Consider the following 55875-nt stretch of genomic DNA (forward strand, 5'->3'; position numbering starts at 1 on the left):
GCTCTTCAGTACGGTTCGGCGACTGGTTATCGTCTTCATGAAAAAACTCCTGAAAGTGAGAACGTGGCCAGGAGACCCTCGCCACGAAAGCTTGACATAGGTCAAGACTAACCGCAGTCGGCCCTCTGTCGTATCAGTGAAAACACCAAATGCTTATATTCTGTAATTCGAATAGAAACGCGCGATACACATCCGAAAGCAGCAGAAAAATAAGTACTTTTTACATTTCAAAATCATTTGATCCATTTCAGCGCCGCATGGAAAGCGGGGTGCTCACAGTGTTGCAGCCATTCAAATGCCACCATCTCGCTGGTGACCAGTTCGACACCATTGCCAGCAAGCCGATCAAAGGCAGCATCCCGATCGCGCTCGCGGCGTGAGCTACAGGCATCGGTGACGACCCAGACATCGAATTCCTGCTCCAGCAGGCCCAAAGCGGTCTGCAACAGACAGACATGGGCTTCGCATCCCGCCAACACAATGGTGTTGCGCGCAGGCGTCGGGCGATCGTTCTTCTGCAGGTGCTTCGGCAGGCTGCGTGCATTGCCGCCGGGTCGGGTCACGGGGCGAAGCGCCTGAGGCAGTTCCGATTCGCAGGCATTGAAGTGCATTTTCGGAAACGTGGTCTGGCACAAGGCCCGCAATTCCGGCGCATTCGGCCCCAGCTTGGCGGGGTTTTGCTCGGTTCCCCAAACGGGCACTTTCATCAGCCGAGCCAGGCGGGCCAGGAGCAGCGCACGATCGACCACCTCACGGCCCTGCCAGATGGCAGGCATGAGACGGGATTGGTAATCCACCAGCACCAGTTGGCTGTCGTCGGCACCGATCATCATAAAAAATGCTCTCCTCTTGAAAATCAACTCAAAAAAACCACAGCAACCCATTGACTTCAATGGGTTTTCCATTTAACTTGCAGGCCATGGTGAAGCAGCTTCGGTCAGCAACGGCACAGGCTCTGATGTGTGCAGCATGGGGCCTGGGGTTCATTGTGCCCGCAGCGGCCAGCCCAGCCGATCCCCTGGCCGACTTTTTGCAGCGCAATGGCTGGGTGATGTCAGATCCACCGCCCGCCCTGGAAAGCCCAACGGGCAGACCCGCCCATTCACGGTTGGTGGTCCATGCGTTGGGATTCGTGGGGGTGCCCTACCGGTTGGGAGGGGGCAGCTATGGCGAAGGTTTTGATTGCAGCGGCTTCGTGCAGGCCAGCTTTCAGGAGAGCCTGGGCATCCGCCTACCGCGGCGCGTGGTCGAACAAGCCCATGCCACCACGCCGATCGAGGCATCGGAACTGACGCCTGGCGATCTGGTGTTCTTCAACACACTGGGCAGCCGCTACAGCCATGTCGGCATTTACGTGGGCGACGGTCGCTTCATACATTCACCCCGTACCGGTGCCAGCATACGCATGGAAAGCCTGCATTCCTCTTACTGGTCGTCCCGCTTCACAGGAGCTCGTCGGGTCACTTGGGACGAAGACGCCCAGTGGTCACAGGCCGTACCCTGAAGGCGCAGCCCGCAAGTCCAAGGGCAGTCACCCGCCCCGTCATCGATCGCACTTCAAGCCGAGGCCGCTGCGGCTTTTTTGAGAATGGCGTACAGCTCGTCCTTGATCTGCAGCTTTTGCTTTTTCAGCGTTTCGATTTCCTCGTGGGTACCCGGGCTGATGCGGGCTTCCATGTTCTTGATCCGCTGATCAAGGTCGTTGTGCTTGTCGAACAGGCGGGTGAAATGGTGATCGTTGCCTTTGAGCGTGGTGATCAGCTCGCGGTATTCTGGAAACATCTGAACTCCTGCATCTTCGTGACGGGAGGCGCTCGATACCCATCGCACTTCCCTGACGCCAGACTGTAACCCAGCCTGTCCGATTTCCCAAAACGCGAGCGGTCTGTTGGCAGCGGTTGGGATCTCAAGCCAGTTTGACGCAATCGGCGTAATACCGTTTCTGCCCGTCGAGGCCTTCTTCGACCACCAGGCCGTGTATGTCCGTCTCGAAACCGGGGCACTGCTGGTTGAATTCGCGCGAAAACTTCAGATAGTCGACGATCTTTTTGTTGAACACCTCGCCCGGGATCAGCAGCGGAATACCCGGCGGGTAAGGTGTGATCAGCGCCGTGGTGATGCGGCCTTCGAGATCATCCACCGGCACACGTTCGGTGTTGCGGTGCGCGATCTGCGAGAACGCGTCCGTCGGTTTCATGGCTGGGGTCAGGTCGCTCAGGTACATCTCGGTCGTGAGGCGTGCGATGTCGTACTTGGCGTACATCTCGTGCACGAACTGGCACAGGTCGCGCAGACCCATTTTCTCGTAGCGGCGGTGCTTCTGGCAGAACTCCGGCAGGATGCGCCACATCGGCTGGTTGCGGTCGTAGTCGTCCTTGAACTGCTGCAGCGCCGTGAGCAAGGTATTCCAGCGGCCCTTGGTGATGCCAATGGTGAACATGATGAAGAAGCTGTACAGGCCCGTCTTCTCCACCACCACCCCATGCTCGGCCAGGAACTTGGTGACAATGCTGGCCGGGATGCCGCTGGCCGCGAAATCACCCTTCATGTTCAGCCCGGGGGTGACGATGGTGGCCTTGATCGGGTCGAGCAGATTGAAGCCCGGGGCCATGTCACCAAAACCGTGCCACGCTTCCTCGCCGTCGGCGGTCTGCACGCCTTCGCTGTCGGTGCGTTTGAGGACCCAGTCGTTGGCGCGGCCTATGCCTTCTGCCGCCAAATTTTCCGGTCCCCACACCTGGAACCACCAATCGTTCTCGCCAAAATCCGCCTCGACCTTGCGCATGGCACGGCGGAAGTCCAGCGACTCGGCAATGCTTTCTTCCACCAGCGCGGTGCCACCGGGCGGCTCCATCATGGCGGCGGCCACGTCGCAGCTCGCGATGATGCTGTACTGCGGACTGGTGCTGGTGTGCATCAGGTAGGCTTCGTTGAACAGGTGGCGGTCCAGCGCGGTGGTCTGGGAATCCTGTACCAGCACATGGCTGGCCTGGCTGATGCCCGCCAGCAGCTTGTGGATGGACTGCGTGGAATAGACCACCGAATGCTTGGGCCGGCCGCGTTTGCGGCCCATGGCGTGGAAAGTGCCGTAGAACGGGTGGAACGCGGCGTGCGGCAACCAGGCTTCGTCGAAGTGGAGATTGTCCACATAACCGTCGAGCATCTGCTTGATGGTTTCGGTGTTGTAGAGCACACCGTCGTAGGTGGACTGGGTGAGCGTGAGAATGCGCGGCTTCACCGCCTTGGGGTCCACCCCCTTGAGCAGCGGGTTGGCGGCGATCTTGGCCTGAATGGCTTCGGGCGAGAACTCGCTTTGCGGGATGGGTCCGATGATGCCGTAGTGATTGCGCGTGGGCTTCAGGAACACGGGGATGGCCCCGGTCATGATGATGCTGTGCAGGATGGACTTGTGACAGTTGCGGTCCACCACGACCACGTCGCCGGGTGCGACGGTGTGGTGCCACACCATCTTGTTGGACGTGCTGGTGCCGTTGGTGACGAAGAAGCAGTGGTCGGCGTTGAAGATGCGCGCCGCGTTGCGCTCGCTCTCGCCAATGGCGCCGTTGTGGTCCAGCAGCTGGCCCAGCTCCTCCACCGCGTTGCACACGTCGGCGCGCAGCATGTTCTCGCCGAAAAACTGATGGAACATCTGGCCCACGGGGGTTTTGAGGAAGGCGACGCCACCGGAATGCCCGGGGCAGTGCCACGAGTAGGAGCCGTCTTCGGCGTAGTCGAGCAGCGCCTTGAAGAACGGCGGCTGGATGCCCTCCAGGTAGCTCTTGGCCTCCCGGATGATGTGGCGCGCCACGAACTCCGGCGTGTCCTCGAACATGTGGATGAAACCGTGCAGCTCGCGCAGGATATCGTTGGGCAGGTGACGGCTGGTCTTGGTCTCGCCATAGACGTAGATGGGCACCTCGGCGTTCTTGCGCCGCACTTCCTGGATGAACTGGCGCAGGTTCTGCACCGCCGGGTCCTGCTCGGGGTCGCCGGTCACTTCCTCGTCGTCGATCGACAGGATGAAGGCACTGGCGCGGCTCTGTTGCTGCGCGAACTGGCTGAGATCGCCGTAACTGGTGACGCCGACGACTTCGAAGCCCTCGCTCTCGATGGCCTGTGCCAAGGCACGGATGCCCAGACCGGAGGTGTTTTCGGAGCGGAAGTCTTCGTCGATGATGACGATGGGGAAGCGGAATTTCATGGGTGCCAAGTGTACGTAATGAATGTGTCGGGACCGAGAAACACGACCCGTTTTGTCCCACAATGAGGGCAAGTGTTGCGTTGTTCCCTAACTTCCCACTCCCCAAGGAGCCCCATGGCGGAATCGACAGTGTGGTGGTTGCTGGCCGGCGGCGCGGTGGCGCTGGAGCTGCTGACCGGAACCTTTTTCCTTCTCATGCTGGCGGTTGGCCTCGCGGCGGGGGCCATCGCCGCGCACCTGGGCGCGGGACTTGCGGGCCAGTTTTTGGCGGCAGCCCTCGCCGGAGGTGGTGCCATCGTGCTGTGGCAGCGTTGGCGACAGACCCGCATCACCGCCACTTCCTCTCGCGCCAACCGCGATGTGAACCTGGACATAGGCCAGACCGTCCACGTGCCCCAATGGGAACCCGACGGCACGGCGCGTATCCGTTACCGAGGGGCCGACTGGACGGTGCAGTTACAGACTGGTCACCTGCCCCAGTCGCCCGGCCGTTATCAGATCGTGGCCGTGGAAGGCAATCGCCTGCTGGTGCGCCCCAGCGGTCAATGACCCGTTTTCCCTTCTCCCTGAAAGGACGCTCATGGAAGTCGCATTCGCCATTCTCATCATCGCGGGGATCTTCGTCGTCAAGTCGATCAAGGTCGTGCCACAGCAAAACGCCTGGGTCAAGGAAAGACTGGGCAAATACGCCGGCACCTTGACCCCCGGCCTCAACTTTCTGGTGCCCTTCATCGACAAGGTGGCCTACAAGCACAGCCTCAAAGAGATTCCGCTCGACGTGCCCGAGCAAATCTGCATCACCAAGGACAACACCCAGCTCAAGGTGGACGGCATCCTGTACTTTCAGGTCACCGATCCGATGCGCGCCAGCTACGGCTCGTCCAACTACGTACTGGCGATCACGCAATTGGCGCAAACGACTTTGCGCAGCGTGATCGGCCGCCTGGAACTGGACAAGACCTTCGAGGAACGCGACATGATCAACGCTCAGGTGGTCAACGCCATCGACGAGGCGGCATTGAACTGGGGCGTGAAGGTGCTGCGTTATGAAATCAAAGACCTGACTCCGCCCGCCGAGATTCTGCGCGCCATGCAGGCCCAGATCACGGCCGAGCGTGAAAAACGCGCCTTGATTGCGGCGTCCGAAGGCCGCAAGCAGGAGCAAATCAACATCGCCAATGGTGAGCGCGAAGCCGCCATTGCCCGCTCTGAAGGTGACCGGCAGGCCGCCATCAACAAGGCCCAGGGCGAAGCGGCAGCGATTCTGTCGGTGGCCGAAGCGTCGGCCCAGGCCATCGAGCGCATTGCCCAGGCCATTCGCACCGATGGCGGCGAGGCCGCTGTACAGCTCAAGGTGGCCGAGAAGGCCGTGGAAGCCTACGCCAAGGTCGCAGCAGACTCCAACACCACCCTGATCGTCCCAGGCAACATGACCGAGGTCAGCACCCTGATCGGCTCCGCCATGAAAATGATCAAGACGGCGCAAGGCGCCCACTGACCTGTAGCCACGGCACGAAAATGCGGCTTTCCCGTGTACAATGCCAAGTTCCGTCAGGAGAGATGGATGAGTGGTTTAAGTCGCACGCCTGGAAAGCGTGTGTGGGTTAATAGCCCACCGCGGGTTCGAATCCCGCTCTCTCCGCCAAAGACAAAAAACCCTTGTAAGTCAAGCACTTACAGGGGTTTTTGCTTTGGGGGCAGCAAAACCGGTCGCACACCCTGTGTGCGACTCAGTCGGCTAGAACTCGATCACTTTCACGCCCTGTGCCGTCCCGAGCAGGCACACATGCGCCTTCTGATGCGCAAAAACGCCCACCGTCACCACCCCTGGCCAGTCGTTGACGGTGCTCTCGAAAGCCAGCGGATCGCTGATGCGAAGGCCGGTCACGTCCAGGATGTGCTGACCATTGTCGGTGACGAGCGGCACGCCGTCTTTCAAGCGCAGCCTGGCCGCCCCGCCCAGGCCGGCGAAACGACGGATGATTTGTTGCGTCGCCATGGGAATCACCTCTACCGGCAAGGGAAAGCTGCCCAGCACCGACACCCACTTGCTTTCGTCGGCAATGCATACAAAGCGTTCCGACAGCGCGGCCACGATCTTCTCTCGCGTGAGCGCCGCACCACCCCCTTTGATCATGTAGCCCTTGGGGTCGATCTCGTCGGCACCATCCACATATACCGAGAGGCGTTCGACCTCGTTGGCGTCGAACACGGGGATACCCAAGGCGCGCAAGCGCTCGGTGGAAGCCTCCGAACTCGACACGGCGCCACGAATGCGGTCTTTCATGCCGGCCAGGGCGTCGATAAACTTGTTGACGGTCGAACCCGTGCCGACGCCGACGATCTCGCCAGGCACCACATGCGCCAGGGCGGCGCGGCCCACCAGGGTTTTGAGTTCGTCTTGGGTCAGTTGGCTCATGGCGAGAAAATCCACAAAAAATGCAGCGATTTCCTGGACCAATCTGCAACAATCCGTGCCAACCCAGGCATTCCGCTGATGGAATCAGACCGCGATTATCCAATGTCCCTGCTGCCCTACCCGCTTGCCCGCTCCTTTCTGTTCCGCATGGATCCGGAAGAAGCTCACGTATGGACGCTCAACACGCTAGAACGCCTCCAGCACACACCGCTGATGGCGTTGGCGTCGCAGCCGCGCGTGAGCGATCCGGTCACGCTGGCTGGCCTCACGTTCCCCAACCGGGTTGGCCTGGCTGCCGGCCTCGACAAAAACGCCCGCTGCATCGATGCCTGGGACGCATTGGGCTTCGGTTTTGTGGAGGTGGGCACCGTGACGCCGCTCGGCCAGCCAGGCAATCCCAAGCCCCGGATGTTCCGGATTCCGCAACGACAGGCACTCATCAACCGCCTGGGTTTCAACAACGAGGGACTGGAGGCTTTCGTGGCCAACGTGAAGCGCTCCCGTCTGCGCCAGACCCCCCGGGCGGGCGGGATGTTGCTCGGCCTGAACATTGGCAAGAACGCGGCCACCCCCATCGAGCGCGCCACCGACGACTACCTGACCGCGCTGCGGGGCGTCTACCCACATGCCGATTATGTGGCCGTCAACATTTCCAGCCCGAACACGCAGAACCTGCGCAGCCTGCAAGGCGATGAGGCCCTGGACCGGTTGTTGGGGGCTCTGACACAGGAGCGCCAGCAACTCGCCGAGACATGGGGCACCCACAAACCGCTGTTCGTGAAAATCGCCCCGGATCTGGACGAAACCCAGGTGACCGTGATTGCCGAAGCCTTGAAAAAACACGGCATGGATGGCGTGATCGCGACCAACACCACGCTGTCGCGCGAGGCGGTGCAAGGCCTGCCCCATGCGGACGAAGCCGGCGGCTTGTCGGGCGCCCCACTGTTACAGGCCAGCAATGCCATCATCCGACAGTTGCGCGAACGCCTGGGCAAACACTTTCCCATCATCGGTGTGGGCGGCATCCTCAGCGGCGAGGACGCGATCGGCAAGATCCATGCGGGCGCCGATGTGGTGCAAATTTACACCGGCCTGATCTACAAGGGCCCGGCCCTCATCACCGAAGTGGCCCGCGCACTGCTCAAGACCCGCGTCTGACCTGCACAGGCTGCCGGGGGTGGTTCAATCGCGCAGCAGGGTGGTCACGTGTTCGCCAATGGCCAAGGCGCTGGTCAGCCCCGGTGACTCGATGCCGAGCAGATTGACCAGCCCGGGAATACCGTGGGCAGAAGGCCCATCGGCGCGGAAGTCGGGCGCCACTTGGCCAGGGCCATACAGCTTGGGGCGCACCCCACTGTAAGCGGGTTGTAGGGCTCCGTCAGGCAGTTGCGGCCAATAGCGGCGCACCTCGGCATAGAAGCCTTCGGCCCGCCGAGGGTCCACCGCATAATCGATGGCGGCGGGATCGGTCACGTCCAGCCACTCCAAATCAGGGCCGAAACGGGCTTGCCCCCCCAGGTCCAGCGTGAGGTGCACGCCCAGCCACGCATCTTGTGGCGCCGGGTAGATCAAGCGGGAAAAAGGCGCTTTGCCGCTGAGCGTGTAGTAGCTGCCCTTCGCGAAGTAGGGTTGCGGCTGCCAGGCCGCAGCCAGCCCTTCGATCCGGCGTGCCACATGGCAAGCATACAAGCCAGCGGCATTGACCAGCCAGCGGCAACCGAGCATCAGCCACTCATCGCCAGCACGCACCTGCAAGCGAAATCCTTCGGGCACCGGCTCGGCCCGTTCGAACGTGGAAGCCAGGGCCACCATGCCCCCGGCGTTTTCCAGGTCGCCCTGCAGCGCCAGCATCAAGCCATGGCTGTCCACGATGCCCGTGGTGGGTGACCACAAGGCACCCATGCAGCGCAGAGCCGGCTCCATGGCCCGCGCCTGGTCGGCATCGAGCAGGGTCACGGGCACCCCATGACTGTGCGCCTGGCGGGCCAAGGCATCCAGGGCGGGCAGTTGGGCTTCGTCGCAGGCAACCACCAGCTTGCCACAGGCCCGGTGCGCCACGCCATGGGTGGCGCAGTAGTCGTAGAGCAGTTCCTTGCCACGCACGCACCACTGCGCCTTGAGCGAGTCGGGGGGATAGTAAAGCCCAGCGTGGATGACTTCGCTGTTGCGCGCACTCACACCGGTGCCTATTGCGGTTTCTTGCTCCAGCACCACCACATCCAGTCCCGTCTGGGCCAAGGCACGGGCCACGGCCAAGCCGACCACGCCAGCCCCCACCACCACCGCATCGACTCGGTCCATGGCTTTAGCGACGCCGCAAAGCCCAGAACAGCGTTGCCGCGAGCAGCGCCATACCGCTGAAGACCAGGAAGGACCAGTTGGCGATGGTCAGGCCGAGGAAGGTCCAGTCGATCTTGGAACAGTCACCCGTGCCCCGAAACACCATGGGAATCACGCGGCGCAACGGAAAACTCTCGATCATTCCGAACAGGTCGCGGCCACAACTCAGCACTTCGGGCGGGTACCACTGCAACCAGCTCTGCCGTGCGGCCGTGAAGGCGCCGAACACGGCGATGACCAGCACCCCCAAGGCCCCGCCCATGTGCACGGCGCGTTGAGGCAACAGCGCAGCGACCAGGGCGACAAGCCCCACGCCGATCAAGGCATAGCGTTGCACGATGCACATGGGGCATGGGTCCAACCCCACGACCACCTGCAAATACATGCCGAAGGCGAACATACCTGCACACACCACGGCAACCAACGCCAGCCAGCGGCGAGGGTGTGCAACCAACCCATTCAACACCTGGTCCATGAATGCTTTCTGAGCCATCAGCTCTCGGCAAACGCCCGTTCGATCACGAAATCACCCGGGGTAGATGTGTTGCCTTCCACAAAGTGCCGCTCCTCCATCATTTTTTTCAAGTCTCGGAGCATATCGGGGCTGCCGCAAATCATCACCCGATCCTCGGCTGGATTGAGCTTGGGCAACCCCAGGTCGGCCTCCAGTTTGCCGGTCTCGATCAGCGTGGTGATGCGGCCACGGTTTTTGAACGGTTCGCGCGTCACTGTGGGGTAATAGCGCAACTGTCGGGACACCATCTCACCCAGAAATTCGTGCTTGGGCAGATCGACGGTGATGTATTCGTAATACGCCAGCTCGTTGACCTGCCGCACCCCATGCACCAGGATCACCTGCTCGAATTTTTCATAGGTTTGCGGATCGCGGATGATGCTCATCCAGGGGGCCAGGCCGGTCCCGGTGCCCAACAGGTACAAGCGCTTGCCGGGCAGGAGGTAGTCGATGACCAGGGTACCGGTGGGCTTGCGACCGACGATGATCTTGTCGCCCGGCTGAATGTGTTGAAGCTGGCTGGTCAGCGGGCCATCAGGCACCTTGATGCTGAGGAATTCCAGATGCTCCTCGTAATTCGCACTGGCGATACTGTAGGCACGCAACAAGGGTTTGCCATTGGGCTGTTTGAGCCCGATCATGGTGAAGTGTCCGTTGGAGAACCGCAGCGACTGGTCACGGGTGGTCGTGAAGCTGAACAGGCGATCGGTCCAGTGGTGTACGGTGAGTACACGTTCCTCGTTGAATGCGCTCATGTGATGGAAAAGAAAAGCCGCTGCATCGGCCCGAGGCCGACGCGCTGGTTTTGCAGAAAGACAGACTGACCTGACGGCCAGCTCCACAGCCGCAAGTGTAGCCACAGCCTGCCAGGGCCGCCTTGACATCGCGCAACCCCTCACGCATCCAAAGCCTCCAAAGCTTGGTACAGTGACGCTGCGCAAGCGCAGGGGAGCGGTTCCGCGATGGTGGCGCATTCTGCCTTGACGGCAATCGAACCCGAAACAATAAATATTCATTTGGTCATAACCCGAAGTACGGACACAAGGAAGACTCATGGCACGCATGGTTCAATGCATCAAACTCGGCCGGGAAGCCGAGGGGCTCGACTTCCCCCCCTACCCTGGTGAACTGGGCAAGCGCATCTACAACAGCGTGAGCAAGCAGGCCTGGGCCGATTGGCTCAAGCACCAGACCATGCTGGTCAACGAAAACCGGCTGAACCTGGCCGATGCACGCGCCCGCCAGTACCTGGCACGGCAAATGGAAAAACACTTCTTCGGCGAAGGCGCCGACCAGGCTGCCGGCTACGTACCACCGACGCAGGATTGATCCGCGCCATGGCGCATTCCCCCGTGGCGTGGCAGGAAGACGGCACACCCCACAGCCCACGCTTCCATGACATCTACCGCAGCCGGGGTATGGGCGCCACCGGTCCCTGGGACCAAGCTCGCACCGTGTTTCTGGGTGGCTGCCGGCTGCTGCCCGCCAATGATGCGCCTGCCATCTGGTCTGGCCAGCGGCAATGGCATGTCCTGGAAACCGGGTTCGGGCTCGGCCTCAATTTTCTCGCCACCTGGGATGCCTGGCGCCGCGATCACGAACGACCCGGGCAACTGTTTTTCACCTCGGTAGAGGCATGGCCCGTGACCGCGGACGACCTGCTGCGCGGCGTGCAAGCTTACCCAACGTTGCAACCGCTGGCCCAAGCCCTGGCCCAGCAATGGAAGGGCCTGTTGCCCGGCACACACCGGCTGGTCTTTGAAGACGGGCGCGTGCATCTGACACTGCGCATCGGTCATGTGCACGACAGCCTTGCTGCGCTCGACATCCCGGTGGACAGCGTGTTCCTGGACGGTTTTTCGCCCCAAACCAACCCCGACATGTGGGACGAAAAGGTCATCGCGGGAATGGCGCGCCTGTGCCGCCCTGGAACCCGGGTATCGACCTGGACGGTGGCCCGTTCGGTGCGCGACCTCCTGGTGAAGTACGGTTTCGAGGTGACACGCCAACCCGGATGCCCACCGAAGCGAGAACGGCTGGAGGCCAAGTTCGAGCCGCGTTGGCCTGTGAGGCGTTCATGGCGAAGCGCCTGCGCCAGCACCCCATCCCATGCGGTGGTGTTGGGGGCCGGATTGGCGGGGTCGGCCGTGGCCTGGAGCCTGGCCCAGCGAGGGTGGCGGGTGGACGTGCTGGACGCGGCGGACCGCCCCGCTGCCGGCGCCTCGGGGCTGCCGGCTGGCTTGATCGCACCGCACGTCTCCCCAGACGATGCGCCTTTGTCCCGGCTCAGCCGGGCAGGCGTGCGCGCGACGCTGCTCAGGGCTCAAAGTCTGCTCACCGAAGAACGGGACTGGGCGCCCGTCGGGGTGCTGGAACACCGGGTCGAGGGCAAGCGTGCCCTCCCTCCTTCAAATCCCGGAGAACAAGCCGTGGACTGGATGGCGGACTGGTCGGCCGAGGCCACGGCGGACCAGTTGGCCCGTTGCGCCCTGCCGGACGGGGCCAGCGGGCTCTGGCACGGTTGTGGCGCCTGGATGAGGCCCGCCTCATTGGTGCAAGCCCATCTGTCGCATCCGCTCGTGCGTTGGCAAGGGAAGTGCCAGGCGGCCCGCATCTGCCGCGAAGGCGATCTCTGGGCCGTGCGGGATGCCAGCGGGCAATGTCTGGCTCAGGCTGCGCATTTGATTCTGGCTTGCGCCTACGGCACACGCGCACTGCTCGCCGAATGGCTTGACCACAACCACGCCACCCTGCCTCTGAACGCCCTGCGAGGGCAAGTGAGCTGGGGCAACATGGAACAGATACCGCAACCCGCGCGCCAATGGCTGCCGGCATGGCCGGTCAACGGCCACGGCAGCTTCATTCACGGCGTGCCCAGCGCGGACGGAGAGCCCATCTGGATCGTGGGTTCTACCTTCGAACGTGGCCAGACGCAGCCCTGTGTCACCCCTGAAGACCATGCCGCCAACCGGGTTCGCCTGGAACGTCTGCTGCCGTCCCTGGGCCGAGCCATGGGCGAAACAGTACAGTCGGCCCAAGGCTGGGCAGGGGTGCGCTGCACCCTGCCGGATCGCCTGCCAGCGGTCGGCCCCCTCGATGCCGCACGCTGGCCTGGCCTACACGTGTTCACCGGCCTAGGCGCGCGGGGGCTGACCCTGTCGGTGCTCGGCGCGGAAATTTTGGCCGCGCAATGGCACGGTGAGCCTTGGCCAGTGGATGCTCCCTTGGCCAGAGCGATGCTGGCCTCCCGTTTTGCCACGCAGCGCTAGGCCGCTGGCGCTCAGCTCATCCTCGTAGCGAACCGTCAATTGGTGCCTGGGCGCCAATCCGCACTCACATCAAACCCGTCTTCCAGACCCTGTTTCATTATTCAACAAAGAAATATATGAATGATGAAAAAGTAGTTTGGATTTATGAAGGAGCCCCGTACAGTCCGGAGCCATCTCCATTGGGCAGACCAGCCCAGACGACTCCGCCATGTACGCCTACACCGACTTCGACCGCCAATTCGTCCGCCAACGCGCTGCCCAGTTCCGCGATCAGTTGGAGCGCTTCCAGGCCGGCACCCTGGGAGCCGACGAGTTCAAACCGTTGCGACTGCAAAACGGTTGGTACATCCAGCGCCACGCACCCATGCTGCGGGTGGCCGTTCCCTACGGCGAACTCTCCAGCCGACAGGTGCGCGTGCTGGCCCGCATTGCGCGCGAATACGACCAGCCCAGCCACGAGGTGTTCCAGGGCGCCGTAGAGGCGCAGAACAGGCTGGGCAGCATCCAGCTGCGCGACGGCCGAGCCATTGCCAGCCGCCTGCCCACGGGCTATGCCCATTTCACCACGCGCCAGAACGTCCAATTCAACTGGATTCCCCTGCACCTGGCCGCCGATGTGATGGACCTGCTGGCCAGCGTGGACATGCACGGCATCCAGACCAGCGGCAACTGCATCCGCAACATCACCACCGACGAACTGGCTGGCATTGCCGTGGACGAGGTGGCCGACCCGCGCCCCTTCGCCGAGATCATGCGCCAGTGGAGCACGCTGCACCCCGAGTTCGCCTTCCTGCCGCGCAAGTTCAAGATCGCCATCACCGGCGCGCGCGAGGACCGTGCCGCCATCTACTGGCACGACGTGGGCCTGCAGATGGTGCGCAACGAAGTGGGCCAGCTCGGCTTCAAGGTGCTGGTCGGCGGTGGCATGGGCCGCACGCCGACCATCGCCACGGTGATGCGCGAGTTCCTGCCCTGCGACCAGATCCTCAACTACCTGGAAGCCCTGGTGCGCGTCTACAACGCCTGGGGCCGCCGCGACAACATCTACAAGGCACGCATCAAGATCCTGGTGAAAGCCGAAGGCCAGCGCTACATCGACGAAGTCGAGGCCGAGTACCGCCGCATCGTGGAGCAGGACGGCGCGCCGCACACCATCACCGCCGCCGAACTGGAGCGCGTGAGCCGCTATTTCGCACCACCGCCAGCCAGCGCCTCCGCCCACTGCACCGACGAAAAAGTGGCCCGCATCCTGCGCGCCGCCGCCGACGACGACGTGGAGTTCAGCCGCTGGATCCAGCAGAACGTGCAGCCCCACAAGAACCCCGACCTGCGCGCGGTGACGCTCTCGTTCAAGCGCCTGGGCCAAGCCCCGGGCGACGCCACGGCCGACCAACTGGACGCCGTGGCCGAACTGGCCGACCGGTACAGCGCTGGTGAGGTGCGCGTCACGCACGGCCAGAACCTGGTGCTGCCCTGGGTGCGCTGCGACGCCCTGCCCGACCTGTGGCGCGATGCCCGCCGCCTGGGTCTGGCTCGCCCCAACATCCGCCTGCTGACCGACATGATCGCCTGCCCCGGTGGCGACTTCTGCGATCTGGCCAATGCCCGCTCACTCACCGTGGCCGAGGCCATCACCCAACGCTACCAGGACATGGACGAGCTGCACGACCTGGGCGAGATCGACCTGCACATCAGCGGCTGCATCAACAGCTGCGGCCACCACCACAGCGGCCACATCGGCATCCTGGGCGTGGACAAAGACGGCCAGGAGTGGTACCAGCTCACTCTGGGCGGCTCCGACGGTTCCGCCCTGAGCGGTGCCCCCGTGGCGGGCAAGGTGGTCGGCCCAGCCTTCTCGGCCCATGAAATCACCGAAGCGGTGGAAGCCGTGATCGACACCTACCGCACCCAGCGGCTGGATGGCGAGCGCTTCATCGACACGCTCAAGCGCGTGGGCCACGACCCGTTCAAGACCGCCGCCAACGCGGTGCGCGTCACCACGGCCCGCACCGCCCCCCGCGAAGAAGCCGTGAACGCCTGAAGACCCCATAGCCTGAACCGAACATGAAACTGCTGACCCACAGCCAAGCCGCCGCCAGTACCGAAGGCGTGCTGGCCCTGGACAACAGCGCCGACGTGCTGGCCCTGTGCCTGGACGGTGTGCGGCGCATCGACCTGCACTTTCCCAAGTTCACCGATGGCCGTGCCTTCAGCCAGGCCGTGCTGCTGCGCCGCCGCCTGGGTTTCAAGGGCACCCTCCGCGCCACGGGTGACGTGCTGATCGATCAGCTGGTGCAGATGCAGCGCTGCGGCTTCAGCGAAGCCGTGCTGCGCGAAGACCAGGATCCTGTCCGCGCAGAGCAGCTGCTGCGCCATTTCAGTGACTTCTATCAAGGCGACCTGCTGCAACCCCGTCCCAGATTCGCTCGCGCCGCTTGAGACAGAACGAGAAAGCCACCATGAGCGACCACACATCCGGTCTGTCAACCCCTGCAACCGGCACGCCGCAACCGATGAAGAAGGCCACCCAGCTGCACGCCCAGCCGTCAGCCACCTTCGACGCCAAGCTGGCCGAGACCGAAGCCATGTTGCGCCAGGCGGCTGCCCACTTTCAGCCCGTCACCCAGGCCTCCAGCCTGGGCGCGGAAGACGTGGTCATCACCCACCTCATCGACGCGCTGGCGCTGGACATTCCGGTGTTCGTGCTGGACACCGGCGCCCTGCACCCCGAAACGCTGGCCTTGCTGGAGCGCACGGTGCACACGTCCCGCGTGCCCATCCACGTGTACCGACCGGCGAACGAGGCGGTGGTGCAGTTCGTCGAGCGTGAAGGGGCCGACGCCATGTACCGCAGCATCGAATTACGCAAAACCTGCTGCAGCATTCGCAAGTTGGAGCCGCTGGGCCGCGCGCTGCAAGGCAAGAAGGCCTGGATCACCGGCCTGCGCCGCGAGCAGTCCAACGCCCGTGCCGACGTGCCGCTGATCGACACCTCCGAAGCGGCGGCCAAGGACCTGACCAAGTTCAACCCCCTGGCCAACTGGACCTGGGGCGACGTGTGGCACTACATCGCCACGCGCCATGTCGATTACAACCCGCTGCACGACCGGTTCTACCCCAGCATCGGCTGCGCGCCCTGCACCCGCGCCATCAGCCTGGGCGAGGACTTCCGTGCCGGCCGCTGGTGGTGGGAGGACGAAGCCGCCAAGGAGTGCGGCTTGCATGTCAAAAAAACGGAGGCCGCATGAACGCCCGCATCGACCCAGCACTGCTCAACCAAAACCCGCACATGAGCCATCACCTCGCGAATGCACACCTCGACGCCCTGGAGGAAGAAACCATCTTCATCCTGCGCGAGGTGGCCGCCGCCTTCGAACGCCCCGCCCTGTTGTTTTCCGGGGGCAAGGACTCGCTGGTCATGCTCAAATGCGCTGAGAAGGCATTTGGCGTTGGCCGTCTGCCTTTTCCGTTGCTGATGATCGACACCGGCCACAACTTCCCCGAGGTGATCGCATTCCGCGACTTCCGCGCCCAGGAACTGGGCGCGGAACTGATCGTGCGCAGCGTGGAAGACTCCATGGCACGCGGCACCGTGCGCCTGAGCCACCCGGGCGAAAGCCGCAACGCGCACCAGTCCGTCACGCTGCTGGAGGCCATCGAGGAATTCCGCTTCGACGCCCTCATGGGCGGCGCCCGCCGCGACGAGGAAAAGGCCCGCGCCAAGGAGCGCATCTTCTCCCACCGCGACAGCTTCGGCCAGTGGCAGCCCAAGGCCCAGCGCCCTGAGTTGTGGACGCTCTTCAACACCCGCCTGCAGCCCGGCGAGCACTTCCGCGTATTCCCGATCTCCAACTGGACCGAGATCGACGTGTGGCAGTACATCGAGCGCGAACACATCGCCCTGCCCAGCCTGTACTACACCCACAAGCGCGAGGTGGTGGAACGCAAGGGCCTGCTGGTGCCCGTGACACCGCTCACCCCGCCGAAAGACGGCGAACGGGTCGTCGTGCGCGACGTGCGTTTCCGCACCGTGGGCGACATCACCTGCACCTGCCCCGTGCCCAGCACCGCTGCCACCCCGGGGGAAATCGTCATCGAAACCCTGGCCGCCGATTTGAGCGAGCGCGGCGCCACCCGCATGGACGACAAGACCAGCGACGCCTCGATGGAAAAACGCAAGCGCGAAGGATATTTCTGATGGACGCCCTCACATTCATCACCTGCGGCTCGGTCGACGACGGCAAGAGCACGCTGATCGGCCGACTGCTGGTGGACAGCAAGGCCGTGCTGCAAGACCACCTGGCCGGCGTGACGCGCGGCGGCCCGGACGGCCCAACCGTCGATCTGGCCCTGCTGACCGATGGCCTGAGCGCCGAACGCGAGCAAGGCATCACCATCGACGTGGCCTACCGCTACTTCAGCACCGAGAAGCGCAAGTTCATCATCGGTGACGCGCCCGGCCACGAGCAATACACCCGCAACATGGTGACAGCCGCCTCCAGCGCCGACGCCGCCGTGGTGCTGGTGGACGCCACCAAGCTGGACTGGGCCAACCCCGCCCTGCAGTTGCTGCCCCAGACGCGCCGCCACTCCCTGCTGTGCCGCCTGCTGCGCGTGCCCAGCATCGTCTTCGCCGTCAACAAGCTCGACGCGGTGGCGGACGCCGCCGTGGCCTTCAAGCACATCGGCGACGCGCTGCGCACCTACGCCACCGCAGCCGGCATCCCGGTGCAGGCGATCGTGCCCATCTCGGCCCTCAAAGGCTGGAACGTGGTGGACGTTGGCCACGAGAACCCGGACTGGTGCCACTACCAGGGCCCCACGCTGCTGGAAATCCTGGAACAATTGCCCACCACGCCGCAAGACACCACCGCCCCCTTGGCCTTCCCGGTGCAGTGGGTGGAGAAACCAGCCCCCACGCTTACCGCTGGCGCGACGGCGCTGCCCCCCGAGGGGGCTGCTTCACCTTGGGGCGGCCCGGCGGCGAAGACGCACGACTGCCACGTGACCCACCAGGGCCGGCGCATTTTCTGGGGTCGCGTGGCCGCAGGCGCGGTGCAGCCGGGCACCGAGGTACAGGTGTTCCCCAGCGGCCAGAAGGCCGTCGTGGCCCAGGTGCTGGACCACGCCCGCGCCCCCAAAGCCATCGAAGCCGGCCGCAGTGCGGGCATCGTGCTGGACCGCGAGGTGGACGTCTCGCGCGGCGACTGGCTCCTGGCCGCACCGGTGGCCGCCGCATCGAACACCCCTTTGGCCGACAACGACTTCGACACCCCCGCCACCGTCAACCCCTATCCGGGCACCAAGGAACTGTCCACCACCATCGCCTGGATGGACGACGAGCCTCTGCTGGCCGGGCGGGTGTATTGGGTACTGCACGGGCACCGTTGGGTCAAGGCCAAGGTACGACGTGTGGTACACAAACTCGACATCCACACCCTGGCCGAGCAGGAGGCCGACCACCTCGACCCCAACGCCATCGGCCATGTGGAGCTGCTGCTGCAAGAACCCGTACCCGCCGTACCCTTCGGGCGTTCGCGCGCGCTGGGCGCCCTCATTCTGGTCGATACCGCCAGCCACAAGACCTCGGGTGCGGTGCTGGTGAACTGACACGCACCAAGCCCCAACCACGCCTTGGCCATAAAATTGCGCCTTTGAGCCCGACCGGCCGCCCCGCCAAACGCCTCTGGCAGTGCGGCCGGCTTTCTCATCGACAAACCGGCTGCGCCCTGCAGCACCCCACCATGACCCACGTTGTTACCGAAGCCTGTATCGCCTGCAAGTACACCGACTGTGTGGACGTCTGCCCCGTGGACTGCTTCCGAGAAGGCCCCAACTTCCTCGCCATCGACCCCGACGAATGCATCGACTGCGCGGTCTGCATTCCCGAGTGCCCGGTGAGCGCGATCTATGCCGAGGAAGACGTACCCAAAGACCAGCAGCACATGATCCAGCTCAACGCCGAGCTGGCCCGTCTGCCGGGCTGGAAAAGCATCACCAAGCGCAAGGCGCCGCTGCCCGACCACGAACGCTACAAAAACATGACAGGCAAGCTCAGCCTGCTGCAGCGCTGAAAGGTCGAAGGGCTGCTGCGCGCATGATCGACACCGATGCCGTCATCATCGGCGCCGGCCCTGTGGGGCTGTTTCAAGCTTTCCAACTCGGCCTGCAAGAGATTCGGGCGCACCTGATCGATGCCTTGCCCCACCCCGGGGGTCAATGCGCCGAGCTCTACCCCGACAAACCCATCTACGACATTCCCGGCCTCCCCCTGTGCAGCGGCCAGGAGCTGACGGATCGCCTGCTGCAGCAAATCGCCCCCTTCCAGGTGCCCATGCACTTGGGGCAAGCCGTGCAATCCCTGGAATCGCTGCCCGATGGACGTTGGCAGATCGGCACAACCGCAGGCATGGTGTGGCGGGCACCGACGGTATTCATCGCCGCTGGGGTTGGCGCCTTCGTGCCCCGCAAACCACCCTTGGACGGATTGGAGGTTTTCGAGCAGGGCCCGAACGCGCAAGTACGCTACTTTGGCGTGACACCCGCCTCAGTGACCGGGCAGCATGTGGTGGTGATGGGCGGTGAAAACGAAGCGCTCGAAACAGCCTTGCAACTGGCCGAGGCCGGTTCATGCGCCAGCCTCACCCTGCTGCACCGCGTGGACAAATTCCGGGCCGATGCGGCATTGGAGCAGGCCATCCGGTCGGCCATCGACAAAGGGCGTTTGCGCCTGGTGCTGGGGCAGCCTTTGGCGATAGAACAGAGACAAACCACCGAAGGCCGCCGACTGGATGCCTTGCACTTGGCCACACCAGACGGCCCCGAGGGAGCCACCACCCGTCTACCGCTGGATGTGCTGCTGCCCCGCCTGGGCCTGAGCCCCAAGCTCGGTCCGATCACCGACTGGGGACTGGCCATGGAGCGCAAACAACTCGTGGTGGACACCGAACGCTTTGCCACCAGCGCACCGGGCATCTTTGCCGTGGGAGACATCAACACCTACCCCGGCAAACGCAAGCTCATCCTGTGCGGCTTTCACGAGGCCACCCTGGCCGCGTTCGCGGCGGCGGCCATTGTGCACCCTGAACGGCGCGTGCTGCTGCAGTACACCACCACCAGCCCACGCCTGCACGAGCTGCTGGGTGTCAAACCCACACCCGCATAGGGCGCGGCGCGTAGCCGTGGTTGAGCGGGCCATGGCCCTGGCCGGTCACCACGGCGGCGCCAGCCTCGATCGCCCCGCGAACATAGGCATGTGCGGCCTGTACCGCCTCCTCCAGCGTATGCCCCAGCGCCAAATGCGCCGCCACGGCCGACGACAGCGTGCAACCCGTGCCGTGCACATTGCGGCTGGCAATGCGCGCGCCGCTCAGGCGCTGCCAATACGCTGCCGGTTCGTCGGCCAGAGCCAGCACATCGGTCAGCAGCTCGCCCCCCAAATGCCCGCCTTTGAGCAACACGGCCTTGGCCCCCAGAGCCAGCAAGTCGGCACAGGCCCCATCCAGTTCCTGCGCGTCGCGAACCGGCCGCCCCAACAGCAGCGCCGCCTCGTCCAGATTGGGGGTGATCACCGTGACACGCGGAAACAGTTCCTGCACCAGCACGGACACGGTGGCGTTTTCGATCAGCGCGTCACCGCTCGTGGCCACCATGACCGGGTCCAATACGACGCGATCCAGGCGGTAGGTGTCGATGGCCCAGGCCACGGCATGCACGATGTCGGGCGCATGCAGCATCCCGATCTTGACCGCGTCCACCCCAATGTCCTCCACCACGGCGGCAATCTGCTCTTTCAGAAATGCGGCTGGCACACCGTGGATGGCCCGAACCCCCTGCGTGTTCTGGGCCGTCAACGCGGTGATCGCCGTCATGCCATAGCAACCCAACGCAGAAAAGGTCTTGAGGTCGGCCTGAATGCCGGCCCCTCCGCCTGAATCGCTGCCCGCGATCGTGAGGACGCGCGGATAGCGCGCCGACATCTTGTTCTGCACGGATGTGGGTTGGGTAGCGATCATGCGGAAAATTATCCCGCAACATCCACGCCCGCGGTACGGGCGCGGGCGTGTGATGTAATTTCACGTCGACCATGTCTGCCGCTTTCCCCATGCCTTCCTCATCACGCAGTGCCGAACCCGTTCTCGTACTCGGCGCCGGCCTGATCGGCCGCTTGCTGGCGGTGCAGCTCGCTCAAGCCGGGCATGCGGTGCGCATCGTCGATGCAGGTTCGGCCGACGGCCAGGGCTCTGCCGCTCGCGTCGCCGCCGCCATGCTGGCCCCTCTGGCCGAATCCGCCATCACCGAACCCTGTGTCGTGGCCATGGGCCGCTATGCGCTGCAACGCTGGCCCCAACTGCTGAACCGGCTGGTGCAGCCGGTGTACTTTCAACAGAACGGCACGCTCATCGTCTGGCACCGGCAGGACGCCCACGAAGCCCAGCGCTTTGGCGCCCTGCTCGCCGCCACGGGCCAGGTCATGCCCGATCTGCCGGCTCCCGTGCCACTGGACGCCACCGCGCTGAGCGAACTGGAACCCGCCTTGGCTCAGCGCTTCCACCAAGGCCTGTACCTGCCCGACGAGGGCCAGCTCGACAACCGCCAGCTGCTCCAAGCCCTGAATGCCACACTCGCCAGCCTAGGGGTGGCAATCGAATGGAACACCCCCTGGAGCGACGCGCAGGCCCTGGCGTACCAGCGCACTGCCGGCGGCTGGGTGCTCGACTGCCGTGGCCTGGGCGCCCAACCAGACTGGCGCCAACTTCGCGGCGTGCGCGGCGAAGTGGTGCGCCTGCACGCCCCAGACGTGACCCTGCAGCGGCCCACCCGTCTGCTGCACCCCCGATATCCGATCTACATCGCTCCGAAAGAGGATCATGTGTTCGTGATCGGTGCCACCGAAATCGAAACCCACGACCTTTCCCCCGCGAGCGTGCGATCGGTACTGGAACTGTTGAGCGCCGCCTATGCGGTACACTCGGGCTTTGGCGAAGCGCGTATTCTGGAGCTGTGTACCCAGTGCCGCCCCACCTTACCCGACAATCTGCCCGCCGTTCGGGAAATCGCCCCTCGGGTGCTGCAAATCAATGGCCTGTACCGGCACGGCTTCATGATCGCCCCGGCCGTGGCCGACGCCGTTTTGGAACACATGCACCAGGGCCGCACCACATTGGCGCAAAACCTGTCTCTGCACTTCGAAACCTGCGCCGAGTCCGTTTGACCGGCGGCCTGACCGTTGGCGCACTGCCCCGTTTCACAGCCATGCGTGTTCTCATCAATCAACAGCCCCATGACCTACCCGAAGGCGCCACGCTGGCCGACGCCGTGCAGGCGTTCCAGCCCAACGGCCCGTTCGCTGCTGCGGTGAACCTGCGCTTCGTGCCACGCGCCCAGTACGGCCAGACCGCGCTCGCCGAAGGCGACCAGATCGAGATCATCGCGCCCGTCACCGGCGGCTGAGCGTCTGTTCCCACTCCCACCCAGCTTCACATGACCGCCACCACCGCCGCCGCCCACGACGCCCTCGTGCTCTACGGCGAAACCTTTGCCAGCCGTCTGCTGCTCGGTACCGCGCGCTACCCGTCGCCTCGGGTGCTGGAGCGTGCCGTGGCCTTGGCTCAGCCCTGCATGCTCACCGCCTCGCTGCGCCGTCAGGGGGCTGGCGGCCTCGACCCCTCCCAGGGCATCTGGCCCCTGCTCCAGAAAATGGGCGTACCGGTGTTGCCCAATACCGCGGGCTGCCACAGCCTGCAGGAAGCCATCACCACCGCCGAAATGGCCCGCGAGGTATTCGAAACGCCCTGGATCAAGCTGGAACTCATCGGCGACGACTACACCCTGCAGCCCGACACGCTCAACCTGGTCGCCGCCGCCGAACACCTGATCAAGCAAGGCTTTCAGGTGCTTCCCTACACCACCGACGACCTGGTGCTCTGCCAGCGCTTGGTAGACGTGGGCTGTCAAGCGGTCATGCCCTGGGCAGCACCCATTGGCACCGGCAAGGGCCCCATCAACCCTTATGCATTGCGCACCTTGCGGGAGCGGTTGAGCGTGCCGCTGATCGTGGACGCCGGGCTGGGCCTGCCCTCGCACGCCTGCCAGGTCATGGAGTGGGGATTTGATGCGGTCCTGCTCAACACCGCCGTGGCGCTGGCGCAGGACCCGGTCGCCATGGCCGGCGCCTTTGCCGACGCCGTGCGTGCCGGGCGCAACGCCTTCCTGGCTGGCGCCATGACGCCGCAGGACAGCGCCCAACCCAGTACCCCCGTGCTGGGCACCCCGTTCTGGCACCACGCCTGAACCCCCTCATTGCTGCCCATGACCACATCCTTGCAGAGTACCTTGGCCATCGTCGAACGCCATGCCGCACTCGGTCTGCCCAGCCACACCGACCCTGAAGCCACGCCGGCCAACGACAGCCCCCATGCCATCGCCTTCGCGGCTGCCCGACGTCTGGGCTTCATCCCCGCAGACGCCGAGTGCGTAGCCCAAGCCTGGCAACGCCAGACCGAGCGCACCGGCCGCTTCGACATCGAGCACTGGCCATGCGAAGCCGCCGACTTCGGCCTGCACCCCCTTGCCCCCGAGCAGGCCTTTGCGGCCGCCCCCATGGAGCTGGGGGTGTATGCGGTATTGCCCGATGCCGAGTGGGTGGGCCGCATGGCTCGCGCCGGTTTGCCCACATTGCAGCTGCGCTTCAAATCCACCGACACCCAAGCGGTGCGCCGAGAAATCCGGGCCGCGATCGACGCGGTGGCCGGCACCGGAGCCCACCTGTACATCAACGACCACTGGGAAGAAGCCATGACCGCCGGTGCCTATGGCGTGCACCTGGGCCAAGAAGACCTGGACAGCCTGACACCCGAGCAACTGGCTCGCCTGCGTGCCGCCGGCCTGCGCCTGGGCCTGAGCACCCACGGCTATGCCGAAATGCTGCGCGCCGAAGCCGTAGGGCCAAGCTACGTGGCGCTGGGCGCCGTGTTTCCCACCACGCTCAAGGCCATGCCCACCCCGCCACAAGGCCTGGGCCGCTTGGGCGCCTATGCTCGACTGCTGCGCCACCGCCCCTTGGTGGCCATTGGCGGCATTGCCGCCAAACACCTGAGCGACGTGGCCGCCACCGGCGTGGGCTCGTTTGCCGTGGTACGCGCCATCACCGCCGCCGCCGACCCGCAAGCCGCAGCCCATGCGCTACAGGCGCGTTGGGCCGCGTTGCGGGGCGCCTCCAAAAGCTGAACACCTGGAGCTGAACACCAGGAAAAACCGTCACGGCCGCGGCTATAATGCAAGGCTATTCCCCGATAGCTCAGTCGGTAGAGCGCCGGACTGTTAATCCGTAGGTCCCTGGTTCGAGCCCAGGTCGGGGAGCCATCTTCTCAGACGTTGGAGCCTCCTCGATTCCCGGGGCGGTTCAGTCCGTGAAAACGGGATAAGTCCACAGATTGCACCAGCCGCACCACCTCTTACTTGAACTCCAGCGTGTAGCGCGACCTCACCGCCTTCGTCAACCCATCTCTCCTTGCCTATATTGAAACATTCAGCAAGGGGTTCGTTTTCAGGGGCAAGGTCAGCGGCGCCACTTCTCTCACCCTGCCGCCCAATGCGGCAAGGTGGGACAATTTACCGCGCAGAGGTGAACTTCCAGACTTTATTATCTACATCAGCTGACAGGACTCCAGCTGGGATATAGCCGTCACCGGTGTCTCGAATGCTGTACTTGAACGCACCGTTGAAAGCCTTCGCGCTGGTGAAATGGTTCTTGATAGCTTCACGCGCCTTCTTGGGATCGGTGCTACCATCTACGCCAGCTCGGCGCATGGCGTCAGCCAGAAAAAGCACACCATCGTAGCTAACCGGCCAGTTCGCCACGTTAAAGGGAATGCCGATAGAAGAATCCGCCCGCTGCTGCGCCCGCTTGACAAGATTCCCGTAAACAGAGGCATCAAAGTGTCCGGGAGGTCCTGCCTCGTTGGTGGCAAACCCGATCACGTTCCAGTTGCGTCCATTCTCCCCAACGTTGTTGATAAACGGGCCGGTCCAGAGAATGCCGGTGTTGAGGACAGGCACCTTGACGCCTTGTACCGTGAGGTCCTTGGCCAGTAACATCGCTTGGGCTGGGAAAGCGGAGGCGAATATGGCATCGGGGTTACGACTTTTAATCTGGATAGCGATCGCAGACATATCTGTTGCGCGGGAGGAGAACTCTACGGTCTCCAGCACCTCAAGCCCCAGTTGTTTAGCCAGCGAGGCAAACATGTCGGCACTGGCTTTGCTGGAAGCTTCGCGTACATCGGCAGTGATCACAACCTTCTTCACATTGGGGTTCGCCGCAATGAAGGCTTTGACACCTTCGGGCATCATGGTGTCATCAGCCGGCATCAGACGGATCGTCCAGGGTTTGACGGTGATCCCAGGCTTGATTGCGTTGACACTCACTGCGGGCATGTTTAGCTGGTTAGCCAACGGAGTGATGGTTTCCCACTGAGTCCCAGTCATGGGCCCAATAACAGCGAAATAGCCGTCATTGAAGTACTTGCGGAAGAGCAGCACCGCCTGGCCGGGATCGGTCTGGGAGTCACCGATGTCGATCTGTAACGGGCTACCATTGATGCCCCCAGCCGCGTTCACATCCTCCACTGCCAGTTTGACCATCATTTCTTGTGACTTGCCATAGCTGCCTAGTGGGCCTGTCAGGGGCGTGATAAGACCCACCTTGATGGGCGGCTTCTGGGCCTGAGCATGCGTTGGTAGAGCACCCAAGGCCAGCAAACCAGCTGCGCAGGCAAGAACGACACAGCGTCGTACACTGTTGTTGGGGTGTTGTTTCATCATGGTGGCTATCTCCTGGTGGTTTTGAGGTTACAGGGCGGGGAATTAGCGGACTTGCTGAAGGAACGCGTCGGTAAGATCAAAGGCATCCTGGATTCGCTTATGTCTGTTCTCAATAACCGGACGCGCTGAGCTGTCAGTGAAAATGAAGAATTCGTTCGGATCTTCCATGGCGCGCAGGATTCGGCGGGCAACCAGATCAGGCGGGAGTCCGTGTTTCTGAATGGTCTGAGCCAAGAATGCTTGCTCAGGGCGCTGGGTGACACCACCAAACCGCGTTGGCCGGCTGGCGCTGTCACCCAAGTTGGTGGCCACGGCAGATGGACATAACACCAGCACGCGGATTGCGCTGTCCTTGTTCTCTTGAGCCAGACCTTCGCTCATGGCCACCACCGCGTACTTGGTCATGGAGTAAGCGCCAGTAAGCCAGTTCGGATTCACCTGAAGCCCACCGATGGAAGCGGTGTTGATGAAGTAACCCGGCTGCCTGTGGCGAAGCATCCGAGGCAACAGGTGGTGGATGCTGTAGACGATACTCAGAATGTTTACATTGATGACCCATTGCCAGTCCTGGATTGGCAGCAGGTGCATCGGGGTTCCGTGCATGGCCACGCCAGCGTTGTTGAACGCCACATGAATATCGCCGAACCGTTGTTCCGCAAAGTCGGCCATTGCCTTGATGGCGCTTTCCTCAGAAACGTCTGTCGCAAACACATCCACACTCAGGCCTTGAGACTTGAGTTCTTTCGCATATGCATACAGCGGCTCGGGCTTGATATCAGCCAACACCACATTCATGCCTATGCGTGCTAGAGCAAGCGCCGTGGCTGCACCGATGCCAGAGGCTGCGCCTGTCACGATCGCATTTTTGCCCTTGAGTTTTTCAGTCAACACGTTAGATTGCCTTTCGGATTCAGTAGATAGCCGCCATCGACGGGGATGACTGCACCGGTGATGTAGTCGCTGCAGCGTGAGGCCAGAAAGACAGCGAGACCACCCAGATCAGTTGGTTCGCCTAACCGACCCAATGGGATGAGTCGCCTCAGCGAGGCGCTGGTTTGCGGATCGTGCAGACGACCGTCAGCAATGCCGGTACGGATGAAGCCGGGTGCAATTGCGTTGACAGTAATGCCCTGGGATGCGAGTTCGAGAGCGGCCTGCTGGACCAGGCGTACCACAGCTGTCTTGGTCATGGCGTAGGCATACGAAACGAATGGCTCCGCTTGCACACCAGCCACCGATGCCGTGATGACGATGCGTCCGCCACCACCGCGCCTCAGCATGGGTAGAGCGGCCTGAAGAGTATTTGCCGTTCCTATGAGGTTTACGTCCATCACCATGCGCCAGTTATCCATCGACTGGCGTTCTATCGTCCCGCTTTCTCTGCCTGCAGGCGTCCCGAATCCTGGGCCCCCACTGATACCCGCATTAGCAAAGATTGCGTCAAGCGATCCGAACTCGGCCAGAAGCTTTCGCAGTCGATCAGCGTCAGTGATGTCAGCGTGGCCAGCGCGAGTGCGAGCCTGATGAGAGGGCGCGAGATCCTGCATCGCCTTGTCCAGCGAGGCAGTATCGCGATCGACCATCAGCACCTCTGCACCATGAGCGAGCAGGGCGCGGGCCATAGCATTACCGATACCGCTGGCCGCACCGGTGACTGCTGCTCTGTGACCATTCAGGTCGAACATAGGTGTCATGCCCTTAGCTGACATAAACATCGCCCTGGCCCATGTAGCTCGCCATGATACGAGGATCGTTGGCTAGCTCTGCTGCCGATCCCTCCAGGGTAAACTCCCCGTGGGCCAACACCATTGCCCTGTCCGCCAAACCCAGAGCACGGCTTACGTTTTGCTCCACCATGAGAATCGAAACCCCTGCATCGCGTAACTCGCGCAGTGCCCGAAACACCTCTGATGTGAATCGCGGCGACAGACCCATGGACGGTTCATCCAGCAGGAGCAGCTGAGGTCGGTTGATGATGGCTCGCGCGACGGCAAGCATCTGTTGCTCCCCCCCTGAGAGATTGCCTGCCAGTTGAGCCCGCCGCTCCAGCAGGCGAGGAAAGCGTCGGTATACATTACCCACTGCGCGCTCAAAGGGAACATTCGTCGGGCGAATCTCCCAGGCTAACCGCAGGTTCTCCTCCACCAACATCGTCTGGAGAGTCCCGCGCCCCTCGGGCACATGGAGCATGCCCATGCGTGCAAGCTGATGCGGTGCACAGCGTCGGATGTCTTGATCCAGAAAGTGGGCAGAGCCTCCGTTAAGGGGCAGCAATCCTGAAATAGCCCGCATAAGGCTTGTCTTACCAGCTCCGTTGGCGCCGATGATCGACACAGTTTCACCCTCGCGGACCTCGAAGCTCACGCCTCGTAGTGCTCGGATGGGACCGTAGCTGGCGGACAACTGGTCCACGCTCAGCAGAACTCGGCTCATGTGCGGACCTCGTCTTCCTCATCACCGCCCAAATAGGCTCGCAGAACTTCCGGGTGCTCCAAAACCTCTCGAGCGGTACCTTCTGCAATCTTCTTTCCATAGTCCATGGCTACTACTCGATCAGATAGCGCTCGAATCACTCCCATGTCGTGCTCGATCAGCAAAATGGAGGACACGTGCTGCCGAATCTTTCGGATATCTTGGGTCAGTTGCTCTGTCTCGGCGTCGTTCATCCCTGCAGCGGGCTCGTCGAGCAACAGCAGTTGTGGGTTACCGGCTAGAGCCCGAGCAATCTCGAGTCGTCGTGCATCGCCGTATGAAAGAGAACCGGCGAGGTCATTGGCATGGTCAGCGAGTTGCAGTTGTTCAAGCCAGTTCATCGCACTGGTGATGTCTGCCTTGGGCGTGCCATTGCGGAAGAAGGACAAAAACGGCGATTTGCTGAACTGCTTGAAGGCCACCAGGACGTTCTCCAAGACTGTCATGCGTTTGAACAGCCGAATATTCTGAAATGTGCGACCGATACCCAGCCGACCAATCTGGTGCATTGGAAGGTGACTGACTTCCTGACCCTGCAGTTCAACACAACCTGAGGTCGCCCTGTAAAAACCGGTGATGGTATTGATCAATGCGGTTTTGCCAGCGCCATTGGGTCCAATGACGCCAAGCAATTCACCCGGCGCAACGTGCAGATCAATGCCGTCGAGCGCCTTGACGCCACCGAAGTACTTGCAAAGGTCCCGTACAACGAGTACGGGCGGGAGGTGATTGGGAGGCTGGCTCATGATGCGGCGGCCTTGGATGCGCGGCATGTGCGCGTGCGAAAGGACAGCAATCCTTCAGGACGGAACAGTAGCAGGAGGAGAATCGCAAGGCCAAAGACGGTTGGCCGCCAATCAGCCAATACTCGGAAGTACTCGGGTAGTAACGTCATCACGGTGGCTCCCAGTAGCGGCCCCCACAGGTTGTTCACACCACCCAGCACCACATAGAGCACTACGTACACCGACAGCAGGACATCGAAGTTCTCGGGCCGCACGAAGCTCATGTAGTGCCCGTACAGAGAGCCCGCTATGGCCGCGATTGCAGCGCCAGCGGCAAAGCCCATTAGCCGGATCTGAGTGATCTGTATGCCCATGGAGGCAGCCACTCGATCGTCCTCCCGTACAGCGTCAAAGACTCGCTGCAGCGGGCTACGGGAGAGCCAGAACAGCAGTGCTCCGACGAGCAGTACTGCAATGAATACCCCTTGCAAGGATGCTCCAGTCATCCCCCCAAATCCAGCCACTCCGCCCACGTAATCCACGTTCTCCAGAAGGACCCGCACACAGTACGTTATGCCCAGCGTCGCCAGAATTAAATAGATGCCACGCAGTCTCAGGGCCGGATAGCCTAGTACGATGGCTATGGCTGCTGCTCCAACCGCTGCCAACAGCGTGCCTGGCAGCAGGGGGAGTCCAAACTTGACGGTTAGTATGCCCGCGCCATAGCAGCCTAAAGCCATGAACGCTCCCTGCGCAAAAGACAGGCTACCCGTGAGCAAAGCCACATAAACGCTCCAGGCCAGCAGCACGTTGAGTCCGGTGAAGAAAAGGTGGTCGAGGGTCATACACGTTGCTCCTGGTTGTGAGCGTTGCTGCTGAACAGGCCCCCTGGTCGGAACATGAGCACTGCGATCATAGTCACCCAGACCGTCATCTCGACAAGGCGCCCCATACCGAACACAAATATCAAGGCTTCGAGCACGCCGATCAGCAGGCCCCCGATGACGGCACCTCGCAAGTCACCCAGTCCACCGATAGCCATGATTGCTAGGGCCTTTAACCCAAAAGTCAGGCCGATATCCGAACTGGCCGCACCACCCCGAAGAGCCAGCAGTAAACCAGCCACTGCCGCCAGCGCCGAGGAGATGAAAAAGACCGACTGCGTGACGCGCTTGACGTTGATCCCTAGCAGCGACGCGGAGACACTTGATTCGGCAAGTGCGCGAATCTGGCGTCCCATGCGAGTGCGTTGCAGCACCAAATGCAGCAAAGCCATGAGTGAGAACGTCACCACAAGAATCACGAACTGGAGATTGAGGATTGACACCCCCAGAATCTGCTGGCTCTCCTTGAGCCAGCTTGATGGCATAGTCAATGGGACAGGTTCGGTGCCCCATACCTTGTGAACCAGGTCGGCGCCGACCAGTCCGAGCGACATGGAAGCTAAGGCGGCAGTTATCTTGGCATCGGCACTGCTGAAACGTCGGAAGGCAATAAACTCGGTGAGCAGTCCCATGATGCCGCCCACGACGAAAACCAGCAAGAAGGCCAAAGGCAGCGGCATAACCGTGACCGAAACTAAGGCCACAAAGCCACCGAACATGAAGACTTCCGGGTGCGCAAAGTTTAGTTTGTCTAGCACCCCGATAACCAACGAGAAGCCGATAGCTACCAACGCGTACATCGCACCGCTGACGATGCCATTGATGATTTGTCCTGCCAGCATTGGGAGGGGCCCTTTCCAGGTTTGTCAAAGGGAGCGCAGGAAGTCCTGCAGATCTCGGCTGAAGTCGGCACTGCACTCGACCTGGGGTAGGTGGCCGCAATTGGGATAGATCCGAGCACGGGCATGAGGCAGATAGCGCTGAAAGACGGATAGTTGTGTCACTGGCAGTACGCGGTCTTTTTCACCCCAGGCTAGAAACACTGGCATGGTCAGTCGGTACAGCCGCTTGTGCAGCATTGGGTTGTGCAGGCGTGGCTGCCAAGCCAATCGAGTGATCGTGTGGCGGTTCTTCGCCACAGTCTGCTCATCAGGCGGATGCGACAGTGCTGCCGCCACCAACGCTTTATCGTGAAAGGTATTTTCTACCAGTTCGGCAGGTGTCCAGCGAAACATGTTGTGTTCGTTGCCAGCCGGCGGTGGGCTCAAGCCCGCGCTGCCGATCAGGGTCAAAGAACAAAACCGTTGGGGTTGCCGTATTGCCATTTCCATTGCTAGCCAACCGCCTAATGAGCTTCCCACGACATCTACTCGATCCAGCTTTTCCTTCTCCAGCCAGTCCAGATAGAAATAGGCCAGATCGTCCATGCATTCAAGCCAGATCGGGTCGTCTGATTCTCCGAACCCTGGGTGCTCGGGAATTATTACGTCATGGGTTTGGATAAATTCATTGAGAAACTGAGGAGGCTGGGGTACGCCATTTGCACCGTGTAGATACAACAAAGGCGATCCGGATCCAGCGCGTCTCAGTCGTATTCGGCAATCATTTACGATTGACCAGCTGGTTGTGAACATTAAGTATGTCTCCTCGATAGCTGTTCTTGTGTGCGAGAAATCTCAGGGGCTAAAATATGACATGCTACCGTATACTTGGTGACAATTGAACAATCCTGTACTCACACCATGCCCCCTCCTTCGTCGCTCCCAAACAGATTGCAGCAGATGCCCGGCCACATGTTTCGCCGGCTGCACCAGATCGCCGTTGCCAAGTTCAGTCTGGAGGTCGATCCGTTCGGTCTGACGCCGCTGCAGTGGGCAGCACTGGACACCATCTCCCGCAAGCCTGGCATTGATCAGAGCGCGTTGTCGCGAGACATTGCGCTCGATACGTCCACAGTAGCCGGCGTGATTTATCGTCTTGAGACTCGAGGCCTTATTAAGCGAGAAGCATCGGACGCCGACCGACGGCTTCGAGTGCTTTTTCTGACCGATGAGGGTAAGCAGCTGCTCGCTCGTGCGACTCCAGTGGTCATGGAGATGCAGCATTGGCTCCTCGAGCCGTTGACCCCAAAGGAGCGGACCCAATTCATGAGCATGATTGCCCAAATTGTCAATCGGATCGATCATGATTGAGTCTCCTGCTTTCATGCTTCGCACATCGCTGAATTTTTTTCAGGCAAATCGGCTGTTGTTAATTTTTCGTAATCATTTGAGTTGAACCTCGAAGTGATTTCCCAGTAGTCAAGCAATCCGAAAGGCCATGTTTGCGAGGCTCGGCCTTTTGAGTTTTTGTACCAGCTGTTAGTTCGTGCGACACCCCAGGCCTTGGTTAGATTGCCTTTGTCAATGTACTGGTTGTATCTATCGAAAGGCTCCATTCGGCAATCAATTGCAGCAATTTGATTTTCTAGCAAGTATTTGATCGCTTTGAGTGAATACTCTACCTGGCACTCCGAGGAGAAAATTGCGCTGCCGTTGACGACCACTGCAGTGTTGGGGCCACCGGTCATGAAAAGGTTGGGGAAGCCCGGCACCGTGATGCCGAGGTAGGCGCGGCAGTCACCTTGCCACCAGGCATGCAGGTCGCGGCCGTTTCTGCCAACGATGCGGATCGGATGTAGGAAGTCGGACGCTTTGAATCCAGTGGCGCAGATGATCACATCCACCCCATGAAGCTGACCATCCTGTGTCGTAATGCCGTCAGCGGTCAGGTGCGAGATGGGTTCGCTGACCAACTGCACATGGTCTCGCTGGAGCATGGCACCCCACACGCCATTGTCACGCAACATCCGCTTAGCGCCCGGGGGATAGTTCGGCGTCATCTTGGCTAGCAGGTCCGGACGGTGTTGAAACTGCCGCTCTAGCGCCGCCATGCATTCTTGCCTTAGCTGTTCGTTGGCACGACCAACCGATATCGGATGATCCCAATCGGGCTCGACTTCCACCAGCGGCAGGCGGCCCTCCACTGCTATCCAGAACTGCCAGAAGCGGTACCAGCGGCCGTAGTAAGGGATGTGCTTGAGCAGCCACATCATTCCGGGCTTGATGTCGTCATGGTAGTTGGGGGTCGGGAGCATCCAGGGCGGATTGCGCTGGAACACTGTCAGGCTTTTGACCTGGTCAACAATGGCCGGACCAATCTGGAATGCACTGGCACCGGTTCCTATCAACGCGACACGCTGTTCGCGCAGGTCCAGGTCTTTGGGCCAAGCTGCCGAATGAACAATGCGCCCCTTGAATTGGTCCATGCCTTTGAAATCCGGAATACTCGGACGATTCAAGATGCCCACTGCCGTGATCACGGCGTTAAATCGCATCACATCAATGTGTCCGTCGCCGGCGCGCACAGTCAATACCCATTGTGCACTGGGTTCATCAAACACCATCGAGATCACCTCTGCGCCGAAGCGAATGCGGGGCCGCACTCCCCCTTCGGCCGAAACGCGTGAGAGGTACTTTTGAATTTCAGACTGGCAAGAGAACTGCTGTGGCCAGTCCGACTTCTGTGCGAACGACAGGCTGTATGCATAGTTGGGCGTATCCAGGCGGCAGCCTGGGTAGGTGTTTTCCCACCACACGCCACCGACCTCTTTGTTCTTCTCGAAAACAGTGTAGTCCAGTCCCGCCTGCTGCAGTCGATAGGCTGCAGCAATACCAGAGACACCAGCGCCAATCACAGCAACCGTGAAACTGGTCCCTGGTGCAATTTCGTCCTGGCTCCAGTCGGGAGCGCCCACATCGTGGGGAATGTTAAGCTCATGGCGTAGCAGCGGTATGCAGCCAGTCTGCTCTGGTTTGATAATGAATCGCATCACTCGGTCGAGTTCGTCGACTGATGGATTTACCGGCTCGGGGCAGCCAGCGTCGCGATACCGGATGATGGCTCGCACAGCCCTCTCACGAGCCTTGGCTAATACGTCTTCACTCATACCCCCATGCGGTGCGATAGTGGAGATCATCGAGGGGGTTGGTGGCTTGAGCTCCTCTGCGATCAGATCAAAGTCGCGAGTCAGCATAGCCAGTGCTGCTAGGAGTGAAGGCATGTCAGCATCATCGACGGCACGCCGGATCTCCTCATCTGTGGCAACGATCGGACTTACGCGATCGAAGCTCTTAAGACCATCAGCGGGCGCAGACGTCGGCGAGGTGGCGGTAGTGTTCATTGTTTAGACTTTCAACAAGATGTTTGAAGTACCCAGCTTGAGCTCAGGCATATTTTTTGTGTATGCTTAAATTGCGTACACTGAAGACTTTTAAAAGTCTATCTACTTACCATAGCGTTGTAAACATAGGGGAAATACTTATTGCCGCTGGGCCACTTACTCCTCGGGCAAGCGGTAACGCTGTTCGCGGTACAGCCAGGCCGGCAACAGCGCATGCGCCAGGGCGCGCCGGGCCAGTGCTTCGCCGTCGGCGGGTGCTGCTTCGGCGGCACTGAGGCGCTTGGCCTGGTGGTCGTAGTGGGCAAAAGCGGGTTCCTTTTGCGGACGCAAGACAACCACCTGATTGCCTTCCATCCAGCCGTAGTTCTGTTCGTACTGCATCATCGCCCGCCCCGGCAGATCGTCGGCTTCGCGGGTCAGGTCGCGGCCGGGCATCGGATGTCTGGCATCGACGCCCATCAGCGAGAGCAGCGTCGGCGCCAAGTCGATCTGGCTGGCGACGGTCTTGATCCGCTTCGGCTTGATGTCGGCACCGAGGATCAGACCAGGAATGTGGAAACGCTCGACCGGCACCATGCTGTCGCCGTACACGCGGATATCGTGGTCGGCGACGACGAGGAACAGTGTGTCCTGCCAGTAGGGGCTGGCCTTGGCCTTGGCGATGAACTCGCCGAGCGCGTGGTCAGTGTATTTGACGGCGTTGTTGTCGGTTGCTTTCGGCTGCTCGTAGAGCTCGATGCGACCGTCGGGGAATTCGAACGGCGCATGGTTGGTCGAGGTGAACACCAGCGTGAAGCTGAGTTGCCCCTGGCTGTGCTTGGCCTGCAAGCGCTCGTGCGTCTTGTCGAACAGGTCCTCGTCGGAAACGCCCCAGCCGGCGACGAATTTCGGATTCTTGTAGTCCCCCTGTTCGGTGATGTGGGTAAAGCCGTTGCCGGTGAAGAAGCCGCGCATGTTGTCAAAATGCGCTTCGCCGCCGTAGATGAACTCCGACTCGTAGCCGTGCCGGCCAAGGATGGACGCCAACGTCGCAAAATTGCGCTGGGCCAGCGACAGCTTGACCACGGACTGCGCCGGCGTCGGCAGGAAGCCGGTGGTGACCGCCTCGATGCCACGGATCGATCGGGTCCCGGTGGCATAGAGCTGTTCGAACCACCAGCCTTCGTGCTTGAGTTTTTCCAGGTTGGGCGTCACCGGCCGGCCACCCAGCGATTCGACGAAGGTCGCGCCCAGGCTTTCCTCGAGGATGATCACCAGGTTGAGCGGTTTGTCACGGCGCACCGTCGCCTTCTGGTCGACCAGGATCGGGATTTCCGGGTCATTGACCAGCGGGTGCGGATTGCCCAGGCTGGCGCGGGCCTGGCGGAATTCGGCGAGCATGTCGGCGGTTTCCATCTTGCCGTAGATGTCGCTCGAACGGGCCTCGTGCTTCATGCCGTAGACGGCGTGTGCGACCGACCAGGCGGAGTTCAGGATGAGGGTGTTGACCATGGGATCGGCGGTCAGCGCGAAGGTGGCTGGGTTGGCCGGCCGGTGTTGCAGGCTGGAGCGAATGGCCAGCACGCAGATGAGGAGCAGGAGCGGCCAGGTGAGCCAGAGCTTCCAGCCAGACCAAGGCGCCTCGGCCCGCTGCCAGCCGCGCATCAAGTGCCAGGCTCCCCAGCCGCAGAGGCCCGTCAATAGCAGTCCGCCGACCAGATGCAGGCGAAAACCGCTCCACAGCATGGCCATGACTTCGTTCGGGTATTTCAGGTATTCGACGAAAAGCCGGTTCGGCCGGGTGTCGTATTCGTTGATGAAGGCTGGCGAGGCGATTTCGAGCAGTGCCAAGGCGGTGATGGCCAGCGTGATCCAGCCGATGTTCAGGCCGCGCCAAGCCGGCCACAGGCGCTTGCCGGCGAGCAGCGGAGCGAGCAACAGCAGAGGCAGGGCGAGCAAGGAAAGCTGGATCACGTCCACACGCACCCCTTGCACGAGCATCGTCGTCCAGATGCCTGTGGCGGCGACCCGCTCCGACTGCCACAGCATCAGCGCCGCCCGCGACAGCGTCAGCAGCGGCAAGCCGACCAGGAACAGCATGGCGATTCCGGCGTAAGGGCCGAATAGATCGAGGCGTTGCCAAAGGCGAGACAACTTTGAGGCGCCGGTGTGTTTGGAGACGTGTTGCTGCATGAAAATCTCTGTAGGCAAAGCCAGGACCATTGCATTCCCATGTCATTGTCGGCAATGGGTCTTGCGCCACACGAGAAATGATATGCCATTGCCGCTGCGGAACTGATCGGCTACATGGAGACCGTGTAGCCCTGTCAGTTTCCACCCTGTGCGCCGTACAGTCCCTCGCAAAGCGAGGAGGTTCTGAGACATGGAGCGTCTGAGACGGGTTTTCGGGCACCCCCGCCGACTGCGCAGTCTGGAGCTCATAGCAGAAAGCCCCGCGTGATGCGGGGCTTTCTGCTCCTTCTAGGCCCGCTGAGCGGATTGGAAGGGCCTGTATTGGCGGAGCGAGAGGGATTCGAACCCTCGATGCGGCTCTACACCGCATACTCCCTTAGCAGGGGAGCACCTTCGGCCTCTCGGTCATCGCTCCGGAACACGCTATTATGCCGTAAAAACCCGGGTCAGCCTTGCTTGGCACCCAAAGAATCGATCGGCTGATCGAGGTCGAACTCGCGGTGCAGCGCGCGCACCGCCAGCTCCATGTACTTCTCGTCGATCACCACCGAGGTCTTGATCTCGGAGGTGGAGATCATCTGGATGTTGATGCCTTCTTCGCTCAGGCAACGGAACATGCGGCTGGCCACACCGACGTGGCTGCGCATGCCGATGCCCACGATGCTGACCTTGCAGATGCGGGCATCGCCCACCACCTCGGCGGCCCCCAGCTTGGGCGCCACCTGCGTCTTGAGCAGGTCCAGCGTCTTGGCCAGGTCGTTGCGGTGAACGGTGAAGCTGAAGTCGGTCTTGCCGTCCTTGCTGATGTTCTGGATGATCACATCCACTTCCACATTCGCGTCGGCCACGGCGCCGAGGATCTGGTAGGCAATGCCGGGGGTGTCGGGCACGCCCAGCACGGTGATCTTGGCCTCATCGCGGTTGAAGGCAATACCGGAAACGACGGCTTGTTCCATGGATTCGTCATCCTCAAAAGTGATCAGGGTGCCCGAGCGGGCTTCTTCATTCAGGTCGATGTCCCACGAGGTGAAGCTCGACAGCACACGAATGGGCACGCGGTACTTGCCGGCGAACTCCACCGAGCGGATCTGCAGCACCTTGGAGCCCATGCTGGCCATTTCCAGCATCTCTTCGAAGCTGACGCGCTCCAGGCGGCGGGCTTCGGGCACCACGCGCGGGTCGGTGGTGTAGACGCCGTCCACGTCGGTGTAGATGAGGCATTCGGCCGCGCCCATGGCGGCGGCCACGGCCACGGCAGAGGTGTCCGAGCCACCACGGCCCAGCGTGGTCACATTGCCTTCGGCATCGATGCCCTGGAAGCCGGTGATGATGACCACCTTGCCCGCGGCCAGCTCGGCCTTGACGCGGGCGTCATCGATGGATTCGATGCGGGCCTTGGTGTAGGCGTCATTGGTGCGGATGGGCACCTGCCAACCCGAGAAGCTCACCGCTTCCAGGCCTTCGGCCTGCAAGGCAATGGCCAGCAGCGCCGAAGAGGCCTGCTCGCCGGTGGCGGCCAGTTGATCGAGCTCTCGAAAGTAGGCGGTGGTGGGCTTTTCGGGGGCCACCTCTTTGGCCAGGGCCAGCAGGCGGTTGGTTTCGCCGCTCATGGCACTGGGCACGACCACCATCTGGTGACCGGCACGGTGCCACTTGGCGACACGTTTGGCGACGTTGCGGATGCGCTCGGTCGAGCCCATGCTGGTGCCGCCGTATTTGTGAACGATCAGTGCCATTGAATACCAGTTATGCGCCGGATAGGAACACTTTTGCGACACCGGCGACCTGACGCAAAGCTTTTGATTATAAGTTGTCGGGTTTTGGGAGCTGGGCTTCATCAGGCCAGTAGCTCAGCACCTGACCTTGCCGGAGCAAATACCCGCGTCCGACCCGCAGGTGGATACGGTGACCGCGCGTGGTGCAGGCCGCGATCTGCCGCAAGACCTGTTGGAGTTGGGCCTCACTGGCCTGTCGTGCACCCACCTGACGCAGCCAGTGCCGCAACACATTCGCCTGCCGCGCCGCGCTCAGCGCTTGGAGGCGCTGGATCACCGGTGGCGAGCCGACTGCCGCCAGATCCGCCTCGGCCAGCTCTTGCAGCAGCGCCTGTGCCTGCGCGGCGTGGCGGGCACTTCGGGCAAAGGTCTGGGCATAGGCGGGAAAGGCGTCTTCCAGCACTGGCAACAGGCGGTGACGGATGCGGTTGCGGGTGTGGCGTTGGTCGTGGTTGGAGGGATCTTCCACCCAGGCAACGCCTTGCTCCCGGAGCCAGCCACGGAGTTCGGCGCCGGACACATCGAGCCATGGGCGCACGAAGGTGATGCCGTGGCGTTGCTGGCGTGCAGGCATGCCCGCCAAGCCAGGCAACCCCGCTCCCCGGGTCAAGGCGAGCAACAGGGTTTCGGCTTGGTCGTGCAGGTGCTGGGCAAGCCACACCTCGCCTGCCCCGGCCTGCCTGGCCAGCTCGGCGAGCGCCCGATAGCGGGCATTGCGGGCCATTTCTTCCATGCTGTCACCTGGGGTCAGAGGCACTGGAGGATGGGCAACCCACAGCGGAACACCCAAGGAGGCGCACATGGTGCGAACGTGTCGCTCGAAGTCCGCGGCGGCCGCTTGAAGGCCGTGGTTCACATGCAAGGCCGCAACCCGGTCCGGCCACAGATGCCAAGCGGCGAACAAGAGCGCCGTGGAATCGGCTCCACCACTGAAGGCCACCGCCACCGGGGCCTCGGACATCCGGGGTGCCAGGCGCTCAAGGGCCGCCAACCCGGGGTGGTGGCTCCAGTCGATGGACGCGGGGTTGGCGCCCACGAGTTCAACTCTTGCGGCTGTCGGCTTTGGTGTCGTTGAAACGGCCATAGCTGTTGAGCCGCGCGTGGCGGCGCTCCAACAGCTCCTTGGGCTTGAGGTCGGCCACCTGGCGGTAGGCGTCGTTCAGGGCTCGCTTGAGGAAGGAAGCCATCTGCTTGTGGTCGCGGTGCGCACCGCCCACCGGCTCGTTGACGATCTTGTCCACCAGGCCCAGCGCTTTCAGGCGGTGCGCGGTGATGCCCAGCGCCTCGGCGGCTTCGGGCGCCCGCTCGCTGGTCTTCCACAGAATGGAGGCACAGCCTTCCGGACTGATCACCGAATACACGGAATACTGCAGCATCAGCACCTGGTCGGCCACGGCAATGGCCAGGGCCCCGCCCGATCCACCTTCACCGATGATGGTGGAGATGATGGGCACTTGGAGTTGCGCCATCTCGAAGATGTTGCGGCCAATCGCCTCGGACTGGCCGCGCTCTTCGGCGTCGATCCCGGGGTAAGCGCCGGGCGTATCGACGAAGGTGAACACCGGCAGCTTGAATTTCTCGGCCAGCTTCATCAGGCGCAGGGCCTTGCGGTAGCCTTCGGGGCGCGTCATGCCGAAGTTGCGTGCGGTGCGCTCCTTGGTATCGCGGCCTTTCTGGTGACCCAGCACCATGCAGGGTTGGCCGTTGAAACGCGCCAGGCCGCCGACGATGCTCTGGTCGTCGGCGAAATGGCGGTCACCGTGCAGTTCCACGAAGTGGGTGAATATTTCCCGCACGTAGTCCAGCGTGTAGGGCCGGTCACTGTGACGGGCGATCTTGGTCACCTGCCAAGCGGTGAGGTGACTGTAGATTTCTTTGGTGAGCTGCAGGCTTTTCTTGCTGAGCTGTTCGATTTCTTCGGAAATGTCCACCGCCGATTCGGTCTGGACATAGCGCAGCTCTTCGATTTTGGACTCCAGTTCCGCAATGGGCTGTTCGAAATCGAGAAAGGTTCTCTTGGCCAAGGTGTGACTCCTCTGGTCTTGTCTGTATCACGGGTGGGTCAGTAAGCGACCGGCACCGGGTCCAACGAGCGCCAAATATACCAAGTCGCGACGCTGCAATAGGGTGCCCAGGCGGCGGCCACTTCGCGGGCATCGCTGCGGCTGACCGGATCGCCCGAAAAATAACTCTGACTGATGCCTCGGATCAAGCCCACGTCGTCGAGGGGGAGCACGTTGGGGCGCATCAGGTGGAAGATGAGGAACATTTCGGCCGTCCAGCGGCCAATGCCGCGAATGGCGACGAGCTGCTTGATGATGGCCTCGTCGTCCATGGCCTGCCAGGCGTCCGGGCGAAGCGTGCCATTGTCGAAATGCAACGCCAAGTCCACCAGGTATTCCACCTTGCGAGCGCTCAGGCCGGCGGCACGCATGTCGTCTACCTTGAGGCGCAGCAACTGCGCCGGCTCCATGCGCGGCATCAGGGCGGCGAAGCGGTCCCAGACGGCCTGCGCCGCCTTGACGGAAATCTGCTGCCCGATCACGCTGCGCGCCAGCGTGGTGAACGGGTCACCGCGCGACTGCAGGCAGGCGTTGGGAAACTGCGGGATGAGTTTGTTCATCACGCGGTCGCGCTGCATGAGGTGGTTGCAGGCATCGGCCCAATAGGGGGGAGCAAGAGCATTCATGGGTGTTCAAACCCGTTCCCAGGTGGTCCCGCCGGGTCCGTCTTTGAGCGCCACGCCCTGGGCCAACAGGCTCTGACGGATGGCATCTGCCTCGGCCCAGTTTTTGGCGGCCTTGGCGGCAGCGCGGGCATCTATCTGCGCCTGGATGGCGGCTTCGTCCAAGCCCCCGCTGGCGCCACCTTGCAAAAAGTTTTTCGGGTCTTCCTGCAACAGACCCAGGGTCGCCCCCAAAGCCTTGAGCAGCCCAGCCAGTTCGGCCGAGCGCGTGCGGTTGACTTCGCCGGCCAGCTCGAACAGCACGGCCACGGCCTCGGGGGTGCCGAAGTCCTCGTCCATGGCAGCCTTGAAGCGGGCGGCATGTGGCTCGGCCCAGTCGAGGGTCACATGGGCTGGCGGCACGGCATCGAGCGCGGTGTAGAGGCGTTTGAGCGCGGCACGGGCATCATCGAGATGCGCGTCGCTGTAATTGAGCGGGCTGCGGTAGTGCGCGCGCAGAATGAAGAAGCGCACCGTCTCGGCGTCGTACTTCTGCAGCACCTCGCGGATGGTGAAAAAGTTGCCCAGGCTCTTGGACATTTTTTCGTTGTCCACGCGCACAAAACCGTTGTGCATCCAGACCGTAGCCAGGGGTTTGCCGGTGGCACCCTCGCTCTGGGCAATCTCGTTTTCGTGGTGAGGAAACTGCAAGTCGGCACCACCGCCGTGGATGTCGAAACTCTCGCCCAGCATTTCGCAGCTCATGGCCGAGCATTCGATGTGCCAGCCCGGACGGCCCAAGCCATAAGGGCTGTCCCATTTCGCTTCGTCGGGTTCGCTGGGCTTGGCCGCTTTCCAGAGCACGAAGTCGAGCGGGTCGTGCTTGCCGTCATCCACCGCCACGCGCTCACCGGCGCGCAGATCGTCCAGGCTCTTGCCGGAGAGCTTGCCATAGCCTTTGAAATGGCGCACGGCGTAGTTCACGTCCCCGTTGGGGCTGCGGTACGCCAAGCCTTTGCGCTCCAGCACCTCGATCAGGCGCAGCATCTGCGGCACGTAGTCGGTGGCTCGCGGCTCGTGGGTGGGGCGTTCGATCTTGAGCGCATCGGCGTCCTGGTGCAGGGCATCGACCATGCGGTCGGTGAGGCTGCGGATGGTTTCGCCATTCTGCAGGGCGCGGGCAATGATTTTGTCGTCGATGTCGGTGACGTTGCGCACATACGTGACGCGGTAGCCGCTGGCCTTGAGCCAGCGCTGCACCACGTCAAAAGCCACCATGGAACGCGCGTGCCCGAGGTGACACAGGTCGTACACCGTCATGCCGCAAACGTACATGCGCACATGTCCGGGCTCCAGGGGGGCAAAGGTGTCCACGCGGCGCGTGAGGGAGTTGTAAATACGCAGAGTCATTGGTGCGTGCAGGGGGAAAGCACCCCTCAGATACAATCTCGGGATTGTATCGGGGTACTTCGGTATCACGCCCGGCCGGAGTTGACCCACCCAGCCACAGGCATGGAACAAAATGTGGGGTCGCGCATTGTGTCACGTAATGTGCCTGTTTCTCGTTCGCCCATGAGCACTCTGCTGCCGCCTCTCCCACTCACCACACCCAACCGACCCGTGCATACCTGCAAGCGCATCATGCTGTTCGCAGCCCTGAGCCTGTGGCTGCTGGCCGGCGCAGCCTGGGCGCAAGACGCCCCTTACGACCGCGTGCACCGGCTGCTGCAAGCCGGTGAGCTGCCCGCCGCCTGGGCCGAAGCCGAGGCGTGGCTGGCCCGCCAGCCGCGCGACCCGCAAATGCGCTTTTTCAAGGGCGTCATTCAGCAACAGCGGGGCGAAGCCGATGCCGCGCGCCAGACCTTCGTCGAGCTGACACGCGACTACCCCGAACTGCCCGAGCCCTACAACAACCTGGCCGTTCTGCATGCCGCCGCCGGGCAGCTGGGCGAGGCCCGGGAGGCCTTGGAAATGGCGATCCGGCTCAATCCGCAGTACGCCATTGCCCATCGCAATTTGGGCGACGTGTATCTGCTGCTGGCCGCCAACGCCTACCGCACGTCGCTGCAATACGCGCCCGGCGTCCCGGAGACGACCCGTCAGCTCCAGGGCGTCGAACAACTGCTCACCCCATCGATCCGCTGACCATTCCCCGGGATGACCGACATGACCGCCAGACGTCTTTTCCTCCGCCTTGCCGCCACCGCCCTGCTCGCCCCCCTGTTGTGGAGCGGCACCGCGCAGGCTCAGTCTTCCGCCCCGCGCGTGACCCTGGAGACCACGCTCGGCAACATCGTGCTGGAGTTGGACGCACAACGGGCGCCCCGGACCGTGGACAACTTCCTGCAATACGTCCGCGAGGGCCACTACGCCGGCACGATCTTTCATCGAGTGATCGCCGACTTCATGATCCAGGGCGGCGGCTTCACACCCGACATGCAGCAGAAGCCCACACGCACGCCGATTCCCCTGGAGTCCCGCAACGGGCTGAAAAACGTGCGCGGCACGATCGCCATGGCGCGCACCAACGTGCCAGACTCGGCGACGGCGCAATTCTTCATCAACGTCAAAGACAACGATTTCCTCGACCAGGCCAATGCCCGGGACGGCCACGGTTATGCCGTGTTCGGCAAGGTCGTCAGTGGCATGGACGTGGTCGACAAGATCCGCACCGTGCCCACCACCCGGCGCGGCATGCATGCCGACGTGCCGGCCCAGCCCGTCACCATCCTCAAAGCCACACTGGAGAACTGAACCATGGCCAACCCCCAAGTCGAACTGCACATCAGCGGCCACGGCGTGATCACCCTCGAACTCGACGCCGACAAGGCCCCGAAATCCACCGAGAACTTCCTGGCCTATGTGAACAGCGGCCACTACGACAACACCATTTTTCACCGGGTGATCGACGGCTTCATGATTCAGGGCGGTGGTTTCGAGCCCGGGATGAAGCAAAAGCCCACGCGCGAACCCATCGAAAACGAGGCGACCAACGGCCTGAAGAACGATCGCTACACCATCGCCATGGCACGCACCCAGGCGCCCCACTCGGCCACCGCACAGTTCTTCATCAACGTGGCCGACAATGGCTTTCTGAACCACACCGCCCCGTCCCTACAAGGCTGGGGCTATGCCGTGTTCGGCAAAGTGGTGGCCGGCACCGAGATCGTGGATGCCATCCGCGCCGTGAAAACCGGCCGCAGGGGCTTCCACGACGACGTGCCCGTGACCGATGTGGTGATCGAGAAAGCCGTCGCCCTCTGAGCACCTGGACCACCCTCACCGCCCGCCCCGACTGGCGCCGGGTGGACTTGATCTCGGACCTGCATCTGCATGCCAGCGAGCCGGCCACGGCCGCGGCTTGGCGGAACTATCTGGCGCAGGGCGGGTTCGATGCGCTGTTCATCTTGGGCGACCTGTTCGAGGTCTGGGTGGGCGACGACATGCTGGACGCCGGCAACGACACGCCGGAGCATCGTTTTCTGCAGGACTGTGCCGATGCGCTGCTGTCGGTTGCCCGGCAGGCCGCGGTGTTCGTGATGCGCGGCAACCGGGATTTCCTGCTGGGCCCAGGCTTCGCGCAACGCTGCGGCGTCACCCTGCTGGGCGACCCTTGCCTGCTCGAATGGGGCCCCACCCGCTGGCTGCTCACCCATGGCGACGCCTGGTGCCTCGAAGACACCGCCTACCAGGCGTTCCGTGCCACCGTGCGCTCCGATGCCTGGCAAAGCGCTTTCCTTCAGCGCCCGCTGACAGAGCGGGAGGCCGTGGCCCGCCAACTGCGCGCGGCCAGCGAGGCACGCAAATCCATGGCCCGCTCGGGAGGCTTCCCGTTGGCCGACGTGGACACGGCCACCGCTTTGCGCTGGCTCGAACAAACCGGCGCCCACCACCTCATCCACGGTCACACCCACCGGCCCGGCGTACACGCCCTGGACGGCAAGCACCAGCGGATCGTGCTCAGCGACTGGGATGCGAGCGCCGAGCCGCCTCGGCTGGAGCGCCTCAGCCTGGACGCCGCCGGTCACTGGCATCGGCACGCATGGGCACCATGAACCCAGCTCCCCGCTGGTGGCGCATTTGGCGCCACAGCCGGGCCGGACGCACCCTCACCCGCTGGCTGGGCGGCGCACCCGACATCCCAGACGGGCTGTGGCAGCATGTGGTCCGGGCACAGCCGTTTCTGCAGCGTCTCTCCCCCACCGAGCTCGCCTGCCTGCGGGATCTGTGCCAACACTTCCTGGCCGAGAAGGAGTTCACCGGCGCCCAAGGGCTGCAGATCACCGACACCATGGCCTTGACCATCGCCACCCAGGCTTGCCTGCCCTGGGTGCACTGGGGGCGCGGCGGGCTCGACTGGTACCGGGATTTCGTCGGCATCGTGGTCTATCCGGACGAGGTGGTCGCCCAGCGCGAGGTGGTGGACGACGCCGGCGTGGTGCATCGCTACCGTGAAGCGCTGGCCGGAGAGGCCATGCACGGCGGGCCGGTGATGCTGGCGTGGTCCCACGTAGCGGGTGCTCGCGAAGCCGCTGGCGAAGGCCGCAACCTCGTGATCCACGAATTCGCCCACAAGATCGACATGCGGTACAAGTCCCGCCATGAAGCGGCCGACGGTTGCCCCCGGCTGCCACGCGGCTTTATGCAACGGTCAGCGGCCGAGGCAAACCGAATGTGGCGCTCCACCTGGCAACGAACCTACGAGGACTTTCGGCGCCAAGTGGACATGGCCGAGCGCTTCGGGGCGCCCCGGCCGTGGCTGGACGCCTACGGAGCCACCGATCCGGCCGAGTTTTTCGCCGTGGCATGCGAAGCATGGACGGTGAACCGTGAGCGTTTCGCCGTCGAATTCCCCGACCTGTTGCCCCTGCTGGATGCGTTCTTCAAACACCCCGCCCAAGTCAGCGGCGTAGCAGCACCTTGAGCACCGTCTGGAGCCGCTTGGCCGCCTCCGGTTCATGGGGCGAAGCCAGCACAGTGGCGACATCCTGAGCCCAGGTCTCGGCAGGCGATGGATCGTGACGGCGGGTCAGCAGCTTGAGTTGCAGGGCGCGGCGCGCCTCCAGATGAGCCGCAGGCGTGGGGACCTCGGCCGCCATTTCGAGGCGTAACAGGCTTTCTGCGCAACGCGCCTGCGCATCGGCACTCGGGGCTGCGGAAAGCGCCGCCACCCAGCCCGCACGGGCTGCAGCCGCAGACCGTCCGCCCAGCGCCTGCGCGGCGGGGACGGCGTCAGCGGCGCGTTGCTGCCAGGCCGTGAGCAGCTGCGTCAGCGCCTCGCCATGCGCCTGGGCAGCCAGCTTTTTCAAGGTGAGTTCGGCCTGCTCCATGGCCTGACGCTGGGCTCGGAACGCGGCATCGCCAAGACGGGGGCCACGCGGCCCACGATCGGCCCGGGCATCGGGACGATCCCCACGCGAGCGCCCATCGCGACTGCCAACGGGCCCCGAACGAGCGGCGGAACGCGCCGCCGCCGGTGCCTTGCCCACTGCCCCAGGGCGATCGTCTCCCCGCATGGCCACCAACTTGCGCGGCGCTGAAGCGGCAGCCGGCATGGCTTCGCCTTCTGCGGCGGCGGGTTCAGGCGCCGGCTCGGCGACGGCGTGGACATCAGGCCCTTCGCCGCGGATTGCGGCTTGCAGATCGGCCATGGCCGCACGGATTTGCCGGGCATCGCCAGAAGCATTGGCGACCTCCAGGGCTCGCACCGCCTCCAGCACCGCCTTGTCGTGGGCGCTCAGCGCCTCGGTCTGCTTGTCTCGGATGGCCGATTTGCGGGCAAAGGCCTCATCAATGGGCTGCCGGAACGCCTCCCAGAGCTTTTGCTCCTGCCGCCGGTCCAGCGGTACGGCGTGAGCTTCTTGCTGCCAGCGCTGTTGAAGCGCTTTGACCGCATCCACCCGAAGCGCTGGCGCCTCGGCCAATTGACGCGCCTCCTCGATCAGTGCCTGGCGGCGCTGCACACTGTCGGCTTGAGCGGCTTCGAGCCGGGCATGGGCCTGCGCCATGGCCGCTTTCCACAGGGGTTGGACTTCGGCAAACAGCTTCTCGCTCAAATGCCCAGCCTGACGCCAGCGTTCGGAGAATGCATGCAAGTCACGCAACTGCTGTTTCCAGTCGGTGCTCTCGGCGTGGGCCTCGGTCCAGGCTTTGACCTCCTCGATCAGGGCCAAGCGCTGGGCGCGGCTGGCTTCGTTCTGCTGCCGCAGCTGGGTCAGCCATGCCTCGACCACTTTGTGAGCCTCGGTACAGGCCTCGTCGAATTTCTTCCAGAGGGCGTGATTGGGAGCGCCTCCCTGATCCACCACCTTCCACTGCTCACGCAACTGGCGCAGGGTTTCCTGCATTTTGCGACCACCGAGCCGCTGGCCCTCGGGGGCCTGGGTCAGGGCTACCGCTTTGGCAATCAGCTCTTCGCGCAGCTGATCGGCCCGCCAACGCTGCCAGCCCTCCAGTTCCCCACTCTTGACCAGCAGGGCCTGGGCTTCGGCGTCCAAGGCCGGCGGAATGAAGCGGCCATGCTCCTTGAGCGCCTGCCTCAGTTGTGCTGCGGCCTTGGGCGCGGTTTTCGCATGCCCTTCGGCCAGCTCTTTGCCCAACACGTCCATAGCGGCGGTCACAACCCGCACAGCCTGGGCTTGGCGAGCCGCCAGCTCGGCAGGATCGACCGCCGGGATGGGGGCCGATTCGCCCCGGGCGGCACGCAGTTCGTCGGCCCACACCGGCACCTCAGGCAAAGGGGCGCTCGGGTCCTGGGCGGCCGCTACCGCCTGTGCCAGCGCGGCCTGGAAAGCCTCCCACACGATGGTGAGCTGCTGGCGGGAAACCTCCAGCTGATTTGGGTACTTGGGGTCCAGGCTGCTCCAGGCCGCATCCTGTGCCAGTTCGCCGGCCTGGGTCAACCATGCCGCGACGTCTTGTTGCAACGCGTCCAACGCGGCCTGGGCCTCGGTCCAGGACTTGGTTGACAGGACCTCGATGCGCTGCGCCAGCAGCACCGCCGCCTCGCGTTCCACCTGAACCCGGTGCTGAAGGTCTTCGATCGCTTTCATACGCTCGGCCAAGGCCTGTTTCAGTCCGGCCAGAGGTTCACGCGACAGAGGGGCGCCGGCCTTGGCTGCATCGCGCTGCCAAGCCATGGCGTCGGCCAGATTCAGACGCGGCTGACCCAGCAACGCCCGGGCCTTGGCGGCCCACTCGTCGGCCATGGCATCCTGAGCCTTGGCTCGCTTGATCTCATCCAGCCGCTCCTTGAGCACCTTGGCCGCGCCTTTGTCTCGGTGCGACATTTCGCGATACACCTCGGCGATGGCGTCGGCATCGGGCTCGGTGGCCAGCCAGTCGCGCAAGCGCGCCGAACGCTCACCAGAGGTGGGCGCCGAAAACGCCCCCGCCGTCCATGCGTCGAGTTGGGAAAGGTCGGAGGCAGCGAAAGGGGTTTTGTCGGGGAAGTTCACGGCAACGGATCTTGGGCTATGGCTTGCAATGGAGCGCGTCATCTGCGCAAGCGGGGCGGCTCACGGCGGAGCCAAAAGCGTATTGTCGCCGGTTTCCGATCTGCTTCCAGACGCGGCTTCATCCGGCCCACAGATCGAGTGGCGGGTCGTGCACCACGGCCTTGAGGATGTCGCTGCGGGCCACGAAGCCGATCACACGCCCTTCGCCATCGACCACGGGCAGGCCTTGCAAACCCGTATCCAGCAGGGCCTGGGCGAGGCGGCGCAGATCGGTTTCGGGGCTGACGCAGGGCACTGGCGAGACCATCACCTCCGTCACGGGCTGCGCCAGCAGCGCCTGCCAGACGATGGCGTGCCCACCCGGCTGCGGAAGACGGTCCGGGCGCATGAGTTCGGCCCGGGTCAGCATACCCACCACGTAGCCCTCGGCGTTGAGCACCGGCGCCTGCCCCACCCCGTGCTCGTAGAGTGCCCACCAGCCATCGCGCACGGTCACATCCTGTCTCACGGTGATCGGCTGACCGCTCATCACATCGGCCACCACCTGCAACGGTCGCCGCTCCACCGGTGGCCGTTGCACCGCGCCATAGGCCGACAGCGCCTGACTGGCGGTCCGGTGCTCGCCTTCGACCCTGGCTCCTGGCACGGGCTCGGCCGAGGGCCGATCCAGGTCCGGCGTGATCGCGCGTGTGCGGGCAGCACGCAAGGTGGGGGCCACCTTGCGCATCTCCTCCAGCGGACCGCGATACATGAGTCCTGACGTGCCATAGATCGCAAACATCGCTCACCTCTCTGTCGGCCATTATGGCGTCCGCGGGGCGTGCTGTACACCCACGCAACAGGGCGCCCCGTGTCAGGGCAGGAAGAGCGCCTGCAGGTCGCTGAGGAAATCGAATCCGTGCGCCGTGGGCCGGATCCGTTGCAGATCGCGCTCGATCCAGCCCCGCCGTTCGGCTTCCTGCAGCGCCTGCAGAATCGCCGTGACCGGCAAACCGGTGCGATCGCTGAAATCGGTGAGCTCAAACCCTTCGCGCAGGCGCAAGGCGTTGAGCATGAACTCGAACGGCAGCTCGACGGGTGGCACCTCTTCCTCGCTGGCCATGGGCTGCCCAAGCAGGGCCTGCTCCATGTAGCGCCGAGGTTCGCGCCAGCGCACCTGGCGCACGATGCGATGTGGAAAACTCAGCTTGCCATGGGCACCGGCTCCGATGCCCAGGTAGTCGCCGAACTGCCAGTAGTTGGTGTTGTGCCAACACTGGTGGCCTGGCCGCGCATAGGCCGAGACCTCGTACCGCGCCATGCCCGACTCGCCGGTGCGTTGGGTGATGAGGTCCAGCATCTCGTAGGCAGTGTCGTCATCGGGCAACACCGGAGGGTGCTTGGCGAAATAGGTGTTGGGCTCCAGCGTGAGGTGGTACACCGAAAGGTGGGGCGGCGCATAGGCCAGGGCCATGGCCAAGTCGCGCTCCAGATCGGCCAGCGTTTGCCCCGGCAGGGCGTACATCAGGTCCAGGTTGAAGGTGTCGAAGTGGCAGGCCGCCTCCTCCAGCGCGGCGCGGGCCTGCGCGCCGTCGTGCACGCGGCCGAGCGCGCGCAAAAAGCGGTCGTCGAAGGACTGCACCCCCACGCTGAGCCGGTTCACCCCGGCCTGACGGTAGCCGCGAAAGCGGTCTGTCTCGAAGGTGCCCGGATTGGCTTCCAGCGTGATTTCGGCGTCGGCTTCCAGGCGCACCCGCGCGCGAATGTCGGACAGCAGCCGGTCGATGGCCTCAGGGGGGAACAGGCTGGGCGTACCTCCCCCAATGAACACGCTGTGCACGGTGCGCCCCCAGATCAGTGGCAGGCTGGACTCCAGATCGGCGCGCAAAGCGTCCAGGTAGTCGGCCCAGGGCAGATCGCCGCCCTGCCCTGCGGCCCTTCGCCACTCGTGGGAGTTGAAGTCGCAATAGGGGCACTTCTTCAGGCACCACGGCAGGTGCACGTACAGGCTCAGCGGCGGCAGAGCAGGCAAGCGCAGTTGGCCCGGCCGTTGCAGGCGGATTTCCCGCGGCTCACTCATCGGCGTACCAGCGCTCGCGCATCAGCTCCAGCATGGCCCGAGCGGCCCGGCCCCGGTGGCTGTGGGCGTTCTTCACTTCGGTCGGCAGCTGGGCGAAGGTCTGACCGAAGGCGGGAATCCACATCACCGGGTCGAAACCGAAGCCGTTGTCGCCCAGCGGCGCCTCGGTGATGAGACCACTGACCCGCCCCGTGGCCACCAGAGGCTCCGGGTCCTGGGGTGAACGCACCGCCACCAGTGTGCTCACCATGGCGGCGCGGCGATCGGTGATGCCGCGCATCTGCTCCAACAGAGCGCGCACGTTGTTGGCATCCCCCTTCTCGTAACCAAATTGGGTCGCGTAGTAGGCGGTGTCCACCCCGGGCAGCCCGCCGAAGGCCTCCACACACAGGCCTGCATCATCGGCCAAGGCCGGCAGGCCACTGGCGGCACTGGCATGGCGGGCTTTGGCCAAGGCGTTTTCCACGAAAGTGCGGTGCGGCTCGGGAGCCTCGGGAATACCGAGTTCGGCCTGTCGGATCAGGCGCACCCCCAAGGGTGCGAGCATGGCCTGCAGCTCGGCCAGCTTGCCGGCGTTGTTGGAAGCCAGGACCAGGGTGTGTCCCGTCATACCCGGCCCTCAGGCCACCTGGGCGTCGGCCAGGGCCGCACGCTGCAGGGCGATCAGTTCACCAATGCCTTTTTCCGCGAGCAACAGCAACTGGTTCATCTCATCGCGGCTGAACGCAGCCCCCTCGGCCGTGCCCTGCACTTCCACATAGTGACCGGCGCCGGTCATGACCACGTTCATGTCGGTGTCGCAACCCGAATCTTCGATGTAGTCGAGGTCCAGCACCGGCACGCCCTGCACGATGCCGACCGACACGGCCGCCACCGGGTGCAGCACCGGGGAACGCTCCAGCTTGCCTTCGGCGAGCAGGCGGTGCACGGCGTCCTGGGCCGCAACGAAGGCCCCGGTGATGGCCGCCGTGCGTGTGCCGCCATCGGCCTGGAGCACGTCGCAGTCCAAAGTGAGGGTCCGTTCACCCAGTATGGACAGGTCGAACACCGCACGCAGGGATCGCCCAATCAAGCGCTGGATTTCCTGTGTGCGGCCGCTCTGCTTGCCTTTGGCCGCCTCGCGGGCGCTACGGGTGTGGGTGGCGCGCGGCAGCATGCCGTATTCGGCCGTGACCCAGCCTTCACCGGTGCCTTTCTGGTGCGGCGGCACCTTCTCTTCGACCGATGCGGTGCACAACACCCGGGTGTCGCCGAATTCGATCAACACCGAGCCTTCGGCGTGCTTGGTGAAGTGGCGGGTCATGCGCACGGGGCGCAACTGGTTGGGGCGGCGGCCGTCGTGACGCAAGGCATCGGCGTGGTGGGTGGAGAAATCGGTCATGGCATGTGTCAGGTATCGCGCTTGCGCAGCGAGGTTCGGCGTATGGCTTCGTTGATTTCGGCGATCGTGCGCTCGATGGCATCCTCGTCAAATGCATCGGCGGCGGCCAGGGAGGCTTCGTCCAGCGAGCCGAAGGACGAGGCGAACGGACGATCCGCCAGCCCCTCCGAGCGTATCACCACTTGGGTGGGTTCGAAGTCGTCGGCGGTGTCCCATTCCAGGGCCAACAGCGAGACATTGTCACCATGGCGCCCGCCTTTGTGTTCCGCCTCGTTGGCCAGGGTGTTGACGGCATCTTGCAGCGGCACCCCGTGCAGGCCCGAGGCCACGTCGTCATCGGTCATCACGCCCCACAGGCCGTCGGAACACAGCAGCAGCCGGTCGCCTTGTTCCAGGTCCGCAGGTCCCAGCATGTCGTACAGCGGGGGCGTGTCGGAGCCCAGACAGGTGAACAGCACACTGCGGTTGACTCCGGGCGGCAACTGGCGGAACAGCCCGGGCTTGTCATGATAAGAATGATCCCGCGTGCGCTGGACCAGATGACCCTGACGCACCCAGTACAGGCGTGAATCCCCGGAATGCAAGGCGCACAGTGCACCGGCCTGTACCACCGCCGCCACCAACGTGGTGCGGGGGTTGTCCCGCATGGATTGGGAGCGGGCATAGTCCACGATGGCCTGGTTGGCCGCGAGCACGGTCTGCTCCAGAAAGGCACGGGGATCGTCCAGGCGCGGCTTGGCCCTGTCGACGAAGCGTTGGGTGAACACACGCACCGCGATCTCGGCCGCCTTCTCGCCTTCGGGGTGGCCTCCCATGCCATCGGCCAGCACCAGTAGCACGGCCTCACGGGTGTAGGTGTAGCCCACCCGGTCTTCGTTCAGCGCTCGGCCACCCTTGCGGCTGACCTGATAGACGGAAAACCTCATGGCTCTTGAAAGCTGGAGCGTTCGGTCGTCTGGGTGGTGACCGCCTTGGCTCCGAGCAGGCCACCGATGCGCAGGCGCATTTTGTCCAACAGGCCGGGCTGGGTGTAGGAGGGTTCTTCCTCGTGGTTGAGCGCTTTTTGCAGGGCGAACACGGACTGAGGGCGCGACAGCGGGTCGAGCGCCATGCACCACTGCACGACCTCGATGAGGTTGTCGGAATACAGGCCGCGCAGCCGGGTCATGGCCAAGGCGAGGCGGTCCTTCTCCTGGCGTTGCGGAGCGTCGTGGGGCGGATAGCCCTGCATGCACGAATACATGCACGCTCCGACGGCGTAGATGTCGGTCCAGGGACCCAAGCCGGAATGGCGCTTGTACATCTCGGGTGCGGCAAAACCAGGGGTGTACATCGGCCGCACGAAGTTGCCCTCGGTGTTCAGCACCTCGCGTGCGGCGCCGAAGTCGATCAGCACGGCCTTGTTCTCGTCGGTGATGAAGATGTTGGCCGGCTTGATGTCGAGGTGCAGCATCTTGTGCTGATGCACGATGCGCAGCCCGCGCAGGACCTCGTCGAAGAGCGAGCGGATGGTGGCCTCGCGCAGAATCTTCTTGCGCTTGAGCCCGCGGGCGGCGACGATGAAGTCCTGGAGTGACGCACCTTCCAGGTAGTTCATCACCATATAGACGGTGTCGTTCTCGCGGAAGAAATTGAGCACGCTCACCACCGAGGGGTGGGAAATTTGGGCCAGTGCACGCCCCTCTTCGAAAAAACTCTTCAGTCCCAGCCGGTACAAGGAGAGTTTTTCCGGTGGCACCGAAGGCAGCAGCTCTCCTGGCTGACGCACCACCAGCGCCGAAGGCAGGTACTCCTTGAGCGCCACCCGCTGCCCGGTGCTGTCCAGCGCCAGATAGACCACGCCGAACCCCCCTGCCGCCAGCTGGCGCAGGATGCGATAGCCTCCGATGAGGGTGTCTGGAGGCAACGGGGCGGGTTTGGTCTTTGACATAATCGAAGATTCGGCGACCCCCAACAACGTTGCAAACAGACTGCGAGTTTTGAATGCCAGTTTACAGCATGACCGGCTACGCCACTGGTCAAAGCCAGCCCGAGCCGGTGGGCGGATCGGCCGCTGCAGCCGGTGTGCCCCTGGGCCTGGAAATCCGGTCCGTCAACAGCCGCTTCCTGGACTTGAGTTTCCGCCTCTCCGACGAGTTGCGCCCCAGCGAGCCCGCGCTGCGTGAGCTGATCGGCGCCCGCCTGAAGCGGGGCAAGGTGGAAATCCGGGGCTGGCTCGAAGGCCGCTCCGACCAGGCGCTGCGCCCCCCGTCGCACGGCGAACTCCAGAAGCTCGCCGGCCTGCAGGACCACATCCGGGCCTGGCTGCCGCAGGCACGCGAGCTGTCGGTGGCCGAGGTGCTGGGCACGCTGTCGCGCCACGCCACGCCCCCCAGCGGTCTGGCTGAAACCCTGGTCGAGCTGGCCCGTCAGGTGCTCGACGACTTCACCGCCTCGCGCGAACGCGAAGGTGCACGGCTCGCCGCCATGTTGCTCGACCGCGTGGCCCAACTGCGCGGGCTGGCCCAGCAAGCCCAGCCATTGGTGCCCCAGCTGGTCGCCCTGCAGCGCCAGCGCTTTCTGGAACGCTGGAACGAGGCGCTGGGCAGTGCCCAGGCCGACGCCAGCAGCCAGGCCGCCCAGGACCGCGCCCTCGCCGAGGCCACCGCCTTTGCCATCCGCATCGACGTGGCCGAAGAACTCACCCGACTGCAATCGCACCTCGAAGAAATCGAACGGCTTCTGGGCAAGGGCGGCGAAGTCGGGAAACGGCTGGACTTCCTCATCCAGGAACTGCACCGCGAGGCCAACACGCTCGGCAGCAAATCCTCCAGCCTGGAGCTGACGCGCATCTCGGTGGACATGAAGGTGCTCATCGAACAGATGCGCGAGCAGGTACAGAACCTCGAATGACCATGGACTATCCCGGCAATCTCTACGTCGTCGCCGCGCCCAGCGGCACCGGCAAATCCAGCCTCGTGAAAGCGCTGCTCGAAGTCGATTCGCGCATGGAGCTGTCGGTCTCGCACACCACGCGGGCGCCGCGCGGACAGGAAATGCACGGCCGCGAGTACTACTTCGTGAGCGATGAGGAGTTCGACCGCATGATCGCCGCCGATGCGTTCGTCGAATGGGCCCAGGTCCACGGCAACCGCTACGGTACCTCGCGCAAGGCGATCGAGGACAAGATCGCCGCCGGCGCAGACATCGTCCTCGAAATCGACTACCAGGGTGCCATCCAGATCAAGCGCCAGTTTCCCAACGCGGTGCTCATTTTCATCCTGCCACCGAGCTGGGAGGAGTTGCGTGCCCGCTTACAGCGCCGCGCGGAAGACAGCGACGAAGTCATCGAGCTGCGTCTGCGCAATGCCGCCGAGGAGGTGGCGCATGTCGATCATTTCGATTTCGTTATAATCAATGAGTTGTTCGAGCGGGCGCTGTTCGACCTCAAAGCCATTGCGCACGCTCAACGCCTCAAGGTTGCGGCTCAGCGTCGCGCCCGCGCAGACACGTTCCGCGCTCTGAACATTGGCTGACACCCCTACACACGCACGGAGCCCACATGGCACGCATCACCGTTGAAGACTGCCTGGAAAAGATTCCCAACCGCTTCCAGCTCGTCCTGGTCGCCACCTACCGCGCGCGCATGCTCAACCAGGGCCACACGCCCAAGATCGAGACCCGCAACAAGGCCGGTGTGACCGCGCTGCGCGAAATCGCGGCCGGTAAGGTTGGACTGGAAATGCTCAAAAAGGTCCCGGTCTGAACCGCTGGATCCCACTCGAAAAGCACCGCCTGGCCGGTGCTTTTTGTTTTTCAGCGGTGCATACCGAGGGGCGCTTTTTCTGCCGCTTTTCCCTTACCACCCCGCGGCGGCGCAACTCCGGCTAAAGTAAAGGGTCTATGACGGATCATGCGACAACCACGCCAGCGATGAGCCCGGTACAGGCGGCCTCCAGTGCCGCCGCGGCCAGCTTTGCGGCACTGGAGGCCCGGCTCGACTACCTCAACGCGGCCGAAATCGAGCTGGTCCGCCAAGCTTACCGCTTCGCCGACGAAGCCCACCTGGGGCAGTTGCGCAAGAACGGCGACCCTTACATCACCCACCCGATCGCGGTGGCCCAGCAGTGCACCGAGTGGAAACTCGACGCACAGGCCCTGTGCGCCGCCCTCATGCACGACGTGCTGGAAGACTGTGGCGTCTCCAAGGCCGATATGGCCGAACGCTTCGGCCCGCAGATCACCGAGCTGGTCGATGGACTCACCAAGCTCGACAAGCTCGAACTCCACAGTCGCGAGCAAAACCAGGCCGAATCCTTCCGCAAGATGCTGCTGGCCATGGCGCGCGATGTGCGCGTCATCCTCATCAAGCTGGCCGACCGCACCCACAACATGCGCACCATGGGCGACATGCCCCGCAGCAAGTGGGAGCGTATCAGCCGTGAAACGCTGGACGTCTATGCCCCGATCGCCCACCGCCTGGGCCTGAACAACAACTACCGCGAACTGCAGGACC

The 55875-nt window shown here is 63.2% G+C and carries 57 protein-coding genes and 3 tRNA genes (1 of these 60 only partly in view); 29 read left to right on the plus strand and 31 right to left on the minus strand.

Going from position 1 to position 55875, the window contains the following annotated elements:
• Positions 1-233: 233 nt before the first annotated feature.
• Positions 234-833: an isochorismatase family protein gene (locus HZS63_RS09900; protein WP_180683977.1), complete on the minus strand. Its 600-nt coding sequence runs from the start codon at positions 831-833 to the stop codon at positions 234-236.
• A 218-nt stretch (positions 834-1051) separates the two neighbouring features.
• Between HZS63_RS09900 and HZS63_RS09905 the strand changes: the two genes are divergently transcribed.
• Entirely contained in the window at positions 1052-1504 is a 453-nt protein-coding gene (locus HZS63_RS09905) for a C40 family peptidase (RefSeq protein ID WP_246316291.1), read from the plus strand.
• Between the two features lie 53 nt (positions 1505-1557).
• Here the strand turns inward: HZS63_RS09905 and HZS63_RS09910 are convergent, their stop codons facing one another.
• Positions 1558-1782 (minus strand): HP1242/YdcH family protein, encoded by a 225-nt coding sequence (locus HZS63_RS09910; RefSeq protein WP_180683885.1) that lies wholly within the window; start codon positions 1780-1782, stop codon positions 1558-1560.
• Between the two features lie 124 nt (positions 1783-1906).
• Positions 1907-4201, minus strand: a complete 2295-nt coding sequence (locus HZS63_RS09915; protein WP_180683886.1) for an arginine/lysine/ornithine decarboxylase — start codon at positions 4199-4201, stop codon at positions 1907-1909.
• Positions 4202-4315: 114 nt separating this feature from the next.
• Here HZS63_RS09915 and HZS63_RS09920 point away from each other — a divergent pair, with 114 nt between their 5' ends.
• From HZS63_RS09920 to HZS63_RS09930, 3 genes are all read left to right on the plus strand, one after another.
• Positions 4316-4750, plus strand: coding sequence for an NfeD family protein (locus HZS63_RS09920; protein WP_180683887.1), 435 nt, complete (start codon positions 4316-4318; stop codon positions 4748-4750).
• Positions 4751-4781: 31 nt separating this feature from the next.
• On the plus strand, positions 4782-5699 hold the full coding sequence (locus HZS63_RS09925; protein ID WP_180683888.1) for an SPFH domain-containing protein: 918 nt from the start codon (positions 4782-4784) through the stop codon (positions 5697-5699).
• A 56-nt stretch (positions 5700-5755) separates the two neighbouring features.
• A tRNA-Ser gene (locus HZS63_RS09930) sits at positions 5756-5846 on the plus strand.
• A gap of 93 nt (positions 5847-5939) precedes the next feature.
• Here HZS63_RS09930 and rpiA read toward each other — a convergent pair.
• The gene (rpiA, locus tag HZS63_RS09935; RefSeq protein ID WP_180683889.1) at positions 5940-6620 is read right to left on the minus strand and encodes a ribose-5-phosphate isomerase RpiA; all 681 of its coding nucleotides are present in this window, start codon (positions 6618-6620) and stop codon (positions 5940-5942) included.
• Positions 6621-6722: 102 nt separating this feature from the next.
• Between rpiA and HZS63_RS09940 the strand changes: the two genes are divergently transcribed.
• Positions 6723-7778, plus strand: coding sequence for a quinone-dependent dihydroorotate dehydrogenase (locus HZS63_RS09940; RefSeq protein ID WP_180683890.1), 1056 nt, complete (start codon positions 6723-6725; stop codon positions 7776-7778).
• Positions 7779-7802: 24 nt separating this feature from the next.
• Here HZS63_RS09940 and HZS63_RS09945 read toward each other — a convergent pair whose 3' ends face one another.
• The 3 genes from HZS63_RS09945 to HZS63_RS09955 are packed head-to-tail and all read right to left on the minus strand — an operon-like array spanning position 7803 to position 10229.
• The gene (locus tag HZS63_RS09945; RefSeq protein ID WP_180683891.1) at positions 7803-8921 is read right to left on the minus strand and encodes an NAD(P)/FAD-dependent oxidoreductase; all 1119 of its coding nucleotides are present in this window, start codon (positions 8919-8921) and stop codon (positions 7803-7805) included.
• 4 nt (positions 8922-8925) lie between these two features.
• Complete coding sequence (locus HZS63_RS09950) at positions 8926-9453, minus strand: disulfide bond formation protein B (RefSeq protein ID WP_246316285.1); 528 nt, start codon at positions 9451-9453, stop codon at positions 8926-8928.
• Positions 9453-10229, minus strand: a complete 777-nt coding sequence (locus HZS63_RS09955; protein WP_180683892.1) for a ferredoxin--NADP reductase — start codon at positions 10227-10229, stop codon at positions 9453-9455. Before HZS63_RS09955 ends, HZS63_RS09950 begins: the two co-directional genes overlap by 1 nt.
• 298 nt (positions 10230-10527) lie before the next feature.
• Between HZS63_RS09955 and HZS63_RS09960 the strand changes: the two genes are divergently transcribed.
• The 9 genes from HZS63_RS09960 (at position 10528) to HZS63_RS10000 (ending at position 19908) form a co-directional block, all read left to right on the plus strand.
• A complete protein-coding gene (locus HZS63_RS09960) occupies positions 10528-10803 on the plus strand; it encodes an oxidative damage protection protein (RefSeq protein WP_180683893.1) in 276 nt (91 codons plus the stop codon).
• Between the two features lie 8 nt (positions 10804-10811).
• Complete coding sequence (gene mnmC, locus HZS63_RS09965; RefSeq protein WP_180683894.1) at positions 10812-12743, plus strand: bifunctional tRNA (5-methylaminomethyl-2-thiouridine)(34)-methyltransferase MnmC2/FAD-dependent 5-carboxymethylaminomethyl-2-thiouridine(34) oxidoreductase MnmC1; 1932 nt, start codon at positions 10812-10814, stop codon at positions 12741-12743.
• A gap of 208 nt (positions 12744-12951) precedes the next feature.
• Positions 12952-14784 carry a nitrite/sulfite reductase gene (locus HZS63_RS09970; RefSeq protein WP_180683895.1) on the plus strand — a complete coding sequence of 611 codons (1833 nt, stop codon included), beginning with the start codon at positions 12952-12954 and terminating at the stop codon, positions 14782-14784.
• 23 nt (positions 14785-14807) lie between these two features.
• A complete protein-coding gene (locus tag HZS63_RS09975; protein ID WP_180683896.1) occupies positions 14808-15182 on the plus strand; it encodes a DUF934 domain-containing protein in 375 nt (124 codons plus the stop codon).
• A gap of 20 nt (positions 15183-15202) precedes the next feature.
• Positions 15203-15991: a phosphoadenylyl-sulfate reductase gene (locus tag HZS63_RS09980; RefSeq protein WP_180683897.1), complete on the plus strand. Its 789-nt coding sequence runs from the start codon at positions 15203-15205 to the stop codon at positions 15989-15991.
• Positions 15988-16941 (plus strand): sulfate adenylyltransferase subunit CysD, encoded by a 954-nt coding sequence (gene cysD, locus HZS63_RS09985; protein ID WP_180683898.1) that lies wholly within the window; start codon positions 15988-15990, stop codon positions 16939-16941. The genes HZS63_RS09980 and cysD overlap by 4 nt, the downstream gene beginning before the upstream one ends.
• Positions 16941-18353, plus strand: a complete 1413-nt coding sequence (locus HZS63_RS09990) for a sulfate adenylyltransferase subunit 1 (protein ID WP_180683899.1) — start codon at positions 16941-16943, stop codon at positions 18351-18353. Before cysD ends, HZS63_RS09990 begins: the two co-directional genes overlap by 1 nt.
• Before the next feature lie 134 nt (positions 18354-18487).
• Positions 18488-18817 carry a ferredoxin FdxA gene (gene fdxA / locus HZS63_RS09995; protein WP_180683900.1) on the plus strand — a complete coding sequence of 110 codons (330 nt, stop codon included), beginning with the start codon at positions 18488-18490 and terminating at the stop codon, positions 18815-18817.
• Between the two features lie 23 nt (positions 18818-18840).
• Positions 18841-19908 carry an NAD(P)/FAD-dependent oxidoreductase gene (locus HZS63_RS10000; protein ID WP_180683901.1) on the plus strand — a complete coding sequence of 356 codons (1068 nt, stop codon included), beginning with the start codon at positions 18841-18843 and terminating at the stop codon, positions 19906-19908.
• On the opposite strand, the gene thiD is transcribed toward HZS63_RS10000, so the two are convergent.
• Entirely contained in the window at positions 19889-20758 is an 870-nt protein-coding gene (thiD, locus tag HZS63_RS10005) for a bifunctional hydroxymethylpyrimidine kinase/phosphomethylpyrimidine kinase (RefSeq protein ID WP_246316286.1), read from the minus strand. The genes HZS63_RS10000 and thiD overlap by 20 nt on opposite strands.
• Positions 20759-20829: 71 nt before the next feature.
• Between thiD and thiO the strand changes: the two genes are divergently transcribed.
• The 5 genes from thiO to HZS63_RS10030 all read left to right on the plus strand — a co-directional run bounded on the left by thiO (position 20830) and on the right by HZS63_RS10030 (position 24107).
• Positions 20830-21957: a glycine oxidase ThiO gene (gene thiO / locus HZS63_RS10010; protein WP_246316287.1), complete on the plus strand. Its 1128-nt coding sequence runs from the start codon at positions 20830-20832 to the stop codon at positions 21955-21957.
• A 41-nt stretch (positions 21958-21998) separates the two neighbouring features.
• The gene (gene thiS, locus HZS63_RS10015; protein ID WP_180683902.1) at positions 21999-22196 is read left to right on the plus strand and encodes a sulfur carrier protein ThiS; all 198 of its coding nucleotides are present in this window, start codon (positions 21999-22001) and stop codon (positions 22194-22196) included.
• 30 nt (positions 22197-22226) lie between these two features.
• Positions 22227-23036 (plus strand): thiazole synthase, encoded by an 810-nt coding sequence (locus HZS63_RS10020; RefSeq protein ID WP_180683903.1) that lies wholly within the window; start codon positions 22227-22229, stop codon positions 23034-23036.
• An 18-nt stretch (positions 23037-23054) separates the two neighbouring features.
• Positions 23055-23972 (plus strand): thiamine phosphate synthase, encoded by a 918-nt coding sequence (locus HZS63_RS10025; RefSeq protein ID WP_180683904.1) that lies wholly within the window; start codon positions 23055-23057, stop codon positions 23970-23972.
• 59 nt (positions 23973-24031) lie between these two features.
• A tRNA-Asn gene (locus HZS63_RS10030) sits at positions 24032-24107 on the plus strand.
• Positions 24108-24356: 249 nt separating this feature from the next.
• On the opposite strand, the gene HZS63_RS10035 is transcribed toward HZS63_RS10030, so the two are convergent.
• Genes HZS63_RS10035 through HZS63_RS10070 form a run of 8 tightly spaced genes read right to left on the minus strand, consistent with a single transcriptional unit; the run spans position 24357 to position 31283 of the window.
• A complete protein-coding gene (locus HZS63_RS10035; RefSeq protein ID WP_180683905.1) occupies positions 24357-25568 on the minus strand; it encodes an ABC transporter substrate-binding protein in 1212 nt (403 codons plus the stop codon).
• A gap of 42 nt (positions 25569-25610) precedes the next feature.
• Positions 25611-26459: an SDR family NAD(P)-dependent oxidoreductase gene (locus HZS63_RS10040; RefSeq protein WP_180683906.1), complete on the minus strand. Its 849-nt coding sequence runs from the start codon at positions 26457-26459 to the stop codon at positions 25611-25613.
• Complete coding sequence (locus HZS63_RS10045; RefSeq protein WP_180683907.1) at positions 26453-27253, minus strand: SDR family NAD(P)-dependent oxidoreductase; 801 nt, start codon at positions 27251-27253, stop codon at positions 26453-26455. Before HZS63_RS10045 ends, HZS63_RS10040 begins: the two co-directional genes overlap by 7 nt.
• A 13-nt stretch (positions 27254-27266) precedes the next feature.
• Positions 27267-28001, minus strand: coding sequence for an ABC transporter ATP-binding protein (locus tag HZS63_RS10050; RefSeq protein ID WP_180683908.1), 735 nt, complete (start codon positions 27999-28001; stop codon positions 27267-27269).
• Positions 27998-28786: an ABC transporter ATP-binding protein gene (locus tag HZS63_RS10055; protein WP_180683909.1), complete on the minus strand. Its 789-nt coding sequence runs from the start codon at positions 28784-28786 to the stop codon at positions 27998-28000. The genes HZS63_RS10050 and HZS63_RS10055 overlap by 4 nt, the downstream gene beginning before the upstream one ends.
• Positions 28783-29610, minus strand: coding sequence for a branched-chain amino acid ABC transporter permease (locus HZS63_RS10060; RefSeq protein WP_180683910.1), 828 nt, complete (start codon positions 29608-29610; stop codon positions 28783-28785). Before HZS63_RS10060 ends, HZS63_RS10055 begins: the two co-directional genes overlap by 4 nt.
• Positions 29607-30491 carry a branched-chain amino acid ABC transporter permease gene (locus HZS63_RS10065; RefSeq protein WP_180683911.1) on the minus strand — a complete coding sequence of 295 codons (885 nt, stop codon included), beginning with the start codon at positions 30489-30491 and terminating at the stop codon, positions 29607-29609. Before HZS63_RS10065 ends, HZS63_RS10060 begins: the two co-directional genes overlap by 4 nt.
• A 24-nt stretch (positions 30492-30515) precedes the next feature.
• Positions 30516-31283 carry an alpha/beta fold hydrolase gene (locus HZS63_RS10070; RefSeq protein WP_180683912.1) on the minus strand — a complete coding sequence of 256 codons (768 nt, stop codon included), beginning with the start codon at positions 31281-31283 and terminating at the stop codon, positions 30516-30518.
• Positions 31284-31442: 159 nt separating this feature from the next.
• Here HZS63_RS10070 and HZS63_RS10075 point away from each other — a divergent pair, with 159 nt between their 5' ends.
• Positions 31443-31841: a MarR family winged helix-turn-helix transcriptional regulator gene (locus HZS63_RS10075; protein ID WP_219339159.1), complete on the plus strand. Its 399-nt coding sequence runs from the start codon at positions 31443-31445 to the stop codon at positions 31839-31841.
• A gap of 11 nt (positions 31842-31852) precedes the next feature.
• On the opposite strand, the gene HZS63_RS10080 is transcribed toward HZS63_RS10075, so the two are convergent.
• The 8 genes from HZS63_RS10080 to cysS form a co-directional block, all read right to left on the minus strand.
• Positions 31853-33871: a flavin-containing monooxygenase gene (locus tag HZS63_RS10080; RefSeq protein ID WP_180683914.1), complete on the minus strand. Its 2019-nt coding sequence runs from the start codon at positions 33869-33871 to the stop codon at positions 31853-31855.
• Between the two features lie 156 nt (positions 33872-34027).
• Positions 34028-36043: an LTA synthase family protein gene (locus HZS63_RS10085; RefSeq protein WP_180683915.1), complete on the minus strand. Its 2016-nt coding sequence runs from the start codon at positions 36041-36043 to the stop codon at positions 34028-34030.
• Between the two features lie 322 nt (positions 36044-36365).
• Positions 36366-36458, minus strand: a tRNA-Ser gene (locus HZS63_RS10090).
• A gap of 31 nt (positions 36459-36489) precedes the next feature.
• Complete coding sequence (locus HZS63_RS10095; RefSeq protein WP_180683916.1) at positions 36490-37779, minus strand: aspartate kinase; 1290 nt, start codon at positions 37777-37779, stop codon at positions 36490-36492.
• Between the two features lie 67 nt (positions 37780-37846).
• Complete coding sequence (gene tilS / locus HZS63_RS10100) at positions 37847-38854, minus strand: tRNA lysidine(34) synthetase TilS (RefSeq protein ID WP_425505949.1); 1008 nt, start codon at positions 38852-38854, stop codon at positions 37847-37849.
• A 4-nt stretch (positions 38855-38858) separates the two neighbouring features.
• Positions 38859-39842 (minus strand): acetyl-CoA carboxylase carboxyltransferase subunit alpha, encoded by a 984-nt coding sequence (locus tag HZS63_RS10105; RefSeq protein ID WP_180683918.1) that lies wholly within the window; start codon positions 39840-39842, stop codon positions 38859-38861.
• A 38-nt stretch (positions 39843-39880) separates the two neighbouring features.
• Entirely contained in the window at positions 39881-40507 is a 627-nt protein-coding gene (locus tag HZS63_RS10110) for a DNA-3-methyladenine glycosylase family protein (RefSeq protein ID WP_180683919.1), read from the minus strand.
• A 6-nt stretch (positions 40508-40513) separates the two neighbouring features.
• Positions 40514-41893 (minus strand): cysteine--tRNA ligase, encoded by a 1380-nt coding sequence (cysS, locus tag HZS63_RS10115; protein ID WP_180683920.1) that lies wholly within the window; start codon positions 41891-41893, stop codon positions 40514-40516.
• A gap of 162 nt (positions 41894-42055) precedes the next feature.
• Between cysS and HZS63_RS10120 the strand changes: the two genes are divergently transcribed.
• The 5 genes from HZS63_RS10120 to HZS63_RS10140 are packed head-to-tail and all read left to right on the plus strand — an operon-like array spanning position 42056 to position 45407.
• Positions 42056-42628, plus strand: a complete 573-nt coding sequence (locus tag HZS63_RS10120) for a tetratricopeptide repeat protein (RefSeq protein ID WP_246316288.1) — start codon at positions 42056-42058, stop codon at positions 42626-42628.
• Between the two features lie 21 nt (positions 42629-42649).
• Positions 42650-43237: a peptidylprolyl isomerase gene (locus HZS63_RS10125; protein ID WP_180683921.1), complete on the plus strand. Its 588-nt coding sequence runs from the start codon at positions 42650-42652 to the stop codon at positions 43235-43237.
• A 3-nt stretch (positions 43238-43240) separates the two neighbouring features.
• Positions 43241-43747: a peptidylprolyl isomerase gene (locus HZS63_RS10130; protein ID WP_180683922.1), complete on the plus strand. Its 507-nt coding sequence runs from the start codon at positions 43241-43243 to the stop codon at positions 43745-43747.
• Between the two features lie 41 nt (positions 43748-43788).
• Positions 43789-44538, plus strand: coding sequence for a UDP-2,3-diacylglucosamine diphosphatase (locus HZS63_RS10135; protein WP_343039978.1), 750 nt, complete (start codon positions 43789-43791; stop codon positions 44536-44538).
• Positions 44535-45407 carry a M90 family metallopeptidase gene (locus HZS63_RS10140; RefSeq protein WP_180683923.1) on the plus strand — a complete coding sequence of 291 codons (873 nt, stop codon included), beginning with the start codon at positions 44535-44537 and terminating at the stop codon, positions 45405-45407. Before HZS63_RS10135 ends, HZS63_RS10140 begins: the two co-directional genes overlap by 4 nt.
• Here the strand turns inward: HZS63_RS10140 and HZS63_RS10145 are convergent.
• From HZS63_RS10145 to HZS63_RS10175, 7 genes are all read right to left on the minus strand, one after another.
• Positions 45385-47982, minus strand: a complete 2598-nt coding sequence (locus HZS63_RS10145) for a DUF349 domain-containing protein (protein ID WP_180683924.1) — start codon at positions 47980-47982, stop codon at positions 45385-45387. The two genes, HZS63_RS10140 and HZS63_RS10145, sit on opposite strands and share 23 nt — an antisense overlap.
• 76 nt (positions 47983-48058) lie before the next feature.
• Entirely contained in the window at positions 48059-48721 is a 663-nt protein-coding gene (locus HZS63_RS10150) for a CBS domain-containing protein (protein ID WP_180683925.1), read from the minus strand.
• Positions 48722-48793: 72 nt separating this feature from the next.
• Positions 48794-49999 (minus strand): radical SAM family heme chaperone HemW, encoded by a 1206-nt coding sequence (hemW, locus tag HZS63_RS10155; protein ID WP_180683926.1) that lies wholly within the window; start codon positions 49997-49999, stop codon positions 48794-48796.
• Positions 49992-50609 (minus strand): RdgB/HAM1 family non-canonical purine NTP pyrophosphatase, encoded by a 618-nt coding sequence (gene rdgB, locus HZS63_RS10160; RefSeq protein WP_180683927.1) that lies wholly within the window; start codon positions 50607-50609, stop codon positions 49992-49994. The genes hemW and rdgB overlap by 8 nt, the downstream gene beginning before the upstream one ends.
• Positions 50610-50618: 9 nt before the next feature.
• Positions 50619-51380: a ribonuclease PH gene (gene rph, locus HZS63_RS10165; protein ID WP_281364038.1), complete on the minus strand. Its 762-nt coding sequence runs from the start codon at positions 51378-51380 to the stop codon at positions 50619-50621.
• 8 nt (positions 51381-51388) lie between these two features.
• On the minus strand, positions 51389-52306 hold the full coding sequence (locus HZS63_RS10170) for a PP2C family protein-serine/threonine phosphatase (RefSeq protein WP_180683928.1): 918 nt from the start codon (positions 52304-52306) through the stop codon (positions 51389-51391).
• The gene (locus HZS63_RS10175; RefSeq protein ID WP_180683929.1) at positions 52303-53310 is read right to left on the minus strand and encodes a serine/threonine protein kinase; all 1008 of its coding nucleotides are present in this window, start codon (positions 53308-53310) and stop codon (positions 52303-52305) included. Before HZS63_RS10175 ends, HZS63_RS10170 begins: the two co-directional genes overlap by 4 nt.
• Before the next feature lie 53 nt (positions 53311-53363).
• Here HZS63_RS10175 and HZS63_RS10180 point away from each other — a divergent pair, with 53 nt between their 5' ends.
• From HZS63_RS10180 to HZS63_RS10195, 4 genes are all read left to right on the plus strand, one after another.
• Positions 53364-54272, plus strand: a complete 909-nt coding sequence (locus tag HZS63_RS10180) for a YicC/YloC family endoribonuclease (RefSeq protein ID WP_180683930.1) — start codon at positions 53364-53366, stop codon at positions 54270-54272.
• 2 nt (positions 54273-54274) lie between these two features.
• Positions 54275-54895, plus strand: coding sequence for a guanylate kinase (gene gmk / locus HZS63_RS10185; protein ID WP_180683984.1), 621 nt, complete (start codon positions 54275-54277; stop codon positions 54893-54895).
• Positions 54896-54921: 26 nt separating this feature from the next.
• Positions 54922-55125 carry a DNA-directed RNA polymerase subunit omega gene (gene rpoZ / locus HZS63_RS10190; RefSeq protein ID WP_180683931.1) on the plus strand — a complete coding sequence of 68 codons (204 nt, stop codon included), beginning with the start codon at positions 54922-54924 and terminating at the stop codon, positions 55123-55125.
• Between the two features lie 167 nt (positions 55126-55292).
• A protein-coding gene (locus HZS63_RS10195) for a RelA/SpoT family protein (RefSeq protein WP_246316289.1) crosses the window boundary here: on the plus strand, positions 55293-55875 show its 5' portion. The gene runs 1643 nt beyond the window's last position; only the first 583 of its 2226 coding nucleotides appear in the window; its start codon is at positions 55293-55295; its stop codon lies beyond the right edge, outside the window.

The sequence above is a fragment of the Tepidicella baoligensis genome (assembly GCF_013432195.1).
Taxonomy (GTDB): domain Bacteria; phylum Pseudomonadota; class Gammaproteobacteria; order Burkholderiales; family Burkholderiaceae_C; genus Tepidicella; species Tepidicella baoligensis.

Coding starts and splice junctions, on each gene's coding strand:
- HZS63_RS09900 (WP_180683977.1), bottom strand. CDS start 833: ATGATGATCGGTGCCGACGACAGCCAACTGGTGCTGGTGGATTACCAA.
- HZS63_RS09905 (WP_246316291.1), top strand. CDS start 1,052: ATGTCAGATCCACCGCCCGCCCTGGAAAGCCCAACGGGCAGACCCGCC.
- HZS63_RS09910 (WP_180683885.1), bottom strand. CDS start 1,782: ATGTTTCCAGAATACCGCGAGCTGATCACCACGCTCAAAGGCAACGAT.
- HZS63_RS09915 (WP_180683886.1), bottom strand. CDS start 4,201: ATGAAATTCCGCTTCCCCATCGTCATCATCGACGAAGACTTCCGCTCC.
- HZS63_RS09920 (WP_180683887.1), top strand. CDS start 4,316: ATGGCGGAATCGACAGTGTGGTGGTTGCTGGCCGGCGGCGCGGTGGCG.
- HZS63_RS09925 (WP_180683888.1), top strand. CDS start 4,782: ATGGAAGTCGCATTCGCCATTCTCATCATCGCGGGGATCTTCGTCGTC.
- rpiA (WP_180683889.1), bottom strand. CDS start 6,620: ATGAGCCAACTGACCCAAGACGAACTCAAAACCCTGGTGGGCCGCGCC.
- HZS63_RS09940 (WP_180683890.1), top strand. CDS start 6,723: ATGTCCCTGCTGCCCTACCCGCTTGCCCGCTCCTTTCTGTTCCGCATG.
- HZS63_RS09945 (WP_180683891.1), bottom strand. CDS start 8,921: ATGGACCGAGTCGATGCGGTGGTGGTGGGGGCTGGCGTGGTCGGCTTG.
- HZS63_RS09950 (WP_246316285.1), bottom strand. CDS start 9,453: ATGGCTCAGAAAGCATTCATGGACCAGGTGTTGAATGGGTTGGTTGCA.
- HZS63_RS09955 (WP_180683892.1), bottom strand. CDS start 10,229: ATGAGCGCATTCAACGAGGAACGTGTACTCACCGTACACCACTGGACC.
- HZS63_RS09960 (WP_180683893.1), top strand. CDS start 10,528: ATGGCACGCATGGTTCAATGCATCAAACTCGGCCGGGAAGCCGAGGGG.
- mnmC (WP_180683894.1), top strand. CDS start 10,812: ATGGCGCATTCCCCCGTGGCGTGGCAGGAAGACGGCACACCCCACAGC.
- HZS63_RS09970 (WP_180683895.1), top strand. CDS start 12,952: ATGTACGCCTACACCGACTTCGACCGCCAATTCGTCCGCCAACGCGCT.
- HZS63_RS09975 (WP_180683896.1), top strand. CDS start 14,808: ATGAAACTGCTGACCCACAGCCAAGCCGCCGCCAGTACCGAAGGCGTG.
- HZS63_RS09980 (WP_180683897.1), top strand. CDS start 15,203: ATGAGCGACCACACATCCGGTCTGTCAACCCCTGCAACCGGCACGCCG.
- cysD (WP_180683898.1), top strand. CDS start 15,988: ATGAACGCCCGCATCGACCCAGCACTGCTCAACCAAAACCCGCACATG.
- HZS63_RS09990 (WP_180683899.1), top strand. CDS start 16,941: ATGGACGCCCTCACATTCATCACCTGCGGCTCGGTCGACGACGGCAAG.
- fdxA (WP_180683900.1), top strand. CDS start 18,488: ATGACCCACGTTGTTACCGAAGCCTGTATCGCCTGCAAGTACACCGAC.
- HZS63_RS10000 (WP_180683901.1), top strand. CDS start 18,841: ATGATCGACACCGATGCCGTCATCATCGGCGCCGGCCCTGTGGGGCTG.
- thiD (WP_246316286.1), bottom strand. CDS start 20,758: ATGATCGCTACCCAACCCACATCCGTGCAGAACAAGATGTCGGCGCGC.
- thiO (WP_246316287.1), top strand. CDS start 20,830: ATGTCTGCCGCTTTCCCCATGCCTTCCTCATCACGCAGTGCCGAACCC.
- thiS (WP_180683902.1), top strand. CDS start 21,999: ATGCGTGTTCTCATCAATCAACAGCCCCATGACCTACCCGAAGGCGCC.
- HZS63_RS10020 (WP_180683903.1), top strand. CDS start 22,227: ATGACCGCCACCACCGCCGCCGCCCACGACGCCCTCGTGCTCTACGGC.
- HZS63_RS10025 (WP_180683904.1), top strand. CDS start 23,055: ATGACCACATCCTTGCAGAGTACCTTGGCCATCGTCGAACGCCATGCC.
- HZS63_RS10035 (WP_180683905.1), bottom strand. CDS start 25,568: ATGATGAAACAACACCCCAACAACAGTGTACGACGCTGTGTCGTTCTT.
- HZS63_RS10045 (WP_180683907.1), bottom strand. CDS start 27,253: ATGTTCGACCTGAATGGTCACAGAGCAGCAGTCACCGGTGCGGCCAGC.
- HZS63_RS10050 (WP_180683908.1), bottom strand. CDS start 28,001: ATGAGCCGAGTTCTGCTGAGCGTGGACCAGTTGTCCGCCAGCTACGGT.
- HZS63_RS10055 (WP_180683909.1), bottom strand. CDS start 28,786: ATGAGCCAGCCTCCCAATCACCTCCCGCCCGTACTCGTTGTACGGGAC.
- HZS63_RS10060 (WP_180683910.1), bottom strand. CDS start 29,610: ATGACCCTCGACCACCTTTTCTTCACCGGACTCAACGTGCTGCTGGCC.
- HZS63_RS10065 (WP_180683911.1), bottom strand. CDS start 30,491: ATGCTGGCAGGACAAATCATCAATGGCATCGTCAGCGGTGCGATGTAC.
- HZS63_RS10070 (WP_180683912.1), bottom strand. CDS start 31,283: ATGTTCACAACCAGCTGGTCAATCGTAAATGATTGCCGAATACGACTG.
- HZS63_RS10075 (WP_219339159.1), top strand. CDS start 31,443: ATGTTTCGCCGGCTGCACCAGATCGCCGTTGCCAAGTTCAGTCTGGAG.
- HZS63_RS10080 (WP_180683914.1), bottom strand. CDS start 33,871: ATGAACACTACCGCCACCTCGCCGACGTCTGCGCCCGCTGATGGTCTT.
- HZS63_RS10085 (WP_180683915.1), bottom strand. CDS start 36,043: ATGCAGCAACACGTCTCCAAACACACCGGCGCCTCAAAGTTGTCTCGC.
- HZS63_RS10095 (WP_180683916.1), bottom strand. CDS start 37,779: ATGGCACTGATCGTTCACAAATACGGCGGCACCAGCATGGGCTCGACC.
- HZS63_RS10110 (WP_180683919.1), bottom strand. CDS start 40,507: ATGAATGCTCTTGCTCCCCCCTATTGGGCCGATGCCTGCAACCACCTC.
- cysS (WP_180683920.1), bottom strand. CDS start 41,893: ATGACTCTGCGTATTTACAACTCCCTCACGCGCCGCGTGGACACCTTT.
- HZS63_RS10120 (WP_246316288.1), top strand. CDS start 42,056: ATGAGCACTCTGCTGCCGCCTCTCCCACTCACCACACCCAACCGACCC.
- HZS63_RS10125 (WP_180683921.1), top strand. CDS start 42,650: ATGACCGCCAGACGTCTTTTCCTCCGCCTTGCCGCCACCGCCCTGCTC.
- HZS63_RS10130 (WP_180683922.1), top strand. CDS start 43,241: ATGGCCAACCCCCAAGTCGAACTGCACATCAGCGGCCACGGCGTGATC.
- HZS63_RS10140 (WP_180683923.1), top strand. CDS start 44,535: ATGAACCCAGCTCCCCGCTGGTGGCGCATTTGGCGCCACAGCCGGGCC.
- HZS63_RS10145 (WP_180683924.1), bottom strand. CDS start 47,982: ATGACGCGCTCCATTGCAAGCCATAGCCCAAGATCCGTTGCCGTGAAC.
- HZS63_RS10150 (WP_180683925.1), bottom strand. CDS start 48,721: ATGTTTGCGATCTATGGCACGTCAGGACTCATGTATCGCGGTCCGCTG.
- hemW (WP_180683926.1), bottom strand. CDS start 49,999: ATGAGTGAGCCGCGGGAAATCCGCCTGCAACGGCCGGGCCAACTGCGC.
- rdgB (WP_180683927.1), bottom strand. CDS start 50,609: ATGACGGGACACACCCTGGTCCTGGCTTCCAACAACGCCGGCAAGCTG.
- rph (WP_281364038.1), bottom strand. CDS start 51,380: ATGACCGATTTCTCCACCCACCACGCCGATGCCTTGCGTCACGACGGC.
- HZS63_RS10170 (WP_180683928.1), bottom strand. CDS start 52,306: ATGAGGTTTTCCGTCTATCAGGTCAGCCGCAAGGGTGGCCGAGCGCTG.
- HZS63_RS10175 (WP_180683929.1), bottom strand. CDS start 53,310: ATGTCAAAGACCAAACCCGCCCCGTTGCCTCCAGACACCCTCATCGGA.
- HZS63_RS10180 (WP_180683930.1), top strand. CDS start 53,364: ATGCCAGTTTACAGCATGACCGGCTACGCCACTGGTCAAAGCCAGCCC.
- gmk (WP_180683984.1), top strand. CDS start 54,275: ATGGACTATCCCGGCAATCTCTACGTCGTCGCCGCGCCCAGCGGCACC.
- rpoZ (WP_180683931.1), top strand. CDS start 54,922: ATGGCACGCATCACCGTTGAAGACTGCCTGGAAAAGATTCCCAACCGC.